The sequence below is a fragment of the Ruminococcus sp. YE282 genome (genome assembly GCA_900101355.1).
Classification (GTDB): Bacteria; Bacillota; Clostridia; order Oscillospirales; family Acutalibacteraceae; genus Ruminococcoides; species Ruminococcoides bromii_A.
The window spans coordinates 57,672-98,192 of the sequence record FMUV01000005.1 but is presented as its reverse complement, the minus strand read 5'-3'; the positions used below and the strand labels follow the sequence as shown (position 1 = coordinate 98,192).

General features: G+C 37.7%; 50 protein-coding genes. 4 read left to right on the top strand and 46 right to left on the bottom strand.

Translation table 11 applies throughout. The annotated features are described in order from the left end of the window. The 31 genes from BLP46_RS03510 to BLP46_RS12960 all read right to left on the bottom strand — a co-directional run. Positions 1–1,818, bottom strand: a 1,818-nt coding sequence (locus BLP46_RS03510) for a glycosyl hydrolase family 28-related protein (RefSeq protein ID WP_207645199.1), incomplete at its 3' end; no start/stop codon positions are given. Positions 1,819–1,821: 3 nt separating this feature from the next. Further along, entirely contained in the window at positions 1,822–3,009 is a 1,188-nt protein-coding gene (locus BLP46_RS03505) for a phage tail spike protein (RefSeq protein WP_092975691.1), read from the bottom strand. Next, positions 3,006–3,776, bottom strand: a complete 771-nt coding sequence (locus BLP46_RS03500) for a hypothetical protein (RefSeq protein WP_092975688.1) — start codon at positions 3,774–3,776, stop codon at positions 3,006–3,008. The genes BLP46_RS03505 and BLP46_RS03500 overlap by 4 nt, the downstream gene beginning before the upstream one ends. Beyond that, positions 3,773–7,891 (bottom strand): phage tail tape measure protein, encoded by a 4,119-nt coding sequence (locus BLP46_RS03495; protein ID WP_092975685.1) that lies wholly within the window; start codon positions 7,889–7,891, stop codon positions 3,773–3,775. The genes BLP46_RS03500 and BLP46_RS03495 overlap by 4 nt, the downstream gene beginning before the upstream one ends. Beyond that, a complete protein-coding gene (locus BLP46_RS03490) occupies positions 7,875–8,054 on the bottom strand; it encodes a hypothetical protein (RefSeq protein ID WP_092975682.1) in 180 nt (59 codons plus the stop codon). Before BLP46_RS03490 ends, BLP46_RS03495 begins: the two co-directional genes overlap by 17 nt. Before the next feature lie 62 nt (positions 8,055–8,116). After that, entirely contained in the window at positions 8,117–8,383 is a 267-nt protein-coding gene (locus BLP46_RS03485; RefSeq protein WP_143000438.1) for a hypothetical protein, read from the bottom strand. A gap of 107 nt (positions 8,384–8,490) precedes the next feature. Continuing rightward, positions 8,491–9,102 carry a major tail protein gene (locus tag BLP46_RS03480; protein WP_092975676.1) on the bottom strand — a complete coding sequence of 204 codons (612 nt, stop codon included), beginning with the start codon at positions 9,100–9,102 and terminating at the stop codon, positions 8,491–8,493. A gap of 12 nt (positions 9,103–9,114) precedes the next feature. After that, a complete protein-coding gene (locus BLP46_RS03475; RefSeq protein ID WP_167669164.1) occupies positions 9,115–9,516 on the bottom strand; it encodes an HK97 gp10 family phage protein in 402 nt (133 codons plus the stop codon). After that, complete coding sequence (locus BLP46_RS03470) at positions 9,509–9,841, bottom strand: hypothetical protein (RefSeq protein ID WP_092975670.1); 333 nt, start codon at positions 9,839–9,841, stop codon at positions 9,509–9,511. The genes BLP46_RS03475 and BLP46_RS03470 overlap by 8 nt, the downstream gene beginning before the upstream one ends. Further along, a complete protein-coding gene (locus BLP46_RS03465; protein ID WP_092975667.1) occupies positions 9,834–10,184 on the bottom strand; it encodes a hypothetical protein in 351 nt (116 codons plus the stop codon). Before BLP46_RS03465 ends, BLP46_RS03470 begins: the two co-directional genes overlap by 8 nt. Further along, positions 10,162–10,479 (bottom strand): phage head-tail connector protein, encoded by a 318-nt coding sequence (locus BLP46_RS03460; protein ID WP_092975665.1) that lies wholly within the window; start codon positions 10,477–10,479, stop codon positions 10,162–10,164. Before BLP46_RS03460 ends, BLP46_RS03465 begins: the two co-directional genes overlap by 23 nt. A gap of 20 nt (positions 10,480–10,499) precedes the next feature. Next, positions 10,500–11,729, bottom strand: coding sequence for a phage major capsid protein (locus BLP46_RS03455; RefSeq protein WP_092975661.1), 1,230 nt, complete (start codon positions 11,727–11,729; stop codon positions 10,500–10,502). A 12-nt stretch (positions 11,730–11,741) separates the two neighbouring features. Then, positions 11,742–12,539: a head maturation protease, ClpP-related gene (locus tag BLP46_RS03450; RefSeq protein ID WP_092975658.1), complete on the bottom strand. Its 798-nt coding sequence runs from the start codon at positions 12,537–12,539 to the stop codon at positions 11,742–11,744. Beyond that, positions 12,539–13,702, bottom strand: coding sequence for a phage portal protein (locus BLP46_RS03445; RefSeq protein WP_092975655.1), 1,164 nt, complete (start codon positions 13,700–13,702; stop codon positions 12,539–12,541). Before BLP46_RS03445 ends, BLP46_RS03450 begins: the two co-directional genes overlap by 1 nt. Before the next feature lie 15 nt (positions 13,703–13,717). Further along, entirely contained in the window at positions 13,718–15,370 is a 1,653-nt protein-coding gene (locus tag BLP46_RS03440; RefSeq protein ID WP_092975652.1) for a terminase TerL endonuclease subunit, read from the bottom strand. Further along, positions 15,357–15,665, bottom strand: coding sequence for a P27 family phage terminase small subunit (locus tag BLP46_RS03435; RefSeq protein WP_092975649.1), 309 nt, complete (start codon positions 15,663–15,665; stop codon positions 15,357–15,359). Before BLP46_RS03435 ends, BLP46_RS03440 begins: the two co-directional genes overlap by 14 nt. After that, positions 15,655–16,212: a hypothetical protein gene (locus BLP46_RS03430; RefSeq protein ID WP_143000437.1), complete on the bottom strand. Its 558-nt coding sequence runs from the start codon at positions 16,210–16,212 to the stop codon at positions 15,655–15,657. Before BLP46_RS03430 ends, BLP46_RS03435 begins: the two co-directional genes overlap by 11 nt. Positions 16,213–16,311: 99 nt before the next feature. Continuing rightward, positions 16,312–16,617: an HNH endonuclease gene (locus tag BLP46_RS03425; protein ID WP_092975643.1), complete on the bottom strand. Its 306-nt coding sequence runs from the start codon at positions 16,615–16,617 to the stop codon at positions 16,312–16,314. Between the two features lie 62 nt (positions 16,618–16,679). After that, positions 16,680–17,027: a hypothetical protein gene (locus BLP46_RS03420; protein WP_092975640.1), complete on the bottom strand. Its 348-nt coding sequence runs from the start codon at positions 17,025–17,027 to the stop codon at positions 16,680–16,682. Next, positions 17,020–17,394: a VRR-NUC domain-containing protein gene (locus tag BLP46_RS03415; RefSeq protein ID WP_092975637.1), complete on the bottom strand. Its 375-nt coding sequence runs from the start codon at positions 17,392–17,394 to the stop codon at positions 17,020–17,022. Before BLP46_RS03415 ends, BLP46_RS03420 begins: the two co-directional genes overlap by 8 nt. A 26-nt stretch (positions 17,395–17,420) precedes the next feature. Further along, a complete protein-coding gene (locus tag BLP46_RS03410; protein WP_143000436.1) occupies positions 17,421–18,149 on the bottom strand; it encodes a rolling circle replication-associated protein in 729 nt (242 codons plus the stop codon). A gap of 189 nt (positions 18,150–18,338) precedes the next feature. Further along, complete coding sequence (locus tag BLP46_RS03405; RefSeq protein ID WP_143000435.1) at positions 18,339–19,025, bottom strand: hypothetical protein; 687 nt, start codon at positions 19,023–19,025, stop codon at positions 18,339–18,341. A gap of 78 nt (positions 19,026–19,103) precedes the next feature. Continuing rightward, positions 19,104–19,331: a hypothetical protein gene (locus BLP46_RS03400; RefSeq protein WP_092975628.1), complete on the bottom strand. Its 228-nt coding sequence runs from the start codon at positions 19,329–19,331 to the stop codon at positions 19,104–19,106. Next, positions 19,331–19,696: a VRR-NUC domain-containing protein gene (locus tag BLP46_RS03395; protein WP_092975625.1), complete on the bottom strand. Its 366-nt coding sequence runs from the start codon at positions 19,694–19,696 to the stop codon at positions 19,331–19,333. The genes BLP46_RS03400 and BLP46_RS03395 overlap by 1 nt, the downstream gene beginning before the upstream one ends. Then, on the bottom strand, positions 19,693–20,268 hold the full coding sequence (locus BLP46_RS03390) for a hypothetical protein (protein ID WP_143000434.1): 576 nt from the start codon (positions 20,266–20,268) through the stop codon (positions 19,693–19,695). Before BLP46_RS03390 ends, BLP46_RS03395 begins: the two co-directional genes overlap by 4 nt. 102 nt (positions 20,269–20,370) lie before the next feature. Further along, a complete protein-coding gene (locus BLP46_RS03385; RefSeq protein ID WP_092975619.1) occupies positions 20,371–20,583 on the bottom strand; it encodes a hypothetical protein in 213 nt (70 codons plus the stop codon). A 49-nt stretch (positions 20,584–20,632) separates the two neighbouring features. Then, positions 20,633–20,830, bottom strand: coding sequence for a hypothetical protein (locus BLP46_RS03380; RefSeq protein ID WP_092975616.1), 198 nt, complete (start codon positions 20,828–20,830; stop codon positions 20,633–20,635). Positions 20,831–20,839: 9 nt separating this feature from the next. Continuing rightward, positions 20,840–20,983: a hypothetical protein gene (locus tag BLP46_RS12965; protein ID WP_167669163.1), complete on the bottom strand. Its 144-nt coding sequence runs from the start codon at positions 20,981–20,983 to the stop codon at positions 20,840–20,842. Positions 20,984–21,490: 507 nt separating this feature from the next. Further along, the gene (locus tag BLP46_RS03375) at positions 21,491–21,670 is read right to left on the bottom strand and encodes a hypothetical protein (protein ID WP_092975613.1); all 180 of its coding nucleotides are present in this window, start codon (positions 21,668–21,670) and stop codon (positions 21,491–21,493) included. Between the two features lies 1 nt (position 21,671). Beyond that, positions 21,672–21,950 carry a hypothetical protein gene (locus BLP46_RS03370; RefSeq protein WP_092975610.1) on the bottom strand — a complete coding sequence of 93 codons (279 nt, stop codon included), beginning with the start codon at positions 21,948–21,950 and terminating at the stop codon, positions 21,672–21,674. Between the two features lie 31 nt (positions 21,951–21,981). Next, positions 21,982–22,140, bottom strand: coding sequence for a hypothetical protein (locus BLP46_RS12960; RefSeq protein WP_167669162.1), 159 nt, complete (start codon positions 22,138–22,140; stop codon positions 21,982–21,984). A gap of 161 nt (positions 22,141–22,301) precedes the next feature. Between BLP46_RS12960 and BLP46_RS03365 the strand changes: the two genes are divergently transcribed. From BLP46_RS03365 to BLP46_RS03350, 4 genes are all read left to right on the top strand, one after another. Further along, entirely contained in the window at positions 22,302–22,661 is a 360-nt protein-coding gene (locus BLP46_RS03365) for a helix-turn-helix domain-containing protein (protein ID WP_167669161.1), read from the top strand. A 281-nt stretch (positions 22,662–22,942) separates the two neighbouring features. Then, positions 22,943–23,632 carry a LytR/AlgR family response regulator transcription factor gene (locus tag BLP46_RS03360; RefSeq protein ID WP_167669160.1) on the top strand — a complete coding sequence of 230 codons (690 nt, stop codon included), beginning with the start codon at positions 22,943–22,945 and terminating at the stop codon, positions 23,630–23,632. Positions 23,633–23,734: 102 nt separating this feature from the next. After that, the gene (locus tag BLP46_RS03355; protein ID WP_092975601.1) at positions 23,735–24,658 is read left to right on the top strand and encodes a zinc ribbon domain-containing protein; all 924 of its coding nucleotides are present in this window, start codon (positions 23,735–23,737) and stop codon (positions 24,656–24,658) included. 161 nt (positions 24,659–24,819) lie between these two features. Continuing rightward, positions 24,820–26,055: a tyrosine-type recombinase/integrase gene (locus BLP46_RS03350; protein ID WP_092975598.1), complete on the top strand. Its 1,236-nt coding sequence runs from the start codon at positions 24,820–24,822 to the stop codon at positions 26,053–26,055. A gap of 618 nt (positions 26,056–26,673) precedes the next feature. Here BLP46_RS03350 and BLP46_RS03345 read toward each other — a convergent pair. From BLP46_RS03345 to BLP46_RS03265, 15 genes are all read right to left on the bottom strand, one after another. Next, the gene (locus BLP46_RS03345; RefSeq protein ID WP_092975595.1) at positions 26,674–27,339 is read right to left on the bottom strand and encodes a hypothetical protein; all 666 of its coding nucleotides are present in this window, start codon (positions 27,337–27,339) and stop codon (positions 26,674–26,676) included. 3 nt (positions 27,340–27,342) lie between these two features. Beyond that, the gene (locus BLP46_RS03340) at positions 27,343–30,315 is read right to left on the bottom strand and encodes an HsdM family class I SAM-dependent methyltransferase (RefSeq protein ID WP_092975591.1); all 2,973 of its coding nucleotides are present in this window, start codon (positions 30,313–30,315) and stop codon (positions 27,343–27,345) included. A gap of 77 nt (positions 30,316–30,392) precedes the next feature. After that, positions 30,393–30,791, bottom strand: coding sequence for a hypothetical protein (locus tag BLP46_RS03335; RefSeq protein ID WP_092975588.1), 399 nt, complete (start codon positions 30,789–30,791; stop codon positions 30,393–30,395). Positions 30,792–30,804: 13 nt separating this feature from the next. After that, entirely contained in the window at positions 30,805–31,767 is a 963-nt protein-coding gene (locus tag BLP46_RS03330; RefSeq protein ID WP_092975585.1) for a DUF4365 domain-containing protein, read from the bottom strand. Continuing rightward, the gene (locus BLP46_RS03325) at positions 31,751–32,521 is read right to left on the bottom strand and encodes a DUF2971 domain-containing protein (RefSeq protein ID WP_092975582.1); all 771 of its coding nucleotides are present in this window, start codon (positions 32,519–32,521) and stop codon (positions 31,751–31,753) included. Before BLP46_RS03325 ends, BLP46_RS03330 begins: the two co-directional genes overlap by 17 nt. A gap of 174 nt (positions 32,522–32,695) precedes the next feature. Next, positions 32,696–34,300, bottom strand: a complete 1,605-nt coding sequence (locus BLP46_RS03320) for a recombinase family protein (protein ID WP_092975579.1) — start codon at positions 34,298–34,300, stop codon at positions 32,696–32,698. An 84-nt stretch (positions 34,301–34,384) separates the two neighbouring features. Continuing rightward, a complete protein-coding gene (locus BLP46_RS03315) occupies positions 34,385–34,567 on the bottom strand; it encodes a hypothetical protein (protein ID WP_092975576.1) in 183 nt (60 codons plus the stop codon). Continuing rightward, positions 34,545–34,694 (bottom strand): DUF3789 domain-containing protein, encoded by a 150-nt coding sequence (locus BLP46_RS03310; RefSeq protein ID WP_092975573.1) that lies wholly within the window; start codon positions 34,692–34,694, stop codon positions 34,545–34,547. Before BLP46_RS03310 ends, BLP46_RS03315 begins: the two co-directional genes overlap by 23 nt. A gap of 15 nt (positions 34,695–34,709) precedes the next feature. Continuing rightward, positions 34,710–35,039: a type II toxin-antitoxin system PemK/MazF family toxin gene (locus tag BLP46_RS03305; RefSeq protein WP_092975570.1), complete on the bottom strand. Its 330-nt coding sequence runs from the start codon at positions 35,037–35,039 to the stop codon at positions 34,710–34,712. Positions 35,040–35,105: 66 nt separating this feature from the next. Further along, the gene (locus BLP46_RS03300) at positions 35,106–36,131 is read right to left on the bottom strand and encodes a PDDEXK nuclease domain-containing protein (RefSeq protein ID WP_318259446.1); all 1,026 of its coding nucleotides are present in this window, start codon (positions 36,129–36,131) and stop codon (positions 35,106–35,108) included. A gap of 715 nt (positions 36,132–36,846) precedes the next feature. Further along, positions 36,847–37,377 (bottom strand): hypothetical protein, encoded by a 531-nt coding sequence (locus tag BLP46_RS03290; protein WP_092975560.1) that lies wholly within the window; start codon positions 37,375–37,377, stop codon positions 36,847–36,849. 523 nt (positions 37,378–37,900) lie between these two features. Continuing rightward, positions 37,901–38,140 (bottom strand): hypothetical protein, encoded by a 240-nt coding sequence (locus BLP46_RS03285; protein WP_092975558.1) that lies wholly within the window; start codon positions 38,138–38,140, stop codon positions 37,901–37,903. A 227-nt stretch (positions 38,141–38,367) separates the two neighbouring features. Further along, complete coding sequence (locus tag BLP46_RS03275) at positions 38,368–38,562, bottom strand: translation initiation factor 2 (RefSeq protein WP_092975552.1); 195 nt, start codon at positions 38,560–38,562, stop codon at positions 38,368–38,370. A gap of 34 nt (positions 38,563–38,596) precedes the next feature. After that, complete coding sequence (locus tag BLP46_RS03270) at positions 38,597–39,211, bottom strand: LexA family protein (RefSeq protein WP_092975549.1); 615 nt, start codon at positions 39,209–39,211, stop codon at positions 38,597–38,599. 150 nt (positions 39,212–39,361) lie between these two features. Continuing rightward, complete coding sequence (locus BLP46_RS03265; RefSeq protein ID WP_092975546.1) at positions 39,362–40,345, bottom strand: helix-turn-helix transcriptional regulator; 984 nt, start codon at positions 40,343–40,345, stop codon at positions 39,362–39,364. Positions 40,346–40,521 lie beyond the last annotated feature (176 nt).

The window sequence follows — 40,521 nt, the reverse complement described above, 5'->3', positions numbered from 1 at the left end:
AGACAAATCTCCGCTGCCCGATTCAACGTTTGCGGCATCGTATTTTTTGCTTAAATCTGCCGAGATTGTAATTTTGCCCTGCTTGTTATCGTCAATTTTTATATTATCGCCCGCTGTCAAAATTCTCTGAAAATGATCGTCGGCCTCTTCGGTAGTATAAACATCTTCTTCGTTGATTTTTTTCGCAAGCTCTGCATCAATTTCAGATTTTGAGTATGTATCAGAAAGTTCAATGACATGAACACTTTCAAACTCACCCTCCGGCTTATAATCAATACTTAATTTGTTATCGTTTTCATCAGTGAGATTATCAAAGTTGCAACTCAACCCCTCGACCGTTTTAAAACTACTTGATGAAATAATAGTGTTCAAACCTACTAATTCTGACTTATATGTTGATTCCTTTTCAAAATAAAATAAAGTTGGAACACCAAAATTTTCTATATTTTTCTTATAAATATCATTATATGCACTCATTCCCCCTACAACTGTCGCACAACCTCGATTATAAAATTTGTATCCAAACTTTGTGCTATCAACTGTACATTGAATAAATGTTGCAGCACCACCCCAAATTATAAACGAAGCTGAACATTGCATTATGTTCTTATTTGAACACCAAGCGTGGCATTTATTAAAATGATTATCTGATGCACCAGTAAGAAAACCATTTTCAAAATCGACAGCGACGCAATCACTAACATACGTATCAGCGCAACCGAGATACAACATTGTTGAATGCAGTCTTTGATCTATTGAAAGCCAGCCTTTTGTAATTAATTTTGATGATAATTCTGATACTCCACTGCGGCAGCCGTGAATATAACTGAATGTCGCCTCATTTCCACCATAAGAACGAATACCGTACAATGCAGGATTTTTGACCATTATGTGTGCATAGTTGGTTTTTCCTTCGTTTTCAATTTTAATAGCGTGCTTGGCTTGACCGCAATTACAATCAACGATTAACTGCTTAAAAGTTCCCATATTATATCTTGCATTTTCGCCAGAAGTGATATTAATTGTGATTAAAGAATTTAAACTCCATTTTCCTTCGATTTCTTGCTCTTTGATTTGTTGATCTTGACTAATAAAATATGATTCCTCACGTTTTGGACAATCATCAACAACTTTGATTGTTGCCCAATTTCCATCGAAGTTTGCGTTAGCTGTGTCGTATCTCAGTGTATTAGAAATAATATAAATTTTGTTGGCTGATAGAGAGATTGCACAATTATTTTTAGAAGCATAATCAAACATCGCCTGAAGTGCTGCTGTATCATCAGTTATTCCATCGCCTTTTGCACCAAATTGTTCAGCAGTTATATAGTTTAAAGAAAGATTATCTAATTTTGCACTAAGATTTTCAAAATTGCCTTTTGCTTTAAAAATATCCTGAATCGTTTCAGCGACCGTGCCTTTTGAATTTTCTGTGACTTGTGCGTTATTTAAAACTGAACTTTTGATACGCACTTTTAATGCGACTGGTAGTGTTAAGATTGTATCTCCATCAATGATTGAAACTTCGATTCCTAATATACCACTTTTTGATTTAATCGAACCGTTGTCAATTGGTATCAATATAGTCGATTTATCAGAATTAATTTCGCAAGAAACAGAATCGTCAATCAAAACATCATCAATTATAAATGCAGCTTTTGCAATTGCACTGTCATTGAAAATAATTTTTTCGCCGCTGCTATAACATTCAACTTCAATAAATCGTACATTTTTATCATTTTCGTGCTCAATTGCAATAACTTTTTGATAGCCGTTTGTATTATTTACATCGATTTTCAGAATTGTGTTGTTTATCATTTTTTACCTCCGCTTTTTTAAAATAAAATCAGCAAGTGAGATAGTTCTTTCACCGACATGCATCTTATTGTATTTTTCTGTTAGTGAATTATATGTCACTTCTGTTATTTGACTTTCAACAAACGTTCCATCACCAAAAACGACTTTTACTTTATCACAGAGTTTCAATTTCTGCATCGACTGTAATTCTTGTTCATTTGTAATATCAAAATTCACAGTTGCAAGTTTATTATGTTTGTTTAAATCAACATAATTTTCTGCTGCTTGTGTTAAATAATCAACAAGCGTCTCATAATTTTCTCCCTGCGGACCGATTGTTGCTTCAGCATATTTGAATTTTGAACTATCCCAGTAATTTTTTATAAATTCGTTTGAATCAATAAATTTTATTTTTTCAAAGCAATTATAAGAATCAACACATTGAACAGGAAAGCCGTGTATTTCAATTGGGTTATCTTCACATACAACATTAGAACTTATTTTCATTTTTTTTACCTCTGCGAATGCAACAACGTGTGTGTAGCAATCACAGTTAGATATTGATTGTGAAAAATCTCCCAAATTATAACCATATCTAATGAATTGATTTGTTGTGTTTCCACGTGCTTTTAATAATTCGATATTAAAATTATTATAATGATATTCTCCGTCAAATATATCAAGCATTCCTCCATCCGTGTTTGACATAAAGTTTCCGAGATTATCACTAAAAAAATTTTGTAAATTTATGCTATTTGAAGATTTTATATCAGATGAAAATTTAAAAGGTGGAACAAAGAAAAGATATTCAGAAATTATCCTATCCATGATTTCTGACGGAGTACCGCAGAGAGTTGTATTTCCATATATATATCCTTTTTTTAAATCTTCTTCGTTCTTATTTCCGAAACCATTTTGATAATATAAGTATTTTATATGATTTGCTTTCACAGTTAGAATATTGTTATTTCTTTCAACGTTATAGATTTCGAAAAATTGTGCTGGATCTTCGTTGTTCGCTTTCGCAAGAATCCACATGTTTGGGACAACTTTTTTAGCTAAATTATCATTAATTGATAAAGTCATCTCTAAAAAGTATTCTCCATTTCTTTCTTCAGTGACACTACACTGCGAACACGTACTAAAGAAACCATATCCATTACCTGTACGTTCAATTCCTGTTTTAGCTCCGTCAAAAAGTCTTGGTATCATAGTCGCCTCCAACGTGGAATAATTGTAATTTGTTTTAATGCCGATTCCGGAGTGCCACCTCCATAAACAGCTTTTATTGTGTTCGAACCACTTTTAAAAATCGGGGGATAATCGAAATTAACTTTAGTATCCAGAGAATTTCCATCGATATCTGTACAATTCCCTGTTTCTCCGTCTATTTTCAAATAATTCCCAACATTGCTTATATCTTTAATTGAGAAGCTTATGTTATTTATGACAAGATTAACGTTACCTGCACCTTGAAAAATTATCAGCGGTAAAGATGAATATTTTTCAGGGTTGTTGATTGAGATTTGCTTATTCAATTCATTAATGATATACGGTTGATTTCCTAAGTCGCTATACCACCAAGGAACTCGATTAAACAGCAACGTTGTTTCGATTAATTTTGCAAAACCACAAGTCTGAATTTCTCCGATGGAAGTGCAAATTGCTTTCGTGAAATATCCAGGAAAAATACTGTCTCGATACTCTTTATATTGTCCGTCTGAATATACAAGCCAGTTTTTTAAAGCCATTACAAGCTGAAACGTGTTTTCAGCTAAAAATACGCTGTGAGGAATCGAATTTATTTCAATTGATTCCTCAACGTTTTTATATCTGAAATTAGAGATAACATCATCTCCATCACACCCAGGCAGCCCTACAAATTCTAACTCAGGTTCGGCGGTTTTGTAAACTGGAAATGACTTTAATGCAAAGCCCTGTTCAAGCAAGCTTTCACCGTTAAAAAATATATCTCTCATAATTTTCCCCACTTCATTTCATTTTGAATTAGCGTGTGTGTGATTTCTTTAGAAATTTGTTGTCCCAACGCTCTACCGTCAATGCTTTTTGAAGACGGCGTTTGCTTAATTTCAACGTTGATTTTCGGGAAAACCGTCAAATTTTTGTTTATTGAAGTTGAATTATTGTTTATTGAATTTTTCGATACTCCAATCATATTTTCAACATTTTTGGCTGCGTCGTTAATGTTAAAATTCGTTGTTTGCAGTGCTTTGTGTGTATTTTTAGCTAAATTTTGAGCACTTTCAATAGCAAGTTTTGATTTTTTATTTATACCTAGTGAAAAGCCCTCAGAAAAATATCCGCCGTCTTCGATAGTAAGCTTAGCCGGACTTGCAATGCCCAAAAATTTACGCAAAGCGTTCCAAGCTGTTGATGCAACAGACTCGGCTGCGCTTACGATAAGCTCAAATGCATTTCCGTTTTTTATACCGTTCACAAAGCCTTGTACAAAATTGTTTCCGTCGTCGAATGCTGAGACCTTGCCTGCGCCGCTTTTGGCTTGATTAGCTGATTCTTCTCCTGCATTGGCAGCGTCTTCATTCCGCCCAAATATGCCGTTTATAAAACTGCTGATGAGATTAAAACCTTTCGCAAACAGCGAAACTTTGCCTGCACCGTCTTTCGCTTGGTTTGCCGCTCCTTCTCCGGCGTTTTCAACGTCCTTGTTTCTTCCGAATATGCCGTCTATAATACTGCCTATCCATGTTGAACCTATCCACGACCATCCGCCGACCTTGGCGGCATTCCGGGTATTGCCAGTGACGATCGTCATAGTTCCGCTCAGCTCGTCTCCTTTTACATTCATGTTGTCGACGGCACTGCTCATATCGTTTTTGACCGCTCCGCTGACATTAATCTTCCCAGCTTCATTGTTTACATCACTGACGGCTTTTTTGGTTTTTTCTTTTTGACTTTTGTTATGTTTATCTGTAATGCCTTCAACTTTTTTCAGTTCTTTCTCTGCGAGGTCAGCAGCCTCTTCGGCGGCAGTCACCTGTAAGATACCAACTCCCGGCACACCGTTTTTATATTGTTCTCTCAAACTTTTTGCATTTTCTCGCAATATTTTTGCGCGCTTTTCGGCAGCTGTATTCGCATTGTCAGATGCTTGCTTTTCAACTTTTGCTGATAGTTTTCCGTTATTTTTTATAAACTTATCATATTCGTTACAAGCGTCATTATAAAGTTTCTCGGCGTTATCGACCATATCTTGATTTACTCCGTCAGCTCCGCTTTTTAGAGCTTCTCTAAGTTCAGATAAATTTTTCCCGAGCTTGTCTTTCTGATTCCTTAATTCATCTTCTGTGCCATTTCCCGCTGTAATAAAATTCTTGTTAAGCGTGTCCAAAGCTTCACTGATTTTGTCTGTGTCTTTCGAAGCGACTGCGGCAGCTAAATCTTCATAATAAGTAATAGTTCGACTGTATTCTGATACAGTGTTTGATAAATTTATATATGTTTCTTTAGAGTCGTCTACCTCGCTTTCAAGATTTTTTATGTCGGTTTGGGTATTAGCCAAATATCCAAATAAACCTGTACGAGCCGTAAAAAAATCGACGGATTGATTTTTAGTAAGACCGTACGCTTTTCGATACCATGCTGTTACTTCATCTTTATCATTAATATCAATATTTTGAGCTTCTGACAAATCATTTTTTCTTTTTTCTAATTTCTCTTGCTTGTCGATCAAATCGTTATATGCTGTTGCTGCATCGATAGTAGCCTGTGTTCGTTTTTGTGTTGCTTCTGTATAACTTGACTCAATTGCAGATAACGCTGCTTCGGCTTCTTTTGCTTTTAGATAGTTTTCGATTTCAGTTTTTAAATTTTGATATGATGTTATGACGCCATCATTATATTCAATTTCAAGTCCAGTTTTCTCTTTCATTACCCCGACGATGAACTCTGCTCGATCCTCGTATCCTTCAAGGACTTTTCCGTTTTTGTCAACAATTTTTCCGAGTTCTTCGTTTAAATCATAATAGTATTGAAATTCCGATGTATTATCCGATAACTTTTGATTTTTTGTGTCCACAAAATCTGTATAAGATTTTTTTAAGTCGTCGATTTTTTCCCGAGCTTTTTCTTGCTTTTCTTTAAGTGCATCTGTTGAGTCCTCTGCATTTTTGTTAGCGTCATAGAGCGTATACAGAACGTTTCCTAACGTTGCAACAGCAGTAATTATTAGCCCAATTGCATTTGTGCTTTGTGCAGCATTTAATGCTGTTTGGGATACTTTTGCAGCATCGGTAGCTGTTTTAAGTGTTCTATACGATTTATATAAGTCGATAACACCATTTACTATATCATTTATCTTTTTAGCACTCCACGCAATTCCTGCTTCACGTGCAATTCCTTGTATTATCGGAATAACCTTATCAAGATTTTTGGATACCCATTCTATTCCGTCTTTTATGTCAGGATAAGCATCTTCAACAAGCGGATTAATGATATCTGTTTGTATAGTTCTACCAAGTGTACTGATGTCATTTCCAACATCGTCATACATGATATCTTTAATTTGATTCATTGAATCAGTAGTTTTATCAGCTTCTCCTTGGACATCCATAAGTGCTTTGACACCGTCGATTCCCAAGTCTTCCCACATTGTTCCGAAAAGGTCAACCCCTGCTTGATTTTGTTTAACCTTATCGTCCATTTCAAATAAAGCTTGCAGTACCTCATCTGTTGCAGATCTGGCACTTTCCCCACCAGCCGAAAATCGGGCTTGTAAATCTTCAATACTGCCTTTTGTGCCCTTTCCCGCCGATTCGAGATTTTGAAGTTTTTCTTTAGCTGCTTCTAAAGAATCAGAATACTCAGCAATTTTGTCAGCGTTTTTTTGCTTAGTTAATTCGCTTGTCGAACTATTAAAATTTTTCTGTTCTTCTTTAGCATAATATAAATTTTTCTCAAGTTTTTTAACTTCGTCCTTAGCTTTTGAAATATCTTCAGCTGATGCCTCTGCGCCGTATCCGAGAAGTGAAAAACCTTCTTGAGTGCTTGTTGCAGTATCCTTTGTTCTGATTCCAAATTCTTTCATTGCATCGCCAAGTTTGTCAATGCTAAAAGTGCCTGCTTTTGAGCCATTTTCAAGTGAATTAAAGAATTGTTCTGCGTTATAACCTAACTGTTTATAGTGCACAGCGTACTCGTTAACTGTGTCAAGTAGATCGCCATTTTTGTTTAGACCTTTTTGTGTGCCCTGGACAATCAAATTAAATGCTTCTTCTCCATTAATGCCAAATTGTTCCATCAGCATGTTTACTGCTCTCAAGGTTTCAGTAAAGTCATATCCAAAAGTGTCCGATAAAGTAAAGAGATTTTCTGTCATCTCTTTTAATTTATTTGCGTCTGTTTCGTTCGTAGTTTGTTTTATTAAAGCAAGAACATTTGCGACTTCTTCTTGACTTTCGCCAAAATTATTTTTATAAATATCTTCAAGTACATCTTTATACTTAATCATTTCATCAGCAGTCAGTCCCGCTTGTGCTTGTAAAGAGTTGAGTGCTGATTTATTAGAATCATATGATTTTACTGCGCCCAGTGCCGCAGTTCCTGCCGCACCAAGTCCGACCCCAATGTCTGTTGCTGTATTTTTAAGCGTGTCTTTCAGCTTTTCTGCTGAGTCTTTCACGCCGTCAACTTCTTTTTTATATTTTGATAAATCTGTATTGTTCGCCGATGTTGCCGTTTCTTCTTGCGCTGTTTTACATTTGTCTAATTGCTTTTCATAGTTTTTGAGCACGCCTTTTGTAGTTTCAATTTCACGCTGATATTTTCTATATTTTTCTGCGCTGATGTCTCCAGTTTTAGCTTGACCTTCAACTTGGTCCTGCACGCTTTTTAAGCGTTTAAGTTCTTCTTTTGTTGCTCCTATTTTTTCTTCAAGTAATTCTTGTTTTTGAGCAAGTAAAACAGTATTTGAAGGGTCAAATTTAAGCTGCTTGTCAACGTCTTTAAGCTCTTTTTGTAAATCTTTTGATTTTTTTACAACGTCGTCTATCGACTTTTTCAAATCAACTGTTTCGCCTCCGATTTCAACCGTGATTCCTTTAATAGTCCCAGCCATATTGACCCTCCAAACTCTGATATTTTTTTATAAAGTCTGTATATTCCGATTCTGATATTTCGCCGTCTTCGTGTCGTTCTTCGACAAGCGGTAGAATTTCTTTGAATTTTAAATACTTTTCTTCGTCTGATTTTTTGTTTGTATCTGAGTTTAACCGCTCCAAACAAAACTCAACTACAAAACCGATTGATAATATGTTGAAATCAGCGACGGTCAAACCGCTTTTTAATGCGATTGACAGAATGTCATAAGCCGACGCATGCCCTTGCGAATTGCCGTCGCTTTCGCTTTTTTTGGGGTATTAAACGAGTTACATACAAGTTCATATGCAGTTTTTGACGCTTGCATAATACCCGATATGCTGAAATCCTTAGTCCATTCATATATATCAGGCAAAGTATCATCCGCTGTTTTTGCTACTGCCCATAAGATTCGAGCGTATACCGACAAAGGAGCATCGTCTGCATCTGTGATTTTTACAATTTCGCTCATATCTTGTAAAAGCCGCCGCCCTTTAAATCTGTCCTCATATATGAGGAGAGTTAGGGCAGAGGCTTTTAATCTTATTGAGCGACCGTCTATTTTGACCGTTCTATCCATTATGAGCCAATAGAGTCGGATGCGGTTTCTGCTCCAAGTGCTTTTGCAATTTCAGCAGCGGACGGTGTTTTGATTGTTGTTGGTAGTGTATCAACATAGAATGTTTGACGAATCAATTTGTTGTCGTCTCGTGGGGTTGCTGTAAATTTGTACGTCGGGAAGTCGGGGTCTGCAACGCTGCCCTCAGCCGTTTTTCCGTTTCGGTTCGGACGTGTTGTGACGATTGCGTTATAATAGACATCTACTTCGTACTTAGTTGCTGCGTTGTATCGCTCTTGTGCAATGACAAGCGCCATCCTTGGCAGTTCTTTTCCGTCGTCAATTTCGATGACCGAACCATCCTCCATGATTCCGCAGCCGAGCCACGCTTTTTCAACTTTGTCTATAATGGCAAGCGTTTCAACGTCTATCTCGTATCCCGAGTTTTTGTTCATTGATACGGCGACAACACCATCCGCATAAATGTCTTTACTGTCGCCCTTTGGCGATGCGGTTACTTTTCGTCCACCAGCTGTTTTTGTTTCCAAGTACGTTACAGGATCGTATTTGTACGATTCTTCAGCGGTTGAAGTTATCAGCGCATAGCCGATCTTTGCTATTGTTTTATTCATACATATATCTCCTTATAATAATTTTATTATTTCTTCTTGAATATTCTTAACGTATGATTTTTGTATTTCTTCGAACGACGGTGCAATGTGCTTGTAAGCTTTTACTTTTCCAATCGCTCTGCCGCCTCGGCGCAGGGCGTGCCCATTCTCAAGCAGATGCGTCAACGGGTACTCCTTATTCGAATAAACAGTCTTAGAGTATCTGAATGACGTGTCTTCAGTGAGTTTTATACGCCAACTACGACTATATTTTTGAGTCCTTTTTGGCGCAGAAGACTGTATAAGTGTCTTTAGCTCTTTTGCAGCTTTATCAGTTTGGGTCACAACAACGTCCTGCACATTAGCAGCATATTCAGTTAAAATTTCTTTTATTGCTGAATCGACTTTGGCGGTGCTGATTGTAAGTTCAGTCAAACTCAATCATCTCCGCTTCGTAGATTGTGCAGTAAAATTTTTCCTCGGTAATCCATGTTCGCCTTGTCTTTTTTGCCGGGATTTCATTGTCAGCTAACCATTTTTCAAAAGCTCTTTCAGATTTTTCGTCAGCTTTCGCTGTGTAAAGCTCAATCATTACTGTCACGATAGTTTCAATGAGTTGGCTGTCGGCATAAATCCCCCGCTCTTCCGCTCTAAAATAAGCCGCAAACGGAGGATTCACCGATTTACTGTATTCGGCTTCTTTGCATGGGATTTTCGAGGATTGTGCAAGTTCTTTAAATTTTGCAAAGTTTTTAATCATTGTCAGCCGCTCCCTCATATAAGCCACGCTGTGACAAGCTAAGCTCCGTTGTCGGAGGATTTGTGCTTGTGTTGGTTGAGATTTGCTCAATTTTGTAGCGGGTTTTGTCAATAACCGCCGCAAATGCAGTCGTAATACAGTCGTTACGGTGGATTGCAATAAGCTTTGACAACTCAATATCGTTTGAGCGTGCGGCATAATAACGATTTACGCCAATTTTTTTTGCGTGAAAACGGCTTTGAAGTTGTGTGTTTGATATGATTTCGTCGTTTTCATCCGTTTCGTAAAAATCGACTACGCCGTCGTTAAACGCCATAAACTCAATCGGTGTCTTGATTCTCATTGCAAATTGTTCTCCTCTTGTATTCGGTGACTTCGTATTCCTGCCGCAAGGCTAAAATTTCATCCTGCCAGTCGGTGTCAAACGCCTCTGTAGCGTTGCTATACGCATATCGGCAGTAAGCAAACAGTAACGTCCTTGCCCTTGTAGGGGCTTCAAAATTTGCCGCCGTAAGCAGCGGGTTGAAAGATGTGAGGTGCTGCTTGCCGTTGGCAATTATAATATTAAGTTTGTTATCCTCACTCGTCGAGTTAGGATTGATGTCAAGCATCGTTTTTACGTCGTCCAACAGTGTCATTTTTGCACCTCACTACTCTTTTAGCTGCCTGTTTTGCCGCTGTCTGTGCCACCGGTTGTTGAGGTGGTTGTTGAGCCGCCCTCCTGCTCAACAGTCACACGGAGCTTGAGCGCCTCAAGCTTGCTGATGTCGAGCTTAACAAATGCGGTGTTGTCCTTTGGACGGCCTGTACCGTGCAGCTTTGTTACGTAGACACGATTGTCCTCCAAAAATTGAGCGTCATCGCTGTATGTAATATCGCCGCTCTTGTTGCCGCCTGCAATGCAAGCAAGGTACTTTTTAGGCAAGCCGATAATAGCCTCGCCCTCCGACAACGCCTCCGTCTGATAAACGGCTGTCGGAAATGGAAATACACCGTTGATGTATGTACCGTTTGTTGCAAGCACCGTCGTTGCCGGGCAGATTTTGAGCAAATAATCTTTTGGATTGCAAATGAGCGCAACCTCGTTAATAGTCCTGTATGTGCCGTCACCGTTATCGGCAAGCTTTGCGACAATCTCGCAGTATTTGTCAACTGCAAAAGACGTCATTTTAACGGCGGTCTTGTCGGGATAAACGCCCTGTACGACCGAGCCGTTAAGGTCCTTGAGCATACCGATAGGCTCGTTTTTGCCAGTGCCTTTTACGATACCTTTTTCAAGTTCGCACGCAATAGCTTCGGCAAGCAGCGCTCTGATATAACTGTCAAGGTACTGTGCGCCGAGCTTGAGCATATCCTTGGGCACGGGGATAAACGCCGAGAGCTTGCAGGCGGAGAAATCAACGGAATGAAACGCCTTTGTGATCTCTTTTGTAATCTCACTGTTAAGTGCGCCCCAAGCGGCAAGCGGCATACTGCCATCGGCATAAATCCACTTGAGTGCACCGCTTGTGTTTTGGAAATCAATGGCATTAAGTAATGGGTGCTCTCTTGTAATATCCTCCATAACCGTATCAATTACGGTTGTCGGGATTGTCAAGGCGGCGTCCGTGAGTGCCTGTTTTGGATTTGCTGAGCTGAGAGCTTTTGCAAGTCCGTCATAATATGCCTTTTCCTCCTCGGTCAGCTGGCGGATTCCGCGAGCTGAGAGAATAGCACTGTCGTTTGTCTGCGCGTATTCCTGCGCTGTTTCGATGAGCATCGACTGCAAGCTGTTTGAGTATTCTTCAAAGCACTGCATTACGCCGTCAACGTCCTTTTTGTCAACAGCCTTTTGAAAGTTTGCGGCAAAAGTCTTTTTCTGTTCTGCCAAAATGTCTTTGTTCTTCATTTTTTGCTCCTTTTAAATAAATATCTTTGTAAATGCTTCTTTTAAATTTTCGATAAAGTCATTTTCGCCGTCGCTTCCGTTAGTTTTTGTCTGATGTGCAGGTGGTTCCGGAGGTGATGAAGGCTTCTTTTCGATTGTAGGTTGCTTGAGCTGCTCATATGCTTGCTTTGCATACGGATTTTTAAGCTGTTTTGCTTGCTCAATGACCTCAAGCGCAGAAGCTGTGTCAACCGGGGTTGTGATTTCGTCGCAAAAACCAAGTTCAAAAGCTTTTTCGGCAGTCATAAATGTTTCGGCATCAAGCATTTCAGTCAACTGCACTTTGTCAATTTTGCCTGCGGTTTTAACAAGATAGGTGTTGCAGCTTGCCTCGTTCATTACGTCGAGGTCATCTGCCGCCTTTCTGAGTTCGGCGGCGTTGCCGTATGCGCCCATAATTGCGTTATGTATCATCATAACGGTGTTTGACGGCATTATGACCTTGTCACCCGCCATAGCTATTACAGAGGCTACGCTGTACGCAAATGCGTCTACATAGACCGTGATAGGCACGTTCTGACGTTTGAGGATATTATATATTGCGTTTCCCTCGGCGACTGAGCCGCCGCAGGAGTTTATATACACGTTAATTGCGTTAATTTCTCCCGCTTCGTCGATTGATTTGCGGATGTAGTTCGCCGATGTCTTACTTTCAACAATTTTGCCGCTCCACACATCGTAATAATCCGCCATAATTTCGCCGTAGAGATAGAGCTCAAGCGTTTTTGCTTCGCCAATTTGTTTGACGTTGTAATTTTTTATTGTCAGCATTAGTCATCACCCCCTCTCAATGCAACCTCGGCGGTTTGATAATTTTTAGTCATCCAGTATTTATTCGCCCAATCCTCGGAGCAAGGCAGCATATTGCAATACCGCTGAGCCTTTGCAGGTGTCAGTGTGCCGCTTGCAATAGCCTTGTCAAGGTTGTTAGCCTGGCTTATAGCGTCTATATGCCTTACCGTAGTTGTATCAATGAGCATATAGTTGCCTTTGACATACTCACTTGCGCCGTATTTGGCATTTGTAATGGCTTGCTCAAGCATATTGGCAATCGGATCAACCGCATTGCCGATAAAAGCGTCCATACAGTCGCTCAATTGCGAGGCTGTGCCGGCTATGAGTGCCGGAGGGACGTGCAGAGTATTGCCGACGTTTGCAAATATCTCACTTTTGAGTTTTTCAATATCGTTTATTTCTGAGTTTGTTGATTTTTGAGCATCGGTAGACGGTTCGGAATAATCATAGCCGTCAAACAACGGCAACACCGCATTTTTGGCTTCAAAATACGTCCTAAAGCGGTCGTTCATCAGTGCTGAGAATTTTTCCTGGAAATCTGTGTCGTTCGTTACCATATTTGAGATTTTTAAAATACCTTTGTGACCGACAGACTTGTTATATCTGTCAGAGGCAGATGTCATAAGTTCTTCATATGTCACAGCCATATTTTGTAACAAGTTTTGAACTGCAAAATTATTATATTTGAGATATATAACCTCGCTGCTCGTGTACGTCTTGTTAAAGTTGTATCCGAACGCAGATATATTGCTAAATTTATCATCAAAAACCGCATACTTAGTTTTGCTAAAGCCGTCAGCGACAAACATTTGTCCATCGGCGGTTTCAAAAATTAATGCTTCGTTTCGCAAAATTAGCGACGAAACAAATTTTGTGATAAATTCAATTTTGGTTTCGTGGCGGTTTGGGCGGTAATTCCAGGCATAATACTCCGCCCCGTGATATTCTTTGCCGCTCTTGACGGTGACAAAATCACTTTTGGCTATACTGCGGGCGATTAAATTTATCGTCGTGTAGAGCGCAAGCTCGGTAATATTAAATTCGTTTGCCTGATGTGAGTAGTACCGCTCTATGTCCTCGAGAGTTATTGCGTTTTTTTTGCTGCCAAACCTCGACCGCAAATAATCTATCAACTTCATTTTTTCACCGTCTTTTTAAAATGTGTAAACTTTCATCATTTTCTGCACTTTCTGCGGCGCAGGCTGATTTTTTAACAATATTTCGTCCTGTGTGTACGATGCCGCAAATGCAAAAAATCCGTCTGTTTTACGGCTCTTTGGCTCAATTTTGGCATAAATCATATTGCCGTGTTTATCAAATATCACCTTAGTGTTGTTTGTATACCAGCGCATTAATGAGTTGTTACCCCAAATAATACGTTGATTCGCAAAGTCAGAGGATATTTTTGGTGCGACTTTCATCAGATCCGACGGTCTGACAAGCTTAAGATTGTTGTTGCCGCTCTTGTCACAATCAAAGCCGATGCTCTCCAAAGGTTTTTTTAACAGCGTATAGCGGTAATTATCCAATGCGCCGCCGACAATTTTATACTTTGTTTTTTGCTCGGCGAGCCATTCAACCGGGATTTCCGGAGGAATTTCCACTCCCGGTACCATTGTCAGCAAGCCTTTTTCTGCCGCCTCAGCTACGGGATATTTAATCCTTGACAAGTCTCGGCAATTTTCGCACACCCAAGTGTGTGTTATCCAATAAATTTTGTCGTCAAAAATAAATTTCAAACCGACGCCTAGGAAGTCTGTAGTTTTGGTGTAATCGAGTCCAAAAACGCAGGCTTTTCCGCTGAGGTCGGGCACTTCTTTTTTTGTTGCCAAGATGTTTTCCCAGTCAGTAACGGGCACTTCGGTTGTTCCCTGTGGGATGTTCATTCTTTTTGTCATAAATGCATTATTTCCGAGCTTATCACGCTTCCAATCGTGATACTCTTTTTTGATTTCGCGCTGCAGCTCGGGAAAATATTGCAATGAGGGGTTAGCTTTGTACCAATTTTCCGGATCGTCAACCTCTTTTTTGTCGTCAAGACGGCAAATAAAAGCCAGTAAACCGTTATCGGCAAGCTTAAATTGCAAGATGTCGAGAGCGTCCTCAAGCTCGTTATCAAGCGGGCCGTCTCTGACGTCTCCCATTGTAGTAATTGACGTTGTTCTCGGCATTGGTTTTTTACCAAAGCCCGTTTTAAACACGTTGATCATCTTGTAATCTTCGTACGCGTGTTTTTCGTCAAAGTCGACTTTGCCGGGACGTCCGCCGTCTTTGGTCTTGCTGTTCGACGTCCTGTATCTTAGACGTGAGCGTGTTTTTAAATTTATGATTTCGGTTTTGGTCCAGCGGAAATGTTTCTGCATCTTTTTGCTGTTCCGCTCCAACGTTTCATAAATGTCTACAAACGTTGTTTGCGCCTGTTCCTCCGACGTTGCACAAATGTCAATGTCGTAGTTTTTAATGCCGTTTGCCGGGGTAAGCAATGCAAAGTCCTCAAATGCCAAATAGCCGTTTTTGCCTGCGCCTCGACCTACTAAAATCAGCAAATCGGGAAAACGCAAAACTCCGGGGCTTATGTAGGTGCAATTATGTAGTGCAAAGCAAAATTTTTCCCAAGGGAAAAGCTCGTACTCAAAATATTTTTGCAATGCAAAGTATTTTTCAAGCTGTTCTTCATCAACGTAAATCCGCTCTTTATCAAAAATTTTTTCGACAAAATCGCAAAGCTGTATTTGCTCTTTACAAACGGCATATTTGCCGCTCCTGACAAGATTGATATAGTCGTCAATGGCTTTACAATTCGTCATCAATATCGCTTTCGCAATTTTTTGTTGACAAATCGAGCTTGTCAAGTATCAAAAGCATATGCCGCTCTACGTTCATCAGCTCTTTGGTGGAGGGGTTATTTTTTTGGATTTTAACGCCAACCGACGAAAAATCTTCATAAACGACGCCCCGCTTTTTGATGTCACGGATAAGCTTGTTTTTTATGTCCCAAAGTTTTCCATAGTCTTCCACAAGATCATCAAAAGCGGCGACAGATACGCCACGTTCTTCAAGCTGACTTCGCAGGCTTTCGAGCACTTCTTTTTTATTTGCCATTCGCAACACCTTCTAAAAAATACTTTTTGTAAAATTCGTACAGTTCTTCGTTTTTTTCAAAGCTAAACTGTTCGCAATTCGGATTTTCGTTGAGATTTGAGCTTGTCTCAATCACAAATTTGCCTTTGTCTGTGTCAAACAGCAAAATCTTTGAGTGATTGTTTTTTACAATGACCTGCCAGCCGTTTTTTGGGGACACCGCAAACAAATCATCGTAGTATTTATACGATTTACCGAGGTCGCTGTCGTTTTTCATTACGCTTCCGACGATAAAAATAACATTGCCGAGCCGTCCTTGCTCTTTGAGTACGTCAAGCACCTGCAAATGTTTTCTGCCGACTCTGAGCGTTGACACAATCAAAGAGTCAATTTTGGTTCTGTCGGCTATAAATTTTACAAAGCCGATTGAGCTAAAGCCGCCGTTTGATACATATTTCCTGACCTCGTTTGTCGGTAATTCTTTGTCCAGCGTTTCAATTTTGGCTTTTTCGGCGATGATATGAAATCTATAACGCTTTTTGTTCAATTTTATGATTTCATTTTCCATAAAAATTTCCTCACGCACGTGCGAGGGCGAATTGTCGAGCCTTACTCCGTTCTCCTTTGGGGCATTTTTTTTTCGATTTTTCACCCGGGGGGTGAATTCTTACCAACGCTCCTCGTTCAGCTGTTCTCGTTTGTGATGTTCGTCATAATGACAATCAGCACACAAACACTCTAAATTATCATAGTCCAAAGCTAACTCAGGATACTTTTTAAGATATTTCTTGTGATGTACGGCTTCACAAGGAGAGTGTCGCCCTTGCTCGCGACAACGCTCACACTCGTTGTGTTCTGCTTTGCGTTTTCGTCGTGCGAGTTCACACCACGTTTTTGTTTTATAAAATTGTGATATATCTCCGCTCTCAACAAGATCTTTTATCCAATCGAGAGTTACTCTTTTGTTTGTCATATTATTATTTTACAGCAAAAAGCAGTGCTACTACTGTCATTCTGAATCAGAATAATAGCCGTTTAAAGAATAATATTAAGTCCTCGATTTCGTGCACATATCCAGCGCGCAAACTTGAGCAAACGGTACACAGTCGATTCATCACAATGATTGATTAATGCAAATTTTGTTATACGCTTGCTTATTTCACCTTTATGCAGCCCCGCACTCGGGTTGTAGAAATAAATATATCTTACTGCTTTGTTACAATCATCATCAAGACTTGCCATCGTTGATGCAACGGCAAGCAAGTCAAGACGTTCGGCGGCAGTCAACTGCATTAACTCGATTTGTTCTACGCTCGGTTCGCCGCTTTGAGCATATAACCTGAATGCTGCCACAACATAATCTCTACAATTATCTTTACGCATTTTTCTCCCCCTTTGAAATTGCTAAATACTTTTCAAGCACATGCTTTGCCTGCTCCCAGCCGTAGCATATCGCAACCGCATAGCCTTGCGCTTGCAGTCTATTCAACCACTCCCTTTGATTTTCAGTTACAGTGTTCGTACCGTATTTAAGTTCTATGTACAATCCATGGTAATTGCCACGTGCAACGGGCAGGCATAAGTCAGGCACACCTGCTCTTACGCCTTGGCGTTTGAGGTTTGCCGCCTCACGCTTGTTGCGATAACCTCCGTTCGGTATGTGGTAGAGCATATCAAGCTCAGGTATTGCCGCTCTTGCAAAAGTTATCCAGTTAAATAGCTTTGTTTGTTCTATCGCTTCGTGTTGCATTTTTCCTCCTAACAAAATTCGTATCGTCATTCATATCGTCGGTATTCAAGCGGCAGTAGTTTGAAATACCAGCTTGCACCTGTGAGGTCGTTGTAATTATAATTATCGTCATCTTTGCTGATGTAGTAACCCTTAGGGATTTTTATTGTCTCTCCACGTTCAAGTTTTCTGATTTCGCGTTTTCCTGCTTCTCTAACCTCAACCTCCGGTCGCTTAAGGTTTCGACTGCTCATCATTCGCTTTTCTCCATTGCTGTCCTTTTGTATGTATGTCGCCAACGCTTCAAAATTGCCTTGCTCATAAAGAGGTCTAAAATCCATTCCGTTTTTGTACCGCCAGCATTCTTGCGCAATTCTACGAATTTTATCGCTAAGAATGATGTGAATATGCCAGTTCTTTCCGCTCTTACCACATTCGATAAAGCCATAATATTTAAAATCAATACCTTGCTTTTTGCAACGCCTTTTTATGCGAACGAACCAATTTGAAACACAACGCCTGAAATCCTGTTCTGTTTCAAATGTACCATACTGAGCTGAGAACCTGCACCACCAATCGCCGATGCCCCAGTTGCAATTAATAATCCTCTGAGCTGCTTTAATTGCTCGGAGCTTATTTGCAATTTTTTGCTTTTGAGGAGACTTGCTTTTATTGCGAGAGCGGCCGCCATAATTTTTACCGACTCTGCGGAAAGATTTATAATACTCAATCTCAATCATCTGATTGCTCTTTATCGTTCTTTTATATATGTACATAGTATAACCTTTTATTTTATCATCGCTTTTATGTCAACGTCTACTTAATTAATTGTTATAGCAAGATTGCAAAGCGGCAGGTCGCCGCAGTTTAAAAAAAAGACAGTCGTGCCTGCCTTTTTTTATTGAAAGAAGATTTCATATTAAAATTTATATAACAGCGTACAGAGCTTGCTATTTAAATTGTTTTTATGATTTGTCATTATAAATTGTGTTTAAGCTTGAGCAAAAGCCTTTTAGTTCTTCATCTTTTCGTGGTAAATGTCGAGCACGTTTTCCAAAATCATCCGGATTAAGTTGTTCCCACATCTGTTTCAGTTTATCTCTATTAGTGATACGATAAAACGCTTCTATTTGCTGTGCATATGGTACATTGCTTCCGTACTTCTTGATTAAACTGTCAACTATTTTATTACCTGCGCGAAGCGCATGGGCTTTGCTCATTTTGTCATTACACGATTTATAATAAAGATTCAAATATACATTTTCATTTGTAAGATTATCAATAATTTCTAATGCAAGTTCAAATGCATCATCTTGTCCGTTTGTATCTCCTAACTCTTTTGCAAGACGCGACATAAGAATAGAAAATTTATTTGCATTATCAATCCACTTTTCATGTATCGCACTAATAAAATAAAAATCTGTTTTAAACTGCCTATATTCATTTAAAAACTGATATTTTAAAATTGCAGCAGTTTTTTGACTTAGCATACCTGTTTTTATTAAACTATAAATATTTGCAAACTCGAGCACTAAAATTCTATCTAAGACAGCTAAGCTTTGAAGTTCAAGTACTTCGATTTCTCCATCAATGATTTTCTTTGAAATTAATTCAATATCATCTATTGTTTTAATTTTATCTGTATTCATCATTATTTCTCCTTTTTATTTTTCATCGCTATTCTCCTAATCCATTCTCGCACCAAAGCATTTTTTCATTGGTCTTTAATTTCAATCATTATTGTTGTCGTCCTTTTCTGCTCTACTGCAAAAATCACTTTCGTTAACAAAACCGCCGTATACGTTACAAATGTATCTATAGCAAGAGCTTAAAAATTCATAGTGTTTACAATGCTTGCAACGGACTACCTCAGCAACATCGACGGTGGATGCTGATTTTACAAGCCTATCAACTGCCTTTAGCAAAACATCACGCTCTATGTATTCTTTTTCACTCATTAAACTTCACCTAATTTCAGATACTTTAATATTTTTTTGATTGCTTCATTACAACCATAACAAACTGAAACCGCGTAGCCTTGTTCACTAAGATTTTTGAGCCATTCATTTTGTTTTGCAGTTGTTTTGTTCTTACCACATTTTAACTCAATAAATAAACCGTGATAACCGCCACGGCTGACAGGGAGAAACAAGTCAGGCACGCCTGCCTTCACTCCCTGCCTTTTTAGGTTGGCCGCTTCAAGTTTATTTCGACTGCCTCCGTTTGGGATGTGGAACATCAAATTCACTTCTGGATATTCCGCTCTAATAAAGGTTGTCCATTGAAATAATTTTCGCTGTTGGTCAGCCTCATACTGTTTCATTCAATCACCTCAAGCATTGAACAAAGTGTTCGCAAATCTTCATTACTTTTATTTGCAAACATTTTAAGCTGTAAGTTTAGATTCCTCAATATAATGAATCCTACAATAAATATACCTGATTTTACAGCTATATAAGGCTGACTATCAAAATTATTGTCACATCTTATAAATAAAGAATCGTAGTCACCTTCAAAAGGTTCTAACCATTTTGGGTCATAGTAGTATAATCCACGCCTCGTAAACACAGGTCTTACTGTATTATCGAGATTAGCAAATTTGATAGTAAATGATGCACTAACAACAGGTTCTTCTGTTTCGTCTATGTCATTGTAGTTTAAAGAAGTATTATTTACACGTGTTATTGCATAATCATCACGTTTTTTTTCATCAATATCGAGCAATGCAAAAATCATTTCATTATTGAGCTCAGGTAATTTATGAACCGGATAAACTGTATAACCATTATTTAAAAACTGAAGTTTCGACTCCTTGATTTGTATGATTTCGATTTGTCCTGCATTTTTTGCAAGACTTTGAAACTTTTTAAATTTCATAAAATCATGTCCTTTCATTAGCTAAAACCTGAACAGCCGCACCTGTTCAGGTAATATAAGATAAGAGGAAAATGTCAGAATAAAGATAAAAAATATAATAAACTGTGCGGAGCTTATTAACTAATTTAAGCTGTTTATAAAATCTGTAAGATACTCTATTGCAAGCTTTTTAAGTCTTGATGCTCTGTTTGAGTCTGATACTTCAATTTTATTAGCATGTCTTTTAAATTCACTAAGCTGCTTTTGAGCTTCTGTGAAATATATACTTGCTGTCACAAGATCTGCATCAGCGTTTTTATCAAGTTTAGAAGCGAGCTCTTTTGCTTCTTTCAAAGCCTCAGTCTTTTTTTCTCACATGTATTACTTGCATTTCTTTTGCCTCCTATCCTGCAATAACAGAGGCAATAACGGTTTTTGCATAACCGTTTATCATCGGATTCTTTTTCCAGTGTCGCTGTATATGCTTTGTAGATACTCCAAGATAAATAGCTAATTCTTTCTGACTTAATACATCTTTATCCGGGAATTTTTCGTCAAGTCTGTCGAGTGTTAATCTATACAGTGGCTTTTCTCTTGCCATAAAATCACCTCACTTATCGTACTTATTTCGGGTTTCAATCAGCTCAGCAAGTGCTTTTACGTTAGCAGCAAGCTCATTCGCTTTTGATTTATCTTTCGATAGCTTGTGAATGTATTTACACAAATCAACTATCAAATTATCAATATTTTTCACTCTTTCACGCTCCTCTTGTAATGATAATTCCAACGACAAACAAACAAGTCGCTGTAAGTGATTTAATCAGCATTTTTGAGCTGTTGTATTCTCAGTAACTGCTGAATCGCTTGCAGTTTTCCACGATTCCACAATTAACACGCTATTTGTAACACATCAATTGTAATCTTACATTAATAATAGATTAATTAATGTAAGTGTCCCTCGCAGGAACACTTTATTTTAAATTTTTCGTATTCGTCGAATAAACTGTTTTTAGAAATGAAATTTAAAAGTGTTTCTGCCGCTGACGAACAAGCAATTTGTTCTTCTTTCTTTGCTTTTAAAACTTCATCATCAACAATACATTTAAGTTTAAAGTCGTCAAAACAATCGTCATATTCGCATTGTGCTTCAAAAGCTAATTGTTCGCAATGATATGCTTCTTTGAAAATTGCTTTTTAAGAAGATTTGACATTATATTCACCTGCCTTTACACGTAACAAGCTATACTCCACATTAACATTATTAACTCACAGAAAACTTAGTTCTTGATTCAACTAATTTGGCAAGAGCTGCTACGTTCTCTGAAACAGCTGAATCGCTTACTGTTTTATCACGTGTGATTCTGTCTATGTATTTGCACAACTTTACAATTGTGCTATCGACTGATTCTAATGCTACTTCTTCATTGACTGAAAACAACATATTAAGCACTCCTTTCCGCTCCGGCAAATAATTTTTTAATCATAGATGCTGTCTGAATTATATCCGTTCCGTGCGCATATGCTTTTAGCCGTGCACACGGAATGTTATAAGTCCATCTACCTGAGTCACTCTGCAATGCTGAGCCGATAGGTAGCTTTTGTTTCTTAAGACCTTCATAAATAAAATTGAGAGCAACCCCGAGATACTTCGCCGCTACGGTCGGCGGAACATCGTCATATTCCTGCCCGGTCTTTGGATTGATAAGTATAGTGTTGTTCATATTTTCACCTCCTCGCTTTTAGTCGCTGTGTTCACGCTGATTTCTGATGTGAGCCCAATAAAAATGCAGTTGCGGCTATGATAGCTTTTTCTTTCTGTTCCTTAGTTGCATTTTTTAAAAGTTCTTCGTACAAGCATTTAACATCTTGACGTTCTGTTTCTCTTTTGATCGTTTTGTCTGTATAAATCATTATGTCATCTCCTTTTTGCATTGTAACAACATTATATACTTTCTAATTTGAATTGTCAAGTCATTGTTTAAAAATATTTATTTTGTTTTTGCATTGACAAATCATTGATTAGTGTATATAATGAATATATTAAATTGTATTTTTAGCAAGAGGTGATAAAGTTGGACATAAACGAGCGCTTTAAAACATTGCGAAAAGCAAAAAAGCTCTCGCAAACAGAATTTGGAGAGCATGTGGGGGTTTCAAGAAGTGTTATTAATAACATAGAAAGAAAACTTGTTGAACCTAAAGATTTATTTGTCAAACAAGTTTGTAAAGAATACCACGTGAATTATTTATGGCTAACCGATGGCTTTGGAGAAATGTTCTCAGATGATGAAGACTACATACTTGACGAGCTGTCGGAAGAGTTCAATCTTGATGAGCTCGATAAAAAGATAATAGAAATATATTTAAAGTTAAGTCATGAGGATAAAATGGTGTTTAAGAACTTTCTTAAGCAAATCTTTGATGAAAAATAAAAGAGGTGATTAATCACCTCTTACAAAAATTCGATTTACTAACGTATAAATCTTTTTAAGCATTTTTTCATTTTCGATTTTATTTAGCAATTCAATTATGTATTTTTTGTAGTTATACACGATATCAACTTCTTTCGTTTAAATTTTAATTGTATTATATATCCTTTTTTGTTCGATTTTCAATCGAACGGTACAATTAGCAGACTTGCGGGGATAATTAGTTGAATTTTGCGTATAAAACGTCACATTTGATATACAATAATCTTATGAATATTGCTTTTTTGGATGATGATAAACAGTGCTTAAAAAGTTTAACACGTTTGGCAAAAGATATAATAGATAAAAACAATGTCTATGATTTTTTATTTAATTACTTTGAGTATGATAACCCAATGCTATTTTTAGAAGAGCACAAGGAAAAGAAATTCGACGCTGTGTTTTTAGATATTGAAATGCCACAAGCAAATGGCATGATTGTCGGTGATGAGGCTTTCAAAATAAATCATGATATTTTTATTTTTTACACAACCAGCTTCAGTAACTATGCTGTTTCAACGATAAAGCATAGAGTTTATAGATTCATAGATAAAGGAGATAAGATTGAATTAGAAGAATCTATTAAACAAATGCTTAATGATATTGCTCTTTTTAAATCAAATTATATTTTTTCATACGACAAAGAAAAATTTATAATTCCTGCACAGCAAATTTTATATTTTGAAAAAAGACACAATGTAGTTGACATAATCACTGAGAAAGAAACATTTATTCAGCGAATTTCAATGAAAGAGCTTGAGCAAAATTTATCTAACATTAAATTTTTTTGCAGATGTCATTCTGCGTATATTGTCAATCTCAGAAATATAAAAAAGTTTACAGATAAATATATTATAATGAACAATGATGCTCAAATTAGTGTAAGCAAAAAATATCACGCAAACCTAATTCGTAAATTAGCTTTGATTTTTTAAATTTAATTCTATTTTAAAAAAAACAAAAAGCCTCTATCGTAGCTGCAACTGCGATAGAGGTACAAAAAAGTGATAAAATGCACACTTTGAGGAGGATTTTTTATGAAATGTGGGAAATGCGGTCAAGAACTGAGAGAAACAGACAAATTTTGCCCGGAGTGCGGAACACCTGTCGAGCAGACAGCACCGACAGACGAAATAGACGCAGCGAAAACCGAGCAGCAGATAGAGCAATTGCAACAGCCTGATTATGTTGTTTGTTCGAACTGCAAAAGGTTGTACAAAGCCGTTCATACAACCTGCCCGTATTGCAACACGGCACCGACACCGCCTGAACCTAAAATTTGCCCAAAATGCGGCACCGAGAATGATCCAAATGCTGATTATTGTTATAAGTGCTTTACAGTCTTTTCCGAGCCAAAAAAGCCTGAGATTGATTATACAAATTTTTATAAATTGAATAAATTTGCGATTGTAATAGGGGCGTTAATTATAATAGCTATAATTATTTATGGCGTATCTGCGAGTCGCTGCTCAAAATCTTCTCCTGAGTCAAAGTCTAATTATTCTTCGTATTCAAGTCATTCTGATTTTTCGTCAAAAGAATCAACTGAAAAGCCGACCGAAAAAGAAACCGAACCACCAACAGAAGAAGAAACGAAAGCACCGACAGAATTTATCGACACTTTGACCGAGCTTTACTCTGACAATGACATCACAGTTTATTTCAGTGACGTCAAAAAATATAGTTCTGAGGATATAGCAGAGGTTCATTTTTACGTTCAAAATAAAACGGACGAATCTATTACATTTCAGGCAAATACCGTCATTCTTGACGGTAGAAGTTATAACAAGATTATTTGCAGTGACCCCGTTTCTGCAAACAGCGCCGGAATGATTGAGCTTTCTGTCGAGGACTGTGAAAATTACGATCCGTCAACAGTAGGCGCAGATTTAATTTACTTTGATTCGATTACTTATGATAACACTGTAAAACTCAGCATTGCGAGTCAAAGCGTAAAATAAAATAAAATAAAAAACCGCCCTGACTTGTTGGCGCAAGTCGGAGCGGAAGCCACTACACAAGGGGGCAATGGTACTAATCAAGCAATAATATTGTACCACACCCCTGCGAAAATTACAACATTTTGCAGGGGATTTTTGCACCCTTTTTTAAGGAGTAAAAAATGAAAAAGTGCATAAATCGACGGTGCAACCGAGAATTGCAGGACGATTATATATATTGTCCTTATTGCGGTAAAAATCAATCAGATAATAAGCCGAGCACCAGACGACGAACAAAAGGCACCGGCAGTATTTACATACGCAAAGATAATAAGTCAAAACCATATGCCGCTGCAAGTAGTGCCACCGGCAAACAAGTTTACTTGGGAGCATTTGCAACAAAACGAGAGGCAGAAAATGCACTAAAAGACTACGAATATAATCCTGTTAATGGTTTTAATATGACACTTGAACAATTGCATGATAAATGGATAAAAACAAAAACATACAAAAAACTCGGTGACAGTGTAAAAAGCAACTATGCGAGTGCATATATCAAGTTAAAACCACTGTATAAGCGTAAATTTAGGGATTTGAGGACTTCGGACTATCAGTATATTATAGATTATTATGATAATCCACACCACGAAGTCGGCGCAGGCGGTAAGCTGAAATATCTTTTGCCTAATGGCAAGGGTACTTATAAAGTTACTGACACGCCTAAAATATGCCAGGGCTTAGGATACTCCGCACTACATAAGATTAAATGCTTAGTTACGAGTCTTTACAATTTTGCAATGCAAGAGGACATAGTTAATAAGGACTATGGCACATTTATTGAACTGCCCGAACCCGAAGAGGTAAACGCCACACGCTTTACCGATGTACAGTTAGAACTTATCAGACAAAACATAGGCAAAGTGCCTTATGCTGATTATGTTTATATTATGTGCTATCTCAATTTTAGAGTTACCGAGTTTCTTTCGCTCACTACCGAGCAATACCATGTCAGCAAGCAAGGTATACATTACTTTGTTGCAGGTATTAAAACTGATGCAGGTAAAAATCGTATTATACCAATTCATCCAAAAATTTTAAAATTGATAGAGAACTGCATAAACAACAAAGGTGAAACGATTTTTTGCAGAATCCACGAGGGTTCAGAGATTGGAAAATCTATGAATAAAGACTATTTTTTAAAATACGCTTTTCGTCCGGCAATGCTGGCTCTCGGGTTAGGTGACGAATTTACTCCGCATTCCTGCCGCAGAACTTTTTCAACGAGAATGTCTGCCGCAGGAGCAAGAGAAGAAGATATTATCGCACTTATGGGCCACACAGATTACAAAGTCGATATTGATCACTACATTATACAAGAGGTTGACACCCTCTACAACGCAATCAAATTGCTGGCATAAAACAAGCCGCTCGAAATATAATCGGGCGGCTTGTTTTATGGAAAATTTGTAGTTTATTTGTAGTATAAGAGACCAAAAAGCATAAAAAGAGATAAATATTTTTGAAAACAAAAAATGTTATTGATAAAGCAAAAAGTCAATAAACAAGCCGTTATCGGCTTACTTACTGACTTTTCCATGGCTCCCCCAACTGGGCTCGAACCAGTGACATCATGATTAACAGTCATGCGCTCTCCTTAGTGTCACACTCAGTGCCCGACTGTGTTACCCAAGTAATTGTTAGACGAGTATTCAGCAAAAAGAAAGATGCGTATGATTATGATTTCGTCTTTCATAAATACATAGCGTTAACACTTTCGGTAAAAAGCCGATAACTTATAAGGCTTACATTTCCTCTCAGGGCATGTCAACCACGTCCTCCACGTTCTCTAATCGTCCGAGCTTAACATTATCAGCAGAATAAGCCAAGTAAGAAAAAACAGCTAATTAGTCAAAAAGAATTCTTAAGACATTCATAACATTAGACTAACCATATTCTTTGACATGCTCAAATTTTCTAAAGAATAAAATATAAGCCTTCGATGATAAGCAATTTTCGTTCATTTATTAACTTGTATTTTAAGTAAAATCAAAAAACAAGTGATGGAGTGTTATTTCGTTTTTGTCGGTGTTTCGTATATGGCGTGATGCATATTGAGGATCCACAAAAACAGTTTCTCTAGATAAATTGCTAATAGGTGAATCTGTTGCAATTTCAGAAACAAGTTCTTTCACTATATCAGCAATTTTTCCGCTTAATACATACCCCACTATTGATGATTCAGATGATTGTGAACCATAGCGTCCGGATGTATAGTTTTGGACGCCTGTTTTAACATATCTTTTGATTTTATCTTTTTTCTTATGATAAAGATTTTTGCATTCCGCTCCAAAATAACTGTTTGAAGTATTCCAATCTCTAAAGCAAAAATCTATCGTAGGTTCGTATCCGCGTTTCTTTTTTAAACTCGGATCAGGATATTGATGTACCGGTCCTATACGGTTGATTTTAAGAGATGTTGCACGATTCTTATTATTCCATCGTTGTTGTATTTTTCCATACCATTCTAGTGTAATATCATCTTCCAATGCATTCTTAGTTATTATGATTGCGGGATCAGATACTAGATCATGATATCCTTGCCATAAAGTCAATAGGATCTCATTAACCCCAGATGGTCCAAGTCTTTTAGCTAAATCATCAGGGACAGGAGAGGAGGCTGTTATATTTCTAATACTACTCATTTTTTACCTCCATGCGTTTGAAACATCTTTAAATATTTCATCTGCATCCCTACATGAAGCAGAATATGTCCAATACTTTCTTTGCGAAGGCTTAATGATAAATATTTTATCCTGTTGATAGATTCGAAGGTTTCGCCTAATAAAAACCATTTGTTGTTCGTCAACCAACGAACCATCCAAATTCAGAAGTAATTCATTTAATTTATCATTATTGTTTTCAAAGTTTGGATTGGCTTGATAATGATCTTTGATGCTTAACACAAGTAAAGAAAGTGGCGAATCCCCCAAATAGAATATGCCTGAAAAGCCTATATTCTTTCCAAATGAATTTAATAACACCTCAGTTAATGATTGATAGTACAATTTATAGGCATCAACATTTGGCGATTCAAAAGAAACTGAGCGTTGTTTATTCTTAAAATAATCAAACACATAATCAATTACATCATCTATTTGATAGCACTCATATTCTTTTAAACGATACATCCTGCGAACAAATTGCTCTGACCGCTCTTTATCTGTTGGTGAAGATACTAATTCGTCAAATAATATACAGGCTTCGGCTATCTCTATTTCGTTCGGATTAGGTATGGGCGTTTGCCAAATGTCCCCTGCTTCTAACTCATCACGTTCAACTAACCACTTTCTGTTTGTAAGGATATGATAATACGAAAAAACTCTTGACCCTATAATTACACTTAGATACTTGAGTTTATTAATGTCTCCATGTATTCCCAACAAACTATGGTTAAATACAGCATTATAATCTAATACCTCCGATAGAAAAGTGCCGTTTCTATGACTTTGTTTTATAATTAAATGTGGAGCCATAAAGATTTCTCTATATTTTTTTACAACACATTCAAAATCACTAAATTCGACAACAGATAAATCAATCTGAGGAACATAATATGGCTTGAATGTTTTGGCTTCTACTAACGGAAGTCCATAAAAATCATTACACTGGTGCTTGCGATTTCCTCTTTTGAACCCTTCGGCAGTTATCATCTGATTTTCGTTAAGAAATGATTTCATGGGTTCGAAAGTATTATTCATTTTTTCGATTAATTCAAGATCTCGCGGAGAACCCCACATTGCAATCTTCCATATCCTATCATCATCAATAATATCAGATGGAATTCTGCAAATATCCGTTGGATCTATAGAAAACTTTCTTATATCTTCAATTGTGTAAATTGGCTTTGGAGTACAATATACTATTGGTTGATTAATGCTTTCTTTTTTAGGAGTGTAGATAATCGCAGCAGCTGGTCCACTCGCATGATCGAATAAAAACCTTCTATATATTGACAGATTAATAATCGCAATTACACTATTATTGAAAAACAAATCAGCGCGATACTTTCTACTGTTTTCTGATCTATTAAATAGTAATCCTTTACTTGGCATTAAAAGGCAAATAAACCCATTTGTTTTACATAACGATGAACACTTAAGCGAGAAAGCTTGTGCGATTTGCTTATCACCTATGACATAGTTTTCTTTTTTTAAGTATTCTTTTGTTTTATCAGTAATACTGCTTTGCCAAGGAGGATTACCGATAATCACATCATATTTTGTTGAATTAAATGTTTTATCTTCATCAAAGAAATCGCTGATAATCAAATTTGTTTCAAGTAATCGAGGAAATGAAAGATCATCCCATATGCTACGTGGATCAAGAAAATCGCACATAGCAAGGCTTAAGCTAAAGGATGCAACTCTGATAGCTTCTTCATTAATATCTACACCAAATATACATTTGGTTAATAGTGATTCAAGTTGATCACATGTGATAGAATTACAATTGTTGTGATAAATCCATCTGCATACGATTCTTCTATACGCTTCAACTAAGAAAACACCTGATCCGCATGAGGGATCAAAAAAGGTAATATCTTTATAATCACCTTCCCACGGATAAACTTCATCCATTAACAAGTTTACGAGATGTAGAGGAGTATAATATGTACCTTTCTCATCATCCTCATCCGAAAGATGAAAAAATAATTCGTAGATACTACTGATAAGTTGAATGGGGATTATATCGAAACTATAAAGAGGCCATAAAGATAGTTGTCGGCTTTCCAGATCACTATCTCCCAGAAGAAATGCACGTAATTCTTCTAAATCTGTTTGCGTAATTATCTCTTCTTCTATTTCCGAAACTTGAAGTGTATCGCCATGAAACTTTTCTCTTAATGAATGAAACAAATTGTATGTTGCTTCTTTATTCTTTAGAACATCAGTATATTGCTTTGCAGATTCAAAAAATTGTGAATAGAATCCATAAGGAAACACCGTTTGCCCGTTAGAATCCTTTCTTTCCTCTAAGTACTTAATAAATATAGATCTGCTGAGTAAAGAATGAACAACACTCGAAATAATTTCTTTGCTTGTGTTATTTCTTTTGCCGATTTGATTGATCAGAGTTTTACGCATGATTCTTAGATTTGACATAAGGGTTGTGTCAACTCGTCCCTGTGCATCAAATCTATTTTTGCTTTGTCTCCAAAACTCCCCGCTTTCAAGCAATGTGCGATGATACTTTTGAAGCGCAGCTCGTTGTGTTGCTACACCATTAGCTAAGCTTAATGTTTCAATTACAGCAGCGGTAGGATCAAGCGTTCCATCCTCTTTTGTTTTTGGAGTTTGGTAGTTATTATAGATTAATAATTCATCAGGTGTAACCACAAACAGCAGCGGTGCTTCTCCAAGATTCCAAGATAATCGATGTAATTCTGATACTTGTTTTGCATCATATTCCTGTATAACCGAGAAATAGATTAGTGGTATCTTCGCAATTCCCTGCGTATCACGAAGAAAATAAACTGCATCAACTCCTATTTTATCATGAACCTGTGTATAAAACATTCTTTGAAAAGGGCTCATACTATGTAAGCTATCAGCTGTAGCCAAACCATTATGTTCATCTAAATTCAGGCAGTCAAATATTCCATTAAGCAACTCGCTCATTTTCCCCTCCGCATTTATAGATTTTTCTTGTCTCTTTTAACCTCTATTAGCTTATGTAAACCATCTAAACAATAATTCTACATACATCCACCCAGAGTAAGTATAACTACAGCGTGCTTATACCCTATATTTTTATTACTGCATTCCATGATAATATAATAATCGTTATCATGCTCTTCCCTAACAACAATACCTTGCGAAAAATTGGTTTTCCAAAGAGGCTTAACTCCATAATATTGCGCCACAAATTCATTTGAAAGATTTGGCTCATTCACTTTAAACCCATTTTCAAATAGCCACGCATGATAATTCTTAAGTGCAGGGGGTACTCCTACAGTTTGAAATGATGTCATTACTGCCATTTGGAAATCCCATTTCTCTTCAATATTAATAACATATTTTTCTGTAGGTAAAAGATTATACTCACCTATTACATTTTTATTATCAATAATCTCATTTAGCTTTATTTTTCTCATATTCTATTTCCTTTTAGTCTTTTTCCGGTCTTGCATCTGCATATACCTGGTTCTGCGTAATAAATTCATTAACTGTTAAAAAAGATTTACCCAAATCATTTAAACTAAGTATTAGCATATATTCTGCCACTTCTCCTGAATAGTCAATGCTGCGCATTGGATCTAATTTTTTTCGATACTCTTCAAAGGTATCACCCACAATCAACCACTCATGTTCCTCTTTATCATAAATACAATGATATTCACGCCAAAATGCCTCATCATACTCTTCGTAATAATCTTCATCAATCGAAAAATTCGCCCATGGAAAAAGCCGAGGAAAAACTTCAGTATATGGTGTAAACGGAAACCAATATGGATACGAATATTCTCTTATACTATTGCCGTCATCCACAATCAATTCCGTCTTTCCTCTACCGCTACTCTTGTTTACCCATTCTTCTGAATGTAATTTGACAATTCCGCCTTCCTGAATTATTTGCATAAATGCTTTTTGAGAGAGCAAAAAATTGTAATTTGTAATATGATCCGGCAAATTCGTATAAGAAAGAAGTTTATTATTTGAGCGCTCGTTCAAGAAAACCTGTTCTAAAGGAACTTTAACAAAAAAGCCTTTTCCCTGCCCACCACTTGTTCTCTCAATAGTTTCTGATGTTAGTTTTTGCCAAATACACATATTATCTTCCGGATTATACAATACTACAATGCAAGGCAAAGAATTTGTAGTCCAATAAAGGTATTGCCTCTCGTTGATACTGCGAAAAACTATACATCCATCTTTTTTCTCTTTGAACCAACTTATACCAGATTTAATCTGTAAAGCAAGAAGTTGTTTTGGTTTGCCGGATTCTTCAATAAACTCCATATGTGCATCAATGCCAATATCATTAACCGGTTGATTTCGAAACAACCATTTGTTACGTGCAGCAATCCATGAGCAATAACTAACACCCATCTGTTCAGTTTCGTTTGCCATGACAATCTCCTTCTATTGTTTCATATCTTTTGACAAGCCTCAATTTCTCAAAAAAATCTTTTTCATACAAAGATGATTTCTCTATAGGGCATTTAAATCCCTTTGATGCACAGTATAGCTTCATTGTATTGACATACCAATCATCGGCTCTCGGATCAAATGTAATTGACTTAATAAAAGAAAGCGGGTTTAAATCAAAACTCATACTAGATGTTTTCAATGCTTCTTTTATATCGCCATATGCTTGTAGGCAAACTAAAAGTCTAACTTCATTTTCGTGCTTAAATGCTTCTCTTTTCAAAGCCATATCCCCTGCATACCGATATGATTTATTCTCTGATATTTCATTTCGCTTTTCTATATAATTATCTCTGTTGTAATAGATAACTTTAGCTAATACTGCCTCTCTTAAATTTCGAACCCCACCAAAGCTTTCAATATTTGTTTCTATCATAATGCCTTGTCTATCTGGTGAATAAATTCTCCACATTGCATCCGAGTCTTTTTCATATGTCCAACATTGACCAACGGTTGTTGCTGTTAAGAATGAATCACGTTGTTCTATTTTTTCATTTTCAAGCTGAACTGGAATTTGGTCATCAGGGCCTTCCCATGGATCTTCCCAACTTTTAACCTTATTCATAAAAATCTTATTATTCTCAACAATTGACAGAAATTGAGCTAAAGACATATACCGATAAAGGCTAAGGTTTGGATCAATATTATCACTTATATAGACATTACTTTTACACATTTTTCTTTCCTTTTATAAACCATTATAATAATTCTCTTACATAACAGGTCAACAATCACAAATTAACCTATCCCTATTTTGTATATTATATATGATAACAGAAAAAACTTTCCTTGTCCATAAACCTTCGCAAGATATTAAAGAGGTTTGTAAAGATATAAGACTGTTCTGTTATTACTTAACCATCGTGAATTCGTTTATGAATCTCTTGTAGTCGCTGTCGAAGTCAATCTCGAACTGATATCCTTTGTAGAGCCTTATCTGTTTTATCAGCTTGCAGATAATCATCTTTCGCTCTTCATTAGTGCTAAGATCGAATTCATCTGCCCATGATCTAAACTCATCATAATAGAAATCAAGCTTGCCTATATCATCTTGTTGATTGGCAAGCTTGGACTCTATCTCGGCTATTTGATTTTCTTTTTCAGCTATCGACTGATTGATAATGTTGATGGAGGTAGTAAGCATTTCAGAGGTATAGTTGCTCTCCCCTATTAATACTTTTCCGATTTCAGCGGAGAGCTTCACTGACTGTTTCTTCAGCTTTTCCAACTCTGCTTCAACCTTCTTTTTCAGTTTCTTTGTGTCAGCAATTTCAGTTTTATACTGCTTTTCCATAGTCAGACTCTTGGGAGTGACCTTTATGGCATCAAGGTATTTTCTGACAACTTCGAGTACCACTTCGTCAACTTTCTCTGCAAGATAAGCACCTTGCCCGTTGCATATACCTCTATCTCGTCCGCTGTTGGTACAGATATACCTCTGTTTTACGGTTTTCACTCTCGTGCCGTCTGCTCTGTCATAGTAGTATGTATGTGTGGTAGCAATCAGTTTTCTTCCGCAGTGTCCGCAGTAAAGATTTCCTGATAGCTGCGTCTTACCTTTGGTTCTTAAAGCGATTTGTTTCTTCTCATCATCCTTCGCCGAACGCTGATCCATGATGAATTGTACTTGTTTGAATACGTTTTCGCTGATTATTTCGAGGTCAGGCAAGTGAGGAGATTCGCTTTCTCCCGCTATAAGGTAACCGCAGAACATCTTGTTCCTGAGGATTCGCCTGATGGTGTTTGCTTGGAATTTACTTCCTCTATGGGTTCGAAGCCCTTTTTCATTGAGTTGCTTGGCTATTTGATAGGAGCCGTATCCTTCTCTCAATGTCATCGAGAATATGCTCTTGATGATTGGGGCTTCATCTTCGTCAATCACAACCATCATTAGTTCTTTGCCCTTTTTATTCTTCATCCCGCTTTTTACAAGCTTGTATCCGTAAGGAACATTGCCTCCGGTATACATTCCCTCTTGCACCATCTGCGAGAGTCTTGTCTTTACGCGGGTTGATGTTTTCTCGCTTTCGCCGTTAGCTTGCCAGAATCTTATGTAGTTCATAAGCTTGTCGACGTGACTGTCCATGCGCTGCTCACCTTCGACGACGCTCCAAACTCTGATTCCGTGATCGATGAACCATTTTACAACATAAGGAGTTTCATCGTCCATTCTGCCGATTCTGTCGAACATGAATACAAGCAGTATATCAAATTCCTTTCGCTCGGCGGCTTTTTTCAGTTCTATCATGGCGTCACGGTTTTCTGCTGATACCTTATAACCGGATATTCCCTTTTCCTGGAACTCCTTTATAATGCACCAGCCTTGTCTTTGGGCGAACTCCCTGCAGGATTGCTTCTGCATCGGGATGTCGTTTTTGTCAACCTGACCTTTGGTTGATACTCTGTATAGCGCCATAACTCTGTTGCAAGTTGTCGGCATTTTTGCTTCTGTCATTTTAATCCTTCCTTTCGGTGCTTTTTTGCAACACAAACAATACTATAAACTAATTAATATAGCCAGATAAACAGAGCAAAAAAACTAACAAGGATTTTCTCTGATTCTTTCATTAAATGTATCTAAAAGTGAACCTAAAACATAGCTTTCAACTTCTTCGTTTTTCTTCTTGGAAAAGCGTATCGTTACCGGGTAATCTCCAAACAGACTATGGATAACATGGCTCTTATCATATTCATATTCGTTATTTCTCTTCGTTTTCTCCATCCTTATCAGCTCCCTTAATATCCATTCGTTCAATATTATTATCGGCTCTCGAAGCCACGTTACATAAACACATAACGAAAACTCCGAGAAAGCCGCCTACAAACAATCCGATTATAAATCCTACCATCTTAATTCCTTTCCTTTATATATTGAAATTCTTATCTAATAATCTTTCAATTTCAGCCATACTGTTTTCCGATAGCGAACCCATCTTTTTAATCAACCGTCTTTTATCTATCGTCCGTATCTGCTCTAAAAGCAAGGTGGAGCGTCCAGCGAGAAAACTCTCCTTGAGCTTAATGTGCATCGGGACATAAGTTTTACTTTTGGTTGTCATGGGAGCAACTATCGTAGTCGGACTATATTTGTTTCCGATATCATTCTGTAGAATGACAACCGGTCTGACCCCTCCCTGCTCACTTCCGATCACAGGGTTGAGGTCGGCATAATATACATCACCTTTATTTATCATTTTCTTTCACCAATAGAAAAAGCACCGACTTTCGTCAGTGCTCCATTAATGTGTTATATTTTCCGATTAATCTTCGTCGAGTTTTCTAAACTCATCTATTCTCAATTCCTGCTTTAACTCTTCCTCTGTGGGAAGATATGTAAAGTATTTTGAGGCGAAGATTTGATTATTATCCTCCGGCAAGGTGTATTTTACAATGGCATCATTCTTTTCAGCACAAAGCACAATGCCGATTGGAGGATTATCTCCTTCGTTCATCAACTCTCTTGTGTAGTAATTAACATACATCTGCATTTGTCCGAGATCTTGGTGCGTAAGCTTGTCCGTTTTCAAGTCAATTAAGACAAAGCATTTGAGTATGTAATTGTAGAAAACAAGATCGATGAAGAAATCCTGTCCGTTGAGCGTAAAACGCTTCTGTCTTGAAACGAACGAGAAGCCTCTTCCTAATTCAAGGAGAAACTGCTGTAAATGGTCTATCAAGGCTTGTTCAAGGTCGGTTTCATATACATGTGTATCCGGCTTAATTTGGAGAAACTCCATTACATACGGATCCTTGATAGCTTTTTCATATTCAGGCTTTGGTTCGATGCTCCCTATTTCTGCGGCAACAGCTTTCTTATCTTGGCTTGCGAGAAGCCGCTGATAATACATCGTGTTTATCTGTCTTTCAAGCTGTCGTACACTCCACATAGATTTGGCGCATTCTTCAGTATAAAAATCACGGACAGTTTTATCTGAAACTCTCATTAGTACACGATAATGCGACCAACTCAATTCGGCACACAGTGTGTGCCGAATTGGATAGTTGCAATAAAACTGTCGCATAGCTCTTAGATTTCTGACAGTATACCCTTTACCAAATTCAGCCGTTAGTTTATCAGAAAGATATTTCAAAAGATTTTTGCCGTACTCAGCTCTTTCATTTTCACCGCAAGCTTTATAAATCTGCTCACCTATCTCCCAATAGGCAATCACCATAGCGGAATTTACGGCAGAATAAACTCTGTGCTGCGCGTTGATTACACTTGAACGAATAGAAGAATATATCTCTTCTGAATTGCTGTTTATGTTTGCGATTTTGTTTTCCAAATAATCACCCACTTTACATTTCGATTTATTATAACATATAATATTGAATTTATAAAGACTTCTTTTCGATTTTATGTAACAAGGCAGCAACCGAAGCCACTGCCTTATCTTATCAATCATTATTTCTAATGTCGCACGATTGGACAGTTCCTCTGCCCTGCCGTTTTTCGAAACACGACGTCGCGGCTCTTGAGAGAGCTCTCTGTGTTCCTTCTCACAACAGAATAGTCCTGCATTGGAACTGTCCGGTATCCGATATTTATCCTCGATCCCCCTCGGATTACGGGAACACTTAAAAGGTCATGCATTTGACTCCATTAGCCTCTCCGCTACCGCAAGGTTCTCTCGCGGCCGCCCTCATTGCCTGCGACGGTTCTATCACGCTCGGACTGTGACTGGACGGAAGTATCATTATCCTCGCTGTTGGTTTTGGCTTTCCCGAAGTATGCCTCTCCGAGTCGAAGTCCTGGAGGCTTGCGCGTCCGCTTCTGTAGCTCACAACAGAAAGAAAGTGTTTTAAATGCTGATATGAAATTTTCAAAGAACAACACCGAATTCCCTCTGGCGAGTTGAGGCAATCCGGTAAAAGAGAACTAACCCTTTCACCTATTGCACTCAAATCAGGAAAAATTAGACCGTTTTTTGAAAAAAATAATTATTTCAGCATTTTAAACATTTTTCAATCTGTGTTTTCGGCTATATTGACCAACGATTATTATCTTTCCATAATCTCACGAACACATAAAAAGAAATAACCCTTAAACTTGTTTAGAGATTTTTTAAGCCCTTTGCATACTGAGGAGCTCTGTACCCCATGTCTTTCTGAAATATCAAGCACTCTTTCACCATTAATAAAATGGAGGCGAAATCGTTCTTTTGTTGTCGAAGAAATAGATTTGTCATTAAGGAATCTATGCATTGCTTCACGCACTGCAGTTAAATAGATGCTCTCGCACTCATCTTCCTCGTACTGTTCTTCAATAGATAATTCAAAACCAGCAACCACCTCATCAAGACTCGTAAATAACACATCTTTTTTTGTTTGATTGTTGGTTTCTTTGGATTCCACTCTGTAATCCTCATCTGACCAATTCTTCCAAAACTCGAAATCAGCCTTTGTCAAGGTTGGATCTGACTTCAAAAAATCGTCCAAAGTTATTGAAGTGCTTCCTGAAACCTCTGAATTGTAAACTATATCCTTACTGTATTTGTTAGCTGCATATGAGCTGTTTTTATAATTTTTCATTATGTCCTCCGAAATCAAATTGAATTTTGTTAGCCTATTCAATTTGACTCGGAGGAGCGCGGGTGCAGTTTGATTCATCTGCACTACATAGCTGTAAATAACGCATAAAAGCCCTTTCCGCCTGACGCGGTCCAAAGGACACAATTACGCCAGCGAAAAGTGCTCCTGATTCTGCTTGTCTGAAACAAGGTGCAAAAATCTAAGGGTACCTATACTGCTTTTTCATCTTTTGAAATCAGCGTATTTGTATCCTTTGCCCTTGTACTTCAGGCTTCGAATATGTATTTGTAAATGTCGGTGAAAACAAAAAAGCCACCGACAAGATAAACCTATAGATACAACTATAGCGTTTACCTTGCCGGTGGCCTCTCATTTATATCTGGACTAACTACCGGTTAGTGTTTGGGCGAGTTTATTCTCGCCGCACGGTCAAGTGACCTGGAAGAAGGACTTATGCAGTCTGTTTCATCTCAGCCTTTCCGTCGTGATGCCGTTGATTCATTTGTATTGAACTATGAACGATTTATAAAGAGATAGTCGTGCTGAATCCTTTTTCATTCAGCCATGTACGAGCTTCTTCAACAATCGGCTCGGGTGCGTTCTTTATATTGCAGATTGCCTTATAAATGCCTGCCCAGAAAACAACATCTGAGCTAGCCTCTGTCGGCAGATTATACTTACGCAAGTAAGCCATAATCTTAATCTTATCAAGGCTGAACAATGCCTCATTACGTTCTTGTATACGTCTTTGTAACACTTTCATCTTATTGCCTCCCTAAACTAAAATTGTCATATTCATCATAATCCGGCGCGTAGATATCTATCTGCTGGTGTCGCCTTCCGATAAATTTGCGCACCATCTGTACTCCGCACCTCTCACATTTTGTTTTGATCTGATTCTTCTTGTCTTTTATCCCACATACTTCTGTGTTACAGTTTGGGCAATACCAAGAGTAGATCGTCCAATCTTGCAGCATTGCCTTCTCCCTCCTACTTCTTTGATAGAGCAACCAGCAGCTTGGCGTCGCACATCTGATATGTAGGTATCCGACGAGTCTTAACATATTTCATTATCTGAACCGCGCTGCCGCAATTTTCACATTCCATCCATCCGTCTGTTTCTTCTAAGTTTAATAATTTATTCAAGGTGTCACAGATCGGACATTTCACATCAACTGAATTCATATGAAACATCTCCTATCATGTTTAAGTATATTGATTAAAGAGATTTGATAACGTTTCGAGCTACTCCTTGCACATGGAAGCTTTGCACCTTTATTTCTTCTCCCGGATACTTCGCCTCATTCTCATATTTAAGAATATAGCGTCGTTCCGCTTTGTCGAAACCGCCGTAGCGTTTTAAAGTGTTCTGATTATAAGGATCCAACGCAACCACTATATCCCCTATTTTAGCAGGACAATTACGCTCAATCACAATCAAATCATCTTCTTCAATTCCGGCGTCGACCATCGAATCACCTTTAGCTCTGAGAATATAAAAATCTCCTTCGCCAAACATGGAAACGGGCAGGCTGACATATTCCTCTACAAACTCTTCCTCTTCTTCCGGAGAACCGCATTGAATTGAACCGACTAACGGGGCGGATATGTAGGAAGTTTTCATCTTAGCGCTCTCCGGGGCTGAAAGGATGCCTCTGCCATATTCAAGCAAGCCTCTGTTGCTCAACTCCTGCAGATATCGGTGCGTAGTTGAACGGGGCACACCAACACCTGTAGACACCTGAATAATGGTCGGAGCCTTACGATTTTCCTGATAGTACTTATTCACGAATTTCAAAATATCGTCCAAGTACGTTTGATTGAAAGATCTCATATATTAGCACCTAAATTTCATTTAGTGGGATTTGTTTTCCCACTACAAATATTATACTCTTTCTTTTATAAATATCAAGAGGGTAATTGCAATTTAAAAACGAGGTGCAACCAATCGGTTACACCTCAACAAAATACGATATATTGAAACTCACTTTTCAAGCGCAGATGTAGCAGCCGCTACCATTTTTGCATACTTACTTTTTACATCTTCCGGACTATTTATAGTTACTCGACCGCCAAAGCCAAAAATCCAGCTGTAAAAAACATTCCCGACAGATGTTGTTACAACCACGTTAAATGATTCTTCATCATAAGCGGAAACATCTACATCTTTCCCGAACTTATCGATAATGGCATCCATGAGATCGTTATCGCATATTAATTCAACCTGCTTACGCTCGCCGTTATACATTCGGAACATAGAATTCAGATATACATTCAAATCAAAGTCTCTAGGCGGCTCATGCTGTTCTTCTATCAAGATTTGCGGTGTTGTTACAATCCGATCAACACGAAAGCTTCCGATACTGCTGTGCTTTTCGGAATATCCGACAACATAATAATAATCACCGTTCCATATCATTTTATATGGACTGAACACATAAACCTCGCCGTCATGTTTAGCTGCTCGTTCTTTGTTTCGGTTATATGTAAAATACTGAAAAGATACTTTCTTTTTATCATTTATTGCATCGTTCAGAGCTTCCATGATATAGTAAATCTTCTCATTATCAGCCTTTATTCGATTTTCGACGTCAACATTTCGAATTAATCTTGGAGTCTCAAACGGACTCGCCAATAGACTGAGCTTAGCCACCAGTGCAGAGCTTTTTTCTTTCGGAATAAATCTGGCAGACTCCACCGCGTCAATCAGAACTTTCAGTTCCGGCAAATCAAACCTTCTGCCAATCAAATAATATCGGTTCTGTGTAGATTGCTCCACTTCTATTTCAACACCAAACGCTTGGAGTACTTTAATATCATCGCTGACTGTTCCACGCGAGGTTAAAATCCCATATTCATTTTTAAGCTGATCTAAGATTTGAGCTATCGTCAAATAGTGTTCTTCGTCCGTCTGCTCATATAGTATTTTAGCTACATAGAATGTACGAAGCTTTGCTTTGATGTCCATAGGTTCACTTCCATCTTTATTCTCGTTTTGACTTGCATTATCAATCGGCACAATTAAACGATTGAAACCTTTGTTATTTTCAATTCAGCAAATTCAACACAGTTATAATACAACAAATCCGTGCCTTTGTAAACACAGAGGCACGAACTACTTGATATTAACTACCAACAACTTAA

What these genes read in the sequence shown, in the direction of transcription:
- BLP46_RS03290 (WP_092975560.1), bottom strand. Translation starts at nt 37,377, where the DNA reads ATGAAAAATTATAAAAACAGCTCATATGCAGCTAACAAATACAGTAAG.
- BLP46_RS03445 (WP_092975655.1), bottom strand. Translation starts at nt 13,702, where the DNA reads ATGAAGTTGATAGATTATTTGCGGTCGAGGTTTGGCAGCAAAAAAAAC.
- BLP46_RS03345 (WP_092975595.1), bottom strand. Translation starts at nt 27,339, where the DNA reads ATGAGTAGTATTAGAAATATAACAGCCTCCTCTCCTGTCCCTGATGAT.
- BLP46_RS03485 (WP_143000438.1), bottom strand. Translation starts at nt 8,383, where the DNA reads ATGAGCGAAATTGTAAAAATCACAGATGCAGACGATGCTCCTTTGTCG.
- BLP46_RS03455 (WP_092975661.1), bottom strand. Translation starts at nt 11,729, where the DNA reads ATGAAGAACAAAGACATTTTGGCAGAACAGAAAAAGACTTTTGCCGCA.
- BLP46_RS03430 (WP_143000437.1), bottom strand. Translation starts at nt 16,212, where the DNA reads ATGGAAAATGAAATCATAAAATTGAACAAAAAGCGTTATAGATTTCAT.
- BLP46_RS03285 (WP_092975558.1), bottom strand. Translation starts at nt 38,140, where the DNA reads ATGAAAGTGTTACAAAGACGTATACAAGAACGTAATGAGGCATTGTTC.
- BLP46_RS03375 (WP_092975613.1), bottom strand. Translation starts at nt 21,670, where the DNA reads ATGTTGTTTTCAGTCAATGAAGAAGTAGCATTAGAATCAGTCGATAGC.
- BLP46_RS03315 (WP_092975576.1), bottom strand. Translation starts at nt 34,567, where the DNA reads ATGGAGAAAACGAAGAGAAATAACGAATATGAATATGATAAGAGCCAT.
- BLP46_RS03450 (WP_092975658.1), bottom strand. Translation starts at nt 12,539, where the DNA reads ATGCTGACAATAAAAAATTACAACGTCAAACAAATTGGCGAAGCAAAA.
- BLP46_RS03460 (WP_092975665.1), bottom strand. Translation starts at nt 10,479, where the DNA reads ATGACACTGTTGGACGACGTAAAAACGATGCTTGACATCAATCCTAAC.
- BLP46_RS03470 (WP_092975670.1), bottom strand. Translation starts at nt 9,841, where the DNA reads ATGATTAAAAACTTTGCAAAATTTAAAGAACTTGCACAATCCTCGAAA.
- BLP46_RS03340 (WP_092975591.1), bottom strand. Translation starts at nt 30,315, where the DNA reads ATGAGCGAGTTGCTTAATGGAATATTTGACTGCCTGAATTTAGATGAA.
- BLP46_RS03330 (WP_092975585.1), bottom strand. Translation starts at nt 31,767, where the DNA reads ATGGCAAACGAAACTGAACAGATGGGTGTTAGTTATTGCTCATGGATT.
- BLP46_RS03325 (WP_092975582.1), bottom strand. Translation starts at nt 32,521, where the DNA reads ATGTGTAAAAGTAATGTCTATATAAGTGATAATATTGATCCAAACCTT.
- BLP46_RS03335 (WP_092975588.1), bottom strand. Translation starts at nt 30,791, where the DNA reads ATGAGAAAAATAAAGCTAAATGAGATTATTGATAATAAAAATGTAATA.
- BLP46_RS03420 (WP_092975640.1), bottom strand. Translation starts at nt 17,027, where the DNA reads ATGCGTAAAGATAATTGTAGAGATTATGTTGTGGCAGCATTCAGGTTA.
- BLP46_RS03305 (WP_092975570.1), bottom strand. Translation starts at nt 35,039, where the DNA reads ATGATAAATAAAGGTGATGTATATTATGCCGACCTCAACCCTGTGATC.
- BLP46_RS03505 (WP_092975691.1), bottom strand. Translation starts at nt 3,009, where the DNA reads ATGATACCAAGACTTTTTGACGGAGCTAAAACAGGAATTGAACGTACA.
- BLP46_RS03425 (WP_092975643.1), bottom strand. Translation starts at nt 16,617, where the DNA reads ATGACAAACAAAAGAGTAACTCTCGATTGGATAAAAGATCTTGTTGAG.
- BLP46_RS03380 (WP_092975616.1), bottom strand. Translation starts at nt 20,830, where the DNA reads ATGGCAAGAGAAAAGCCACTGTATAGATTAACACTCGACAGACTTGAC.
- BLP46_RS03265 (WP_092975546.1), bottom strand. Translation starts at nt 40,345, where the DNA reads ATGGACATCAAAGCAAAGCTTCGTACATTCTATGTAGCTAAAATACTA.
- BLP46_RS03440 (WP_092975652.1), bottom strand. Translation starts at nt 15,370, where the DNA reads ATGACGAATTGTAAAGCCATTGACGACTATATCAATCTTGTCAGGAGC.
- BLP46_RS03395 (WP_092975625.1), bottom strand. Translation starts at nt 19,696, where the DNA reads ATGAAACAGTATGAGGCTGACCAACAGCGAAAATTATTTCAATGGACA.
- BLP46_RS03405 (WP_143000435.1), bottom strand. Translation starts at nt 19,025, where the DNA reads ATGATGAATACAGATAAAATTAAAACAATAGATGATATTGAATTAATT.
- BLP46_RS03415 (WP_092975637.1), bottom strand. Translation starts at nt 17,394, where the DNA reads ATGCAACACGAAGCGATAGAACAAACAAAGCTATTTAACTGGATAACT.
- BLP46_RS03465 (WP_092975667.1), bottom strand. Translation starts at nt 10,184, where the DNA reads ATGAGAATCAAGACACCGATTGAGTTTATGGCGTTTAACGACGGCGTA.
- BLP46_RS03310 (WP_092975573.1), bottom strand. Translation starts at nt 34,694, where the DNA reads ATGGTAGGATTTATAATCGGATTGTTTGTAGGCGGCTTTCTCGGAGTT.
- BLP46_RS03500 (WP_092975688.1), bottom strand. Translation starts at nt 3,776, where the DNA reads ATGAGAGATATATTTTTTAACGGTGAAAGCTTGCTTGAACAGGGCTTT.
- BLP46_RS03370 (WP_092975610.1), bottom strand. Translation starts at nt 21,950, where the DNA reads ATGAACAACACTATACTTATCAATCCAAAGACCGGGCAGGAATATGAC.
- BLP46_RS03350 (WP_092975598.1), top strand. Translation starts at nt 24,820, where the DNA reads ATGAAAAAGTGCATAAATCGACGGTGCAACCGAGAATTGCAGGACGAT.
- BLP46_RS12960 (WP_167669162.1), bottom strand. Translation starts at nt 22,140, where the DNA reads ATGATTTATACAGACAAAACGATCAAAAGAGAAACAGAACGTCAAGAT.
- BLP46_RS03400 (WP_092975628.1), bottom strand. Translation starts at nt 19,331, where the DNA reads ATGAGTGAAAAAGAATACATAGAGCGTGATGTTTTGCTAAAGGCAGTT.
- BLP46_RS03390 (WP_143000434.1), bottom strand. Translation starts at nt 20,268, where the DNA reads ATGAAAGGACATGATTTTATGAAATTTAAAAAGTTTCAAAGTCTTGCA.
- BLP46_RS03410 (WP_143000436.1), bottom strand. Translation starts at nt 18,149, where the DNA reads ATGTACATATATAAAAGAACGATAAAGAGCAATCAGATGATTGAGATT.
- BLP46_RS03320 (WP_092975579.1), bottom strand. Translation starts at nt 34,300, where the DNA reads ATGACAGAAGCAAAAATGCCGACAACTTGCAACAGAGTTATGGCGCTA.
- BLP46_RS03275 (WP_092975552.1), bottom strand. Translation starts at nt 38,562, where the DNA reads ATGAATTCAGTTGATGTGAAATGTCCGATCTGTGACACCTTGAATAAA.
- BLP46_RS03270 (WP_092975549.1), bottom strand. Translation starts at nt 39,211, where the DNA reads ATGAGATCTTTCAATCAAACGTACTTGGACGATATTTTGAAATTCGTG.
- BLP46_RS03495 (WP_092975685.1), bottom strand. Translation starts at nt 7,891, where the DNA reads ATGGCTGGGACTATTAAAGGAATCACGGTTGAAATCGGAGGCGAAACA.
- BLP46_RS03355 (WP_092975601.1), top strand. Translation starts at nt 23,735, where the DNA reads ATGAAATGTGGGAAATGCGGTCAAGAACTGAGAGAAACAGACAAATTT.
- BLP46_RS03435 (WP_092975649.1), bottom strand. Translation starts at nt 15,665, where the DNA reads ATGGCAAATAAAAAAGAAGTGCTCGAAAGCCTGCGAAGTCAGCTTGAA.
- BLP46_RS03480 (WP_092975676.1), bottom strand. Translation starts at nt 9,102, where the DNA reads ATGAATAAAACAATAGCAAAGATCGGCTATGCGCTGATAACTTCAACC.